The organism is Trichocoleus sp. FACHB-591, from assembly GCF_014695845.1.
In the GTDB taxonomy this organism is placed as follows: Bacteria; Cyanobacteriota; Cyanobacteriia; order FACHB-46; family FACHB-46; genus Trichocoleus.
The window spans coordinates 1-56,235 of record NZ_JACJPA010000092.1; the positions used below are offsets into that span (position 1 = coordinate 1).

The 56,235-nt window shown below is 48.7% G+C and carries 57 protein-coding genes (1 of these 57 only partly in view); 37 read left to right on the plus strand and 20 right to left on the minus strand.

The genetic code is table 11. The features are described 5' to 3' along the window. The first annotated feature begins 371 nt into the window (after nt 1-371). Nucleotides 372-1,253, plus strand: coding sequence for a carboxylating nicotinate-nucleotide diphosphorylase (gene nadC / locus H6F90_RS16655; RefSeq protein WP_190553479.1), 882 nt, complete (start codon nt 372-374; stop codon nt 1,251-1,253). Nucleotides 1,254-1,306: 53 nt separating this feature from the next. Further along, entirely contained in the window at nt 1,307-3,076 is a 1,770-nt protein-coding gene (gene argS / locus H6F90_RS16660; RefSeq protein WP_190553480.1) for an arginine--tRNA ligase, read from the plus strand. 35 nt (nt 3,077-3,111) lie between these two features. On the opposite strand, the gene def is transcribed toward argS, so the two are convergent. After that, nucleotides 3,112-3,675: a peptide deformylase gene (gene def / locus H6F90_RS16665; RefSeq protein WP_370588032.1), complete on the minus strand. Its 564-nt coding sequence runs from the start codon at nt 3,673-3,675 to the stop codon at nt 3,112-3,114. 64 nt (nt 3,676-3,739) lie between these two features. Next, nucleotides 3,740-4,870 (minus strand): HhoA/HhoB/HtrA family serine endopeptidase, encoded by a 1,131-nt coding sequence (locus H6F90_RS16670; protein ID WP_370588034.1) that lies wholly within the window; start codon nt 4,868-4,870, stop codon nt 3,740-3,742. A 1,218-nt stretch (nt 4,871-6,088) separates the two neighbouring features. Between H6F90_RS16670 and dnaA the strand changes: the two genes are divergently transcribed. The 4 genes from dnaA to H6F90_RS16690 all read left to right on the plus strand — a co-directional run bounded on the left by dnaA (nt 6,089) and on the right by H6F90_RS16690 (nt 10,558). After that, the gene (gene dnaA, locus H6F90_RS16675; RefSeq protein WP_190436271.1) at nt 6,089-7,498 is read left to right on the plus strand and encodes a chromosomal replication initiator protein DnaA; all 1,410 of its coding nucleotides are present in this window, start codon (nt 6,089-6,091) and stop codon (nt 7,496-7,498) included. Between the two features lie 611 nt (nt 7,499-8,109). Next, nucleotides 8,110-9,300 (plus strand): DNA polymerase III subunit beta, encoded by a 1,191-nt coding sequence (gene dnaN, locus H6F90_RS16680; RefSeq protein WP_190553482.1) that lies wholly within the window; start codon nt 8,110-8,112, stop codon nt 9,298-9,300. Between the two features lie 168 nt (nt 9,301-9,468). Then, nucleotides 9,469-9,801 (plus strand): hypothetical protein, encoded by a 333-nt coding sequence (locus H6F90_RS16685; RefSeq protein ID WP_190553483.1) that lies wholly within the window; start codon nt 9,469-9,471, stop codon nt 9,799-9,801. Between the two features lie 7 nt (nt 9,802-9,808). After that, nucleotides 9,809-10,558, plus strand: a complete 750-nt coding sequence (locus H6F90_RS16690; RefSeq protein ID WP_190553484.1) for a hypothetical protein — start codon at nt 9,809-9,811, stop codon at nt 10,556-10,558. A gap of 188 nt (nt 10,559-10,746) precedes the next feature. Here the strand turns inward: H6F90_RS16690 and H6F90_RS16695 are convergent, their stop codons facing one another. Beyond that, entirely contained in the window at nt 10,747-11,934 is a 1,188-nt protein-coding gene (locus tag H6F90_RS16695; RefSeq protein ID WP_190436281.1) for a TRC40/GET3/ArsA family transport-energizing ATPase, read from the minus strand. Between the two features lie 547 nt (nt 11,935-12,481). On the opposite strand from H6F90_RS16695, the gene H6F90_RS16700 reads away from it, so the two are divergent. Next, nucleotides 12,482-14,779, plus strand: a complete 2,298-nt coding sequence (locus H6F90_RS16700; protein WP_190553485.1) for an AMIN domain-containing protein — start codon at nt 12,482-12,484, stop codon at nt 14,777-14,779. A gap of 128 nt (nt 14,780-14,907) precedes the next feature. On the opposite strand, the gene H6F90_RS16705 is transcribed toward H6F90_RS16700, so the two are convergent. After that, nucleotides 14,908-15,465: a DUF3172 domain-containing protein gene (locus H6F90_RS16705; RefSeq protein ID WP_190436286.1), complete on the minus strand. Its 558-nt coding sequence runs from the start codon at nt 15,463-15,465 to the stop codon at nt 14,908-14,910. 140 nt (nt 15,466-15,605) lie between these two features. On the opposite strand from H6F90_RS16705, the gene H6F90_RS16710 reads away from it, so the two are divergent. From H6F90_RS16710 to H6F90_RS16730, 5 genes are read left to right on the plus strand one after another with little or no spacing between them, the layout of a single operon-like run. Continuing rightward, nucleotides 15,606-16,430: an ABC transporter permease gene (locus H6F90_RS16710; RefSeq protein ID WP_190553486.1), complete on the plus strand. Its 825-nt coding sequence runs from the start codon at nt 15,606-15,608 to the stop codon at nt 16,428-16,430. 6 nt (nt 16,431-16,436) lie between these two features. Continuing rightward, nucleotides 16,437-16,589: a hypothetical protein gene (locus H6F90_RS16715; RefSeq protein WP_190553487.1), complete on the plus strand. Its 153-nt coding sequence runs from the start codon at nt 16,437-16,439 to the stop codon at nt 16,587-16,589. Between the two features lie 3 nt (nt 16,590-16,592). Further along, on the plus strand, nt 16,593-16,853 hold the full coding sequence (locus H6F90_RS16720) for a hypothetical protein (protein WP_190553488.1): 261 nt from the start codon (nt 16,593-16,595) through the stop codon (nt 16,851-16,853). Beyond that, a complete protein-coding gene (locus H6F90_RS16725; protein ID WP_190553489.1) occupies nt 16,847-17,071 on the plus strand; it encodes a hypothetical protein in 225 nt (74 codons plus the stop codon). The genes H6F90_RS16720 and H6F90_RS16725 overlap by 7 nt, the downstream gene beginning before the upstream one ends. Then, nucleotides 17,062-17,235, plus strand: coding sequence for a hypothetical protein (locus H6F90_RS16730; RefSeq protein ID WP_206756187.1), 174 nt, complete (start codon nt 17,062-17,064; stop codon nt 17,233-17,235). The genes H6F90_RS16725 and H6F90_RS16730 overlap by 10 nt, the downstream gene beginning before the upstream one ends. Nucleotides 17,236-17,416: 181 nt before the next feature. Here H6F90_RS16730 and ychF read toward each other — a convergent pair whose 3' ends face one another. Together ychF and H6F90_RS16740 are read right to left on the minus strand one after the other, a co-directional pair. Then, entirely contained in the window at nt 17,417-18,505 is a 1,089-nt protein-coding gene (ychF, locus tag H6F90_RS16735; protein ID WP_190553491.1) for a redox-regulated ATPase YchF, read from the minus strand. 51 nt (nt 18,506-18,556) lie between these two features. Next, nucleotides 18,557-18,784 (minus strand): hypothetical protein, encoded by a 228-nt coding sequence (locus tag H6F90_RS16740; RefSeq protein WP_242016931.1) that lies wholly within the window; start codon nt 18,782-18,784, stop codon nt 18,557-18,559. Nucleotides 18,785-18,872: 88 nt separating this feature from the next. Here H6F90_RS16740 and H6F90_RS16745 point away from each other — a divergent pair, with 88 nt between their 5' ends. The 3 genes from H6F90_RS16745 (at nt 18,873) to H6F90_RS16755 (ending at nt 22,222) form a co-directional block, all read left to right on the plus strand. Continuing rightward, the gene (locus H6F90_RS16745) at nt 18,873-20,399 is read left to right on the plus strand and encodes an aminotransferase class I/II-fold pyridoxal phosphate-dependent enzyme (protein ID WP_190553492.1); all 1,527 of its coding nucleotides are present in this window, start codon (nt 18,873-18,875) and stop codon (nt 20,397-20,399) included. A 160-nt stretch (nt 20,400-20,559) separates the two neighbouring features. Further along, nucleotides 20,560-21,162 carry a precorrin-6Y C5,15-methyltransferase subunit CbiT gene (cbiT, locus tag H6F90_RS16750; protein ID WP_190553493.1) on the plus strand — a complete coding sequence of 201 codons (603 nt, stop codon included), beginning with the start codon at nt 20,560-20,562 and terminating at the stop codon, nt 21,160-21,162. 187 nt (nt 21,163-21,349) lie between these two features. Continuing rightward, complete coding sequence (locus tag H6F90_RS16755; protein WP_190553494.1) at nt 21,350-22,222, plus strand: phosphatidate cytidylyltransferase; 873 nt, start codon at nt 21,350-21,352, stop codon at nt 22,220-22,222. A 46-nt stretch (nt 22,223-22,268) separates the two neighbouring features. Here H6F90_RS16755 and H6F90_RS16760 read toward each other — a convergent pair whose 3' ends face one another. Continuing rightward, nucleotides 22,269-23,096, minus strand: a complete 828-nt coding sequence (locus H6F90_RS16760) for a DUF2993 domain-containing protein (RefSeq protein WP_190553495.1) — start codon at nt 23,094-23,096, stop codon at nt 22,269-22,271. Between the two features lie 812 nt (nt 23,097-23,908). Between H6F90_RS16760 and H6F90_RS16765 the strand changes: the two genes are divergently transcribed. Further along, nucleotides 23,909-25,168, plus strand: a complete 1,260-nt coding sequence (locus tag H6F90_RS16765) for a DUF4912 domain-containing protein (protein ID WP_190436306.1) — start codon at nt 23,909-23,911, stop codon at nt 25,166-25,168. A gap of 309 nt (nt 25,169-25,477) precedes the next feature. Continuing rightward, the gene (locus tag H6F90_RS16770; RefSeq protein WP_190553496.1) at nt 25,478-26,416 is read left to right on the plus strand and encodes a protein kinase; all 939 of its coding nucleotides are present in this window, start codon (nt 25,478-25,480) and stop codon (nt 26,414-26,416) included. Between the two features lie 134 nt (nt 26,417-26,550). Here H6F90_RS16770 and H6F90_RS16775 read toward each other — a convergent pair whose 3' ends face one another. Continuing rightward, nucleotides 26,551-26,757 (minus strand): hypothetical protein, encoded by a 207-nt coding sequence (locus H6F90_RS16775; protein ID WP_190553497.1) that lies wholly within the window; start codon nt 26,755-26,757, stop codon nt 26,551-26,553. A gap of 204 nt (nt 26,758-26,961) precedes the next feature. Here H6F90_RS16775 and H6F90_RS16780 point away from each other — a divergent pair, with 204 nt between their 5' ends. Continuing rightward, on the plus strand, nt 26,962-27,873 hold the full coding sequence (locus H6F90_RS16780; protein WP_190553498.1) for a glycosyltransferase: 912 nt from the start codon (nt 26,962-26,964) through the stop codon (nt 27,871-27,873). Nucleotides 27,874-27,919: 46 nt separating this feature from the next. Here H6F90_RS16780 and H6F90_RS16785 read toward each other — a convergent pair whose 3' ends face one another. After that, on the minus strand, nt 27,920-28,117 hold the full coding sequence (locus tag H6F90_RS16785; RefSeq protein WP_190553499.1) for a hypothetical protein: 198 nt from the start codon (nt 28,115-28,117) through the stop codon (nt 27,920-27,922). Between the two features lie 2 nt (nt 28,118-28,119). On the opposite strand from H6F90_RS16785, the gene H6F90_RS16790 reads away from it, so the two are divergent. Further along, entirely contained in the window at nt 28,120-28,668 is a 549-nt protein-coding gene (locus H6F90_RS16790; protein WP_190553500.1) for a methylated-DNA--[protein]-cysteine S-methyltransferase, read from the plus strand. 111 nt (nt 28,669-28,779) lie between these two features. Beyond that, nucleotides 28,780-29,646: a prohibitin family protein gene (locus H6F90_RS16795; protein ID WP_190553501.1), complete on the plus strand. Its 867-nt coding sequence runs from the start codon at nt 28,780-28,782 to the stop codon at nt 29,644-29,646. Here H6F90_RS16795 and H6F90_RS16800 read toward each other — a convergent pair. Continuing rightward, nucleotides 29,643-32,237 carry a PAS domain-containing sensor histidine kinase gene (locus H6F90_RS16800; RefSeq protein ID WP_190553502.1) on the minus strand — a complete coding sequence of 865 codons (2,595 nt, stop codon included), beginning with the start codon at nt 32,235-32,237 and terminating at the stop codon, nt 29,643-29,645. The genes H6F90_RS16795 and H6F90_RS16800 overlap by 4 nt on opposite strands. 173 nt (nt 32,238-32,410) lie before the next feature. Then, the gene (locus H6F90_RS16805; protein WP_190553503.1) at nt 32,411-34,375 is read right to left on the minus strand and encodes a tetratricopeptide repeat protein; all 1,965 of its coding nucleotides are present in this window, start codon (nt 34,373-34,375) and stop codon (nt 32,411-32,413) included. 293 nt (nt 34,376-34,668) lie between these two features. Between H6F90_RS16805 and H6F90_RS16810 the strand changes: the two genes are divergently transcribed. The 4 genes from H6F90_RS16810 (at nt 34,669) to H6F90_RS16825 (ending at nt 39,042) form a co-directional block, all read left to right on the plus strand. Beyond that, on the plus strand, nt 34,669-35,235 hold the full coding sequence (locus H6F90_RS16810) for an FHA domain-containing protein (RefSeq protein WP_190553504.1): 567 nt from the start codon (nt 34,669-34,671) through the stop codon (nt 35,233-35,235). Nucleotides 35,236-35,245: 10 nt separating this feature from the next. Next, entirely contained in the window at nt 35,246-37,378 is a 2,133-nt protein-coding gene (locus H6F90_RS16815; protein WP_190553505.1) for a mechanosensitive ion channel domain-containing protein, read from the plus strand. A gap of 24 nt (nt 37,379-37,402) precedes the next feature. After that, complete coding sequence (locus H6F90_RS16820) at nt 37,403-38,326, plus strand: nucleoside hydrolase (RefSeq protein WP_190553506.1); 924 nt, start codon at nt 37,403-37,405, stop codon at nt 38,324-38,326. Between the two features lie 323 nt (nt 38,327-38,649). Then, nucleotides 38,650-39,042 (plus strand): STAS domain-containing protein, encoded by a 393-nt coding sequence (locus tag H6F90_RS16825; protein WP_190553507.1) that lies wholly within the window; start codon nt 38,650-38,652, stop codon nt 39,040-39,042. On the opposite strand, the gene H6F90_RS16830 is transcribed toward H6F90_RS16825, so the two are convergent. The 4 genes from H6F90_RS16830 to rpsF all read right to left on the minus strand — a co-directional run bounded on the left by H6F90_RS16830 (nt 39,039) and on the right by rpsF (nt 41,927). Then, a complete protein-coding gene (locus H6F90_RS16830) occupies nt 39,039-39,872 on the minus strand; it encodes a hypothetical protein (RefSeq protein WP_190553508.1) in 834 nt (277 codons plus the stop codon). The genes H6F90_RS16825 and H6F90_RS16830 overlap by 4 nt on opposite strands. Continuing rightward, nucleotides 39,872-40,405: an Npun_F5560 family protein gene (locus H6F90_RS16835; RefSeq protein ID WP_190436414.1), complete on the minus strand. Its 534-nt coding sequence runs from the start codon at nt 40,403-40,405 to the stop codon at nt 39,872-39,874. The genes H6F90_RS16830 and H6F90_RS16835 overlap by 1 nt, the downstream gene beginning before the upstream one ends. Nucleotides 40,406-40,410: 5 nt before the next feature. Continuing rightward, nucleotides 40,411-41,412, minus strand: coding sequence for an NAD(P)/FAD-dependent oxidoreductase (locus H6F90_RS16840; RefSeq protein WP_190553509.1), 1,002 nt, complete (start codon nt 41,410-41,412; stop codon nt 40,411-40,413). 188 nt (nt 41,413-41,600) lie between these two features. Continuing rightward, complete coding sequence (gene rpsF, locus H6F90_RS16845; RefSeq protein ID WP_190553510.1) at nt 41,601-41,927, minus strand: 30S ribosomal protein S6; 327 nt, start codon at nt 41,925-41,927, stop codon at nt 41,601-41,603. Nucleotides 41,928-42,233: 306 nt separating this feature from the next. On the opposite strand from rpsF, the gene H6F90_RS16850 reads away from it, so the two are divergent. Beyond that, entirely contained in the window at nt 42,234-43,022 is a 789-nt protein-coding gene (locus tag H6F90_RS16850) for a fumarylacetoacetate hydrolase family protein (RefSeq protein WP_190553511.1), read from the plus strand. Between the two features lie 56 nt (nt 43,023-43,078). On the opposite strand, the gene H6F90_RS16855 is transcribed toward H6F90_RS16850, so the two are convergent. Both H6F90_RS16855 and H6F90_RS16860 read right to left on the minus strand, forming a co-directional pair. Then, nucleotides 43,079-43,555, minus strand: a complete 477-nt coding sequence (locus H6F90_RS16855; protein WP_190436355.1) for a Tic20 family protein — start codon at nt 43,553-43,555, stop codon at nt 43,079-43,081. A gap of 189 nt (nt 43,556-43,744) precedes the next feature. Next, the gene (locus tag H6F90_RS16860) at nt 43,745-43,942 is read right to left on the minus strand and encodes a hypothetical protein (RefSeq protein WP_190553512.1); all 198 of its coding nucleotides are present in this window, start codon (nt 43,940-43,942) and stop codon (nt 43,745-43,747) included. A 364-nt stretch (nt 43,943-44,306) separates the two neighbouring features. Between H6F90_RS16860 and glyA the strand changes: the two genes are divergently transcribed. From glyA to aroQ, 5 genes are all read left to right on the plus strand, one after another. Then, nucleotides 44,307-45,590 carry a serine hydroxymethyltransferase gene (glyA, locus tag H6F90_RS16865; protein ID WP_190553513.1) on the plus strand — a complete coding sequence of 428 codons (1,284 nt, stop codon included), beginning with the start codon at nt 44,307-44,309 and terminating at the stop codon, nt 45,588-45,590. Nucleotides 45,591-45,690: 100 nt separating this feature from the next. Further along, entirely contained in the window at nt 45,691-46,740 is a 1,050-nt protein-coding gene (locus tag H6F90_RS16870) for a glycosyltransferase family 4 protein (protein WP_190553514.1), read from the plus strand. 98 nt (nt 46,741-46,838) lie between these two features. Further along, entirely contained in the window at nt 46,839-48,119 is a 1,281-nt protein-coding gene (locus H6F90_RS16875; protein ID WP_199295978.1) for a competence/damage-inducible protein A, read from the plus strand. A gap of 134 nt (nt 48,120-48,253) precedes the next feature. After that, a complete protein-coding gene (locus tag H6F90_RS30755) occupies nt 48,254-48,385 on the plus strand; it encodes a DNA topoisomerase I (RefSeq protein ID WP_199295979.1) in 132 nt (43 codons plus the stop codon). 31 nt (nt 48,386-48,416) lie between these two features. Continuing rightward, nucleotides 48,417-48,866: a type II 3-dehydroquinate dehydratase gene (aroQ, locus tag H6F90_RS16880; RefSeq protein WP_370588035.1), complete on the plus strand. Its 450-nt coding sequence runs from the start codon at nt 48,417-48,419 to the stop codon at nt 48,864-48,866. Between the two features lie 56 nt (nt 48,867-48,922). Here the strand turns inward: aroQ and H6F90_RS16885 are convergent, their stop codons facing one another. Next, entirely contained in the window at nt 48,923-49,816 is an 894-nt protein-coding gene (locus H6F90_RS16885; RefSeq protein WP_190436363.1) for a phosphodiester glycosidase family protein, read from the minus strand. Between the two features lie 222 nt (nt 49,817-50,038). Here H6F90_RS16885 and H6F90_RS16890 point away from each other — a divergent pair, with 222 nt between their 5' ends. Both H6F90_RS16890 and H6F90_RS16895 read left to right on the plus strand, forming a co-directional pair. Then, complete coding sequence (locus tag H6F90_RS16890; protein ID WP_190553516.1) at nt 50,039-50,635, plus strand: tRNA isopentenyl-2-thiomethyl-A-37 hydroxylase MiaE; 597 nt, start codon at nt 50,039-50,041, stop codon at nt 50,633-50,635. After that, the gene (locus H6F90_RS16895) at nt 50,635-51,132 is read left to right on the plus strand and encodes a GNAT family N-acetyltransferase (protein ID WP_190553517.1); all 498 of its coding nucleotides are present in this window, start codon (nt 50,635-50,637) and stop codon (nt 51,130-51,132) included. Before H6F90_RS16890 ends, H6F90_RS16895 begins: the two co-directional genes overlap by 1 nt. 1 nt (nt 51,133) lies before the next feature. On the opposite strand, the gene H6F90_RS16900 is transcribed toward H6F90_RS16895, so the two are convergent. Next, nucleotides 51,134-51,961 carry a hypothetical protein gene (locus tag H6F90_RS16900; protein WP_206756188.1) on the minus strand — a complete coding sequence of 276 codons (828 nt, stop codon included), beginning with the start codon at nt 51,959-51,961 and terminating at the stop codon, nt 51,134-51,136. A gap of 253 nt (nt 51,962-52,214) precedes the next feature. On the opposite strand from H6F90_RS16900, the gene coaD reads away from it, so the two are divergent. The 4 genes from coaD to H6F90_RS16920 all read left to right on the plus strand — a co-directional run bounded on the left by coaD (nt 52,215) and on the right by H6F90_RS16920 (nt 55,739). Continuing rightward, on the plus strand, nt 52,215-52,757 hold the full coding sequence (gene coaD / locus H6F90_RS16905; RefSeq protein WP_190436371.1) for a pantetheine-phosphate adenylyltransferase: 543 nt from the start codon (nt 52,215-52,217) through the stop codon (nt 52,755-52,757). Continuing rightward, complete coding sequence (locus tag H6F90_RS16910) at nt 52,679-53,410, plus strand: ATP synthase F0 subunit B (protein WP_242024509.1); 732 nt, start codon at nt 52,679-52,681, stop codon at nt 53,408-53,410. The genes coaD and H6F90_RS16910 overlap by 79 nt, the downstream gene beginning before the upstream one ends. Before the next feature lie 206 nt (nt 53,411-53,616). Beyond that, nucleotides 53,617-55,098 carry a DUF2157 domain-containing protein gene (locus tag H6F90_RS16915; RefSeq protein ID WP_190553518.1) on the plus strand — a complete coding sequence of 494 codons (1,482 nt, stop codon included), beginning with the start codon at nt 53,617-53,619 and terminating at the stop codon, nt 55,096-55,098. Beyond that, entirely contained in the window at nt 55,098-55,739 is a 642-nt protein-coding gene (locus tag H6F90_RS16920) for a GDYXXLXY domain-containing protein (RefSeq protein ID WP_190553519.1), read from the plus strand. The genes H6F90_RS16915 and H6F90_RS16920 overlap by 1 nt, the downstream gene beginning before the upstream one ends. 82 nt (nt 55,740-55,821) lie before the next feature. On the opposite strand, the gene H6F90_RS16925 is transcribed toward H6F90_RS16920, so the two are convergent. After that, nucleotides 55,822-56,061, minus strand: coding sequence for a hypothetical protein (locus H6F90_RS16925; RefSeq protein ID WP_190436379.1), 240 nt, complete (start codon nt 56,059-56,061; stop codon nt 55,822-55,824). A 142-nt stretch (nt 56,062-56,203) separates the two neighbouring features. On the opposite strand from H6F90_RS16925, the gene H6F90_RS16930 reads away from it, so the two are divergent. Next, nucleotides 56,204-56,235, plus strand: partial view of a metalloregulator ArsR/SmtB family transcription factor gene (locus H6F90_RS16930; RefSeq protein WP_190553520.1) — the 5' end (the start) only. The gene runs 679 nt beyond the window's last position; only the first 32 of its 711 coding nucleotides appear in the window; the start codon lies at nt 56,204-56,206; the stop codon falls past the right edge of the window.

Sequence of the window (56,235 nt, forward strand, 5' to 3'; positions counted from 1 at the left end):
AGGATTGGGTGCTATCTTGGCTTTCAAACTATTCTCTTTTCTAGGTGCGGGGGCCGACTGATTCGGTGCGCTTCCGCGCCCCTTCTCTCTCGACCGCTTAGCCAATATAACGAGAACAAGGCCAGACTGTCAACTCCCTAAAACTATTTTTTCTGAAATTATCTCAAGTGGCCTTACTGCATTGGTTTGAGCGATCGCAGCTTGTGGATAGCGACCGGAATGCCTATTTCTGACCTAAGCTTTTTCAGAAAAATGCCTAGCAGTAAGTTCATTCGTAAATGTAAGTAAGGCGGAAAGCTGTTGTCTCTTCAGTACCCCACTTCAATGGGAGTATGAGTTAAAGAGGGGATTGCTGCTTAACTTTGACTTCCATGAAAAATTCAACTGCCGTATTGCCACCATTTTTGGTCTTAGATCAATTGCTGCAAAGCTGGTTACTAGAGGATATTGGGCGAGGCGATCGCACCACTCAAAGTCTTTTAAGCCAAACCACAGACTTGAGGGAAGCCAAATGGATCGCTAAAGAGGCTGGAGTGATTGCTGGTCTACCAATCGCGGCGAGAGTTTTTCAGATTTTGAACGCGCAAGTTAGCTTAGTGACGGACATCAAAGAGGGCGAGTACTGTGAGGTTGGTCGAGTAGTGGCTCGGCTACACGGACCGATGGACGCGCTGTTGACAGGTGAACGAGTTGCTCTCAATTTAGCTATGCGACTGAGCGGAATTGCGACGGCCACTCGTCAGTATGTTGAGAAGATTGGCGACTTACCTACTCAACTAGTAGACACGCGCAAAACCACACCAGGTTTGAGATTGTTGGAGAAGTACGCATCTCAAGTAGGTGGCGCCGTTAACCACCGCATGGGCTTGGATGATGCAGTCATGATTAAAGATAACCACATTGCTGCGGCAGGAGGCATTGGTGAGGCGATCGCTCAAGTCCGAGCGCGGATTCCTTACCCCCTGACAATTGAGGTAGAGACTGAAACTTTATCCCAGGTCGAGGCAGCACTGAAATTTGGGGCCGACATTATTATGTTGGACAACATGCCCTTGGAAGTAATGCGACAAGCCGTGGGTTTAATTCGGCAGAAAAATGAGCAGATTAAGATTGAGGCTTCAGGCAATATTACGCTGGCAACTATTAGAGCGGCAGCGGAAACGGGTGTAGACTACGTTTCTACTAGTGCTCCGATCACGCGATCGACTTGGTTAGACCTCAGTATGAAGCTAGAGGTTGATAATTGTAATTGATAGCCACTAGCGATAGTTTGTAGTTTTGCCTTGAGCACTTCTCATTTTTTGTTATGAGCTCTACGATTGAACAACTCAAAGCTCGGTTTAGCCAAGCCTTTGTTGCAGCCTTTGGGGCTGAGTTAGCTGATACAGACCCAATATTGGTGCCTGCTAGCAATCCCAAGTTTGGCGATTACCAATCTAATGCGCCACTCTCCTTGACGAAGAAGTTGGGGCAGCCACCGCGCGCGATCGCAGAGCAAATTGTTCAGCAGTTGAATGTTTCTGATTTCTGTGCTCCCCCCATCATTGCTGGGCCTGGTTTTATCAACTTGACGCTCAAGCCAGAGTATTTAGCCGCTCAATTGCGATCGATGCAGGCAGGAGAGCGACTAGGGATTGAGCCAGTAAAGCAGCCTCAAAAAGTAGTGGTTGACTTTTCTAGCCCTAACATTGCCAAAGAAATGCACGTGGGGCACTTACGATCCACGATTATTGGAGATTCTGTTGCCCGCACTTTGGAATTTCGTGGGCATGATGTGCTGCGGCTGAATCATGTAGGGGATTGGGGCACTCAGTTTGGCATGTTGATTACCTACTTAAGAGAAGCCTGCCCAGAAGCCTTGACGACTTCCAATGCTTTGGAATTAGGCGATTTAGTGGCTTTCTACAAACGAGCCAAACAGCGTTTTGATGAAGACGAAGCCTTTAAGGAAGCCTCTCGGCAAGAAGTGGTGCGGTTGCAAGCTGGCGCAGAAGACTCAGTCAGAGCTTGGCAATTATTGTGTGAGCAGTCTCGGCAGGAGTTTCAGACAATTTACGATCGCCTAGATATCCACCTGACCGAGCGAGGAGAGTCTTTTTACAATCCCTTACTGGCAGCAGTGGTTGAAGACCTAGACAGGCTGCGGCTTTTGGTGGAAGACCAAGGGGCAAAGTGCGTCTTTCTAGAGGGGTTTACGAATAAAGAGGGGCAACCGTTGCCGCTGATTGTGCAGAAATCGGATGGAGGTTATAACTACGCCACAACTGATTTAGCGGCGCTGCGTTATCGGATTCAACAAGACGAAGCCAATCGCATTATTTATGTGACGGATGCGGGGCAGTCGAACCACTTTGCTCAGTTTTTCCAAGTGGCTAAGCGGGCGGGCTGGATTCCAGAAAATGTGGAAGTTGTTCATGTGCCGTTTGGTTTAGTGCAGGGTGAGGATGGCAAGCGACTGAAAACTCGCTCTGGAGACACTATTCGGTTAAAAGATTTGCTGGATGAGGCGATCGTGCGGGCTCGCGCAGATTTAGAAACTCGGTTGCAAGCAGAAGAAGGACGTGAGGAAACAGAAGAGTTTAAGCAACAGGTTGGTGAGGTAGTTGGTATTAGTGCAGTTAAATACGCCGACTTAAGCCAAAACCGTAACAGTAACTATATCTTTAGCTTCGACAAAATGTTGGCACTTCAAGGTAATACAGCACCTTACATGCTTTACACCTATGCACGGATTGCTGGGATTGCACGCAAAGGCAAAGTTAATTTTGACCAATTGGGGACAAACGTTCAAATTATCCTGAAAGAAGACCTTGAAATTGCAATAGCTAAACAACTACTAAAGTTTGTTGACGTCATTCAGGAAGTTGAACAAGATTTATTGCCCAATAGAGTCTGTCAGTATTTGTTTGACCTGAGTCAATTGTTCAACAAAATTTATGACCGCGAGCGTGGTTTGCCAGTTTTAATGGCCGAGGAGCCAATACGAACCTCGCGATTAGTCCTATGCCATTTAACAGCCAAAACATTGAAGCTGGGCCTATCATTATTGGGTATTCCAGTTCTAGAACGGATGTAAGCACTTCTGCCTTGTAAGAAAGGGTAGATAAGTACCTACCCTTTTATTTCTTCAGTGATCAGTTTTTGATACTCTGCCTCTGTGAAAAGATCTTGTTCGTCCTCAACGCGATCGCGGAAGAGAATCCCATCTAAATGATCTAGTTCGTGCTGAAAAATACGAGCTACAAAATCAGTTAATTCTTGTTGTTGTGGTTGCCCTGTGCGAGCGCAATACTCAACTGTAATTGTTCTGTATCTAGGAACTAATCCTCGTACATTTGGAACACTTAGACAACCTTCCCATCCTTTTACTATCTCGTTAGTATGAGCCACAATGCGTGGGTTAATCATTGCGGTTGGCTCCATTGTAGGAGCTTGAGGATAGCGAAGATTGGGACGAGAAGCCACAATAAATAAACGGCAAGAAGCTGAAATTTGGGGAGCCGCAATCCCGACACCATTCGACTTTTCTACAGTCAGGAGTAGATCGTCGATTAGTTGCTGTAATTGCTGATCTTGAATTTCATCAACCGCTTGAGCTTGCTGTCGGAGGACAGGATTTCCTAATTGCGCGATCGCACGGGCTTGGGTCATAACTTGATACTTGTGACTTGCCACAAAAAAGCCTTGCATTGATATCAATCTAGCAAGGCTAAGAGTTTAAGGACGAAGATAAAGCGGGTTATTCACTCTGAGCGGTTTGAGTTGGGAAGGGGCCAGGTTGCACTGCCAAGTTGAGAGTTTGGCCGTTTCGGCGTAGTTCTAAACGGAGCGTGCCACCTACAGAGCTGTTTTCTACTGCTTGTTGAATTTCATCTGCTGAGGTCACAGCCCGACCGTCCACTTTGCGAATCACATCCCCGATCCGTAGACCTGCTTTAGCGGCTGGGGAATTACGCATTACTCTTGCCACTAAGATGCCTTGGTCCTCTTGCACTTGAATATTGCTATTGGGATCACTGTTGAGCGTTTTTCTCAGCTCTGGCGTCAGAGTTGCCATTTGAATCCCCAAGAAGGGATGGTCTACGCTTCCCTTGGCGACTAGCTGGTTAGCAATCCGCTGAGCTGTATTGATGGGGATGGCAAATCCTAAGCCTTGTGCCCCACCAATAATGGCGGTGTTCATACCAATCACTTGACCTTGCTGATTTAGCAATGGCCCTCCGGAGTTACCAGGGTTAATCGCTGCATCAGTTTGAATAAAGCCAACTCGCTTATCTGGAACGCCCACTTGAGAGCTAGTCCGCCCCGTCGCACTGATAATGCCTGCGGTTACGGTGTTGTCTAGTCCGAGGGGATTGCCGATCGCGATCGCCCATTCACCAGGTCTAATTTGCTCAGAATTACCCAGCTCAACCGTTGGCAAGTTATTGGCTTGAATCTTGATAACCGCCACATCTGTGACTGGATCTTGGCCCATGACTTTACCACTGAAGGTGCGGCCATCTTTCAATGCCACAGTTACAGTATCGGCTCCATCTACTACGTGAGCATTGGTCAAAACCAACCCATCCGCTTTGATAATGAAGCCAGAACCAGTTCCGCGCTCTACTCTGGTAGCAGGTCCAGAAGGAATCTCGGCTCCGAAAAATTGCCGGAAGAATGGATCGTTGAAAATTGCTGGGGTCCGTCTAGTCACAGTCCGAGCAGAGTCGATGCGAACTACGGCAGGGCCGACTCTCTCCACTGCGGTAGCGATAAAGTTGGAGCCAGCAGTAATGGGTAAAGCTGGGATTTGAGCGACTGTGGTGGGAGCTACAGCTTGTTGAGCTAGCGAAGGCTTAGAGGCGAACCAGCGATCGCCCGCAAACATCAATCCAGCTCCCACCATGAGAGGCACTAGATAAGTTGCAGGCTTGGCCCAGATGGCTGGACTGGTAGCATTGTTTTTAGGAGTAGCAGGGGTAACTGTAACAAACTCAGATTGTTCTACCCCATCCTGAGTCTCAGAGCGACGCAACTCAGAGTCGTGATTTGTTGCCATTTATCTTCAGTCCTCGGTAACAATAAACTCAAATTTGCAAAGTGTCTGCGTTTTCATGCTAGGTTCTACGTCGATCTTCATGCCCGCAGACTTGGCTAGATTGATGTACAGCTTTTGATTAGAGCCCTTGAATGTTAGTGACTCTAGATATTCTTAATCTAAGAAGTCGATGTGGCATCGGGGTGACACTCTTATTCCAGGTTAATGAAACTAACTATTTCCAGTAATTTGCAAGGAATTAGACTGACTTACTCGGCTTTTTGCTCCCGTAACGTCCCCAATGTATCTTGAGAAAAATCTCACCTTGTCGGTCAAAATTCGTCATTTCAATTTCATCTTGAGAACACAAGATTGACAAACCCAATTGATAGCTTATGAACACAGGTGAATGAATGGCACGGACAGGCCGATTGCTGTTAGCTTTTGGGAATTCTCATGCTCAATCACATGGCTATCAGCGATCGCCTGCTCCTTCCTTACTTAGCTCTTCTTATTTTAGAAACTTTCTTCAGGACGATCACGCCACAGCCTTTGTCCCTAGTCCTAGCCATTTCTGCCAGAAAGTTTGGTCGGAGTTTCTTAGGCTCCGCGGAGATGCTATAAGTATTCAGGAATACATTTATATTTTACTGAAGGCACTCTGGCCTAGCTCTGAGTGCTCGATAAGTTATTTTTTTGTTGCGATTGCTATTAGTTTTAACTTTTATCGTTAAAGGCGCTCTTAGCGCCTCCCACTGTTGGCAAGCCGTAATTATACTGAAGCGTGTTAGTAAGTTAAATGGCTTACTTCTCTGCGATCGCCACTCTCAATGCTTTTTGCTCCTTACCGAATCACTCCATGTATAGTGGTTTGCTAACAAAAACCTGCTTTGAACCACTACATAGAAGATTAGTCTAAACTTCAGGTATGTTGAGCAGCAAGCCCGGTGGCCTGTTCGTGTCGTGGTGATGTTGGATTATTTCCCTATTGCCAGGTCGATTCGGTGCATAGTTTACTAGTTAGTTCTTCATGTTTGTTCTCCTGAGCGTCAGCGGTAGAGGTTAGCGGTGGAAATCACTCTTGAAAGTCTCTGGAATCAAATACTAGAGCGCCTACAGCTGCAACTGAGCCGCCCGACCTTTGAGACATGGATCAAAACTGCCAGCGTTGAGCAACTGGAAAACAATTGCTTAGTCATTCGCACACCTAACCCCTTTGCGCGTAATTGGCTCCAGAAGTATTACGTCAAGACGATCGCTGACGTAGCTCAAGACATTCTGGGCTATAGCGTCGAGATTCACATTACCATCGCTGAGGGAGATGCAACCACCAACGGCGATTCTGAGGTTTTGTGGTCTTCTCCTAACGAAACACCGGCCGTCAGTGCTATTAGCAACGCCAGTAGTTCGAGTGCAGCCTACGCTAATCAGCAGTCCAAGCCGAAGGAACTCAACGTTAAATATGTGTTCTCGCGCTTTGTGGTGGGTCCCAACAACCGGATGGCCCACGCCGCGTCTTTAGCAGTAGCTGAGTCTCCTGGGCGCGAGTTCAACCCTTTATTCTTGTGCGGGGGGGTAGGGCTAGGGAAAACTCACCTGATGCAGGCGATCGGCCACTATCGGTTAGAAATTTGCCCAGATTCCAAGATTTTCTACGTCTCTACCGAGCAATTTACTAACGACTTGATTGCTGCGATTCGCAAAGACAGCATGCAAAGCTTTCGGGAGCATTACCGCGCTGCCGATGTGTTGCTGGTAGATGACATTCAGTTCATTGAAGGCAAGGAATATACCCAGGAAGAGTTTTTCCATACCTTCAATACCCTGCATGAAGCGGGTAAACAGGTAGTTCTCGCGTCCGATCGCCCTCCTAACCACATTCCACGCTTGCAAGAACGTCTGTGCTCTCGATTCTCAATGGGGCTAATTGCCGATATCCAATCCCCCGACTTAGAAACTCGGATGGCGATTCTGCAAAAGAAAGCAGAGTACGAGAATATGCGCCTGCCTCGCGAGGTGATTGAGTACATCGCTTCTAGCTATACTTCCAACATTCGGGAACTTGAAGGGGCGCTGATTCGAGCAGTGGCTTATATTTCAATTTCCGGGCTACCGATGCGAGTGGAAAATATTGCTGCCGTCCTTAATCCCCCAGTAGAGCAGATTGAAGCCTCACCGGAAGCTGTCATGAATGCGGTGGCTGATGTATTTGATATTGCGGTAGAAGAGATTAAAGGCCAGTCCAGACGACGGGAAATTAGCTTAGCGCGGCAAGTTGGTATGTACTTGATGCGCCAGCACACAGACCTGAGCCTACCGAAGATTGGCGAAGAATTTGGCGGCAAAGACCATACGACTGTGATGTATAGCTGCGACAAAATTGCTCAACTCCGTACTAGCGATCCCGGTATGGCCCAAACTCTGCGTCAACTCAGCGATCGCATTAATTTAGCCAGTCAAAGCAAAGAGCGATCGTAGACTCACCCACCTTTGATAACAGCAGCTCGTCTTTGGGAGCTAGAAACCAGGAGCCAGAATCCAGAACTCTTGTGCTGCTCCTAGGTTCTAGCTCCCAACTTTTATAGAAAAGATGGAGGAGAACTTGCAGTTTGTAGTACGCTAAATACAATACATCAGTACTAAATACTACAAAGTGAAATCAATTATGAGTGAACTTAATAGAATTTCATTAAGTATTTTTAAGCAAAATCTGCCTGTGGAAAACTCCCTTATTTCTGTGGAAAACTCTGTGGAAAACCTGTGGAAAGTTCTGAATATCGGTGGAAAACTTTGATAAGTATAAATACCCTGTGGAAAAGTTGGCTATTTTTTCCACAGGTTTTCCACAGGGCAATATTGGTTCAAATCTAGACAGGATAAAGCTTTTAAAAGTTTTTCCACATTTTCCACAGGCCCTACTACTACTACTTTAAAAAATAGTTTTAAAGAGAAGAGTAGATAGACTATCAGGGCAAAGCTGAAAATAGGTGCTCTAGCTTGTTCAAGCTGAGAGTGATACGATGTCGTTCTCCCCACCAAGATTGCTCAAGTCACACCCTCCTGAGAAGAACTCGGCTAAATAAACTTCCATGAAATTGTTCTGTGCCCAAAGTGATCTCAGCGCTAATCTGTCGCTTGTTAGCCGTGCCATTCCTTCGCGACCCACTCATCCAGTTTTGGCTAACGTGCTACTCATTGCCGATGCGGCTGCACAACGAGTCAGCCTGACGGCATTTGACCTGAGTTTGGGAATTCGAACCAGTTTTGCGGCCCATGTGGAAACTGGAGGGGAAATTACACTGCCTGCCAAGTTGCTGAATGACATCGTTTCGCGCTTGCCAGAAGGGGAAATTAATTTAGCTGATGAAGCAGGAAACGCTGATGCCTCAGGTGAACCCAGCGATGTATTGCAAGCAACCCTTACTTGCTCCTCTGGCCGCTATCAAATGCGGGGGCTCAGTGCAGTAGAGTTTCCTGAGTTGCCTGTTATCGAAGACGGTGAAGTGGTTTACTTGCCTGTGGAAGCATTGGTGCAAGGCTTGCAGGGGTCTTTGTTTGCCACCAGTGCGGATGAAACGAAGCAAATTCTGACGGGTGTGCATCTGACCTTGCAGCAAGGAAGCTTGGAGTTTGCAGCGACGGATGGTCATCGCTTAGCCGTGGTGCAGACGACGGGAGAAACCCCAGATTCTCAAGCTGGAGCCGCGATCGCAGATACCGAACTCACGGTTACCATTCCTGCCAAAACACTGCGTGAGTTAGAGCGCATGGTAGGAATGCGCCCAGCCGAAGATGCCGTGGCATTGCACCTCAACCCTAGCCAAGCAGTGTTTGAATGGGCTGATCAACGCTTAACTAGCCGCCTCTTGGAAGGCCAATATCCCAACTACCGCCAACTAATTCCCCGGCAGTTCTCTCGGCAGATGACGGTGGAACGGCGATTGTTTTTGGGTGCGTTGGAACGAATTGCGGTTTTAGCAGACCAAAAAAATAATGTGGTCAAGCTCAGCTTGAATCTGGAACAGCAGGAGATTGCGCTTTCGGTGGATGCCCAAGATGTAGGGAATGGCCGAGAAGTGATTCCAGCTCAAGTATCGAGTGAAAGCGGTGACAGCTTGGATGTGGCGTTTAACGTCAAATACCTGATGGATGGCTTAAAAGCCCTGAATACTTCTGAGATTCAGATGCAGCTCAATTCAGCCACGACTCCTGTAGTTTTGACGCCTTTAGGCAGTGTGAAAATGACTTATTTGGTCATGCCTGTTCAAATTCGCAGCTAGAAGTCCAAGATTACTATGCTTCCACTACTGGCCTTTCCGGCTTCTGTACATGGAAAGAACTGCCTAGTACTCTAAAATAACGTTTTTTCTCTGTTAGCAGTGTTTTGTAGCGAGATATGGTACAAAACACTATTTTTCTGCTACTGCTTTTTAGCATCCTATAAAGAGATGAAGAAAAAAATTACCCATAGAGGGCGAATACAAGCTCAAGGTGGGGGAGTAGAAAAGTCGTGTGCTTGGGCTCAGGAAAGTCCACTTACTAGAGCTGAAGGACAACAGAAAATAGATACACTGGAAGAAAGCCTTACTTTAACTGAGAAAGAGGTACGAAAGGAGGCATTGCAACAGGCTAAAGATTATATAGAACGTGCTGCAAAGGCAGGCGGTGTAAATGCACCAGTCAGTAAAACTTTTCCAAATCGTTTGAAAGAAGGTTCAGATGTACGAGTTGATATAGAAGTAATCACAGGTCAAGCTTTTGTACCGGAGCTTATGGAATAGTTGCTATATGGCTTCTCCCACAGAACAAACAAACTATGAGTTATGGATTAATGGGGATGGCAGTTACGATTTTTTTCCATCAACCAATCAAAGTGCTCGTTCTTTGCTAGATGAGGGCGCAAAGTTAATTAATGTTATTGAAGCCATCTCTTGGGAAGAAGCTCGACAGAAACAGTACGAATTTTTGGGATGGGGAAGTTATAAACCTGCCTTTGATATCAGTGAAGATGTATCTATACTTGACTCAGATGGTCGAAAGACAGCTTTCAATATTAATGATTCATTTGATAGAAATATAGCTTGTAGGTTAACCAAGATTAGCTTTAAGCAACTACGTACGTTAGAACAGGAAAAAATAGTTCTTCCTCTTTTTAATGAGAAGCGGAATAAGGTATACACCTTTCCTCAGCTCTTGCAACTACAAGCATACGTCTTGATTAACCAAGATAGAAACGTTCGTGTTAGAAATAATGTACTAAAAAAGGTTTTGAAATTTTATTCTAATAATTTTAATAAGATTAGGCTTCATCAATCTTTTCCATATTCAATTGGTTCTACTGTAAAAACTGTAGAACCTGACCTATCTGATGTTAATGATCTTCTTAATCAAGTTAAGCAACTTGACTTTAGTTATAGAGCAGCTTATACAGTGCACATTTATCCCACTATGATGAATGTACTTATTGCCTTACACGAAAATGCACAGTCAATCTATAACATCGAATTTGATGAATTTAAGCAAATGCTGGTAGCATGATCACCAGTAAAAATAGAAGTTGAAGTTTGAAAATAGGGAAATCATAATGGAAGTTATGATCTTGTCTATGGTAGTTGTTCCTTTTTAACTGTATCCAAAAAATAAATGGGCAATAGGTATTTTCAACCCATTGTCCATTTACTTTTTAATCGAGTTTTTGAGATGAAAATTCGGGTTAGACCGAACGTTTATACTCGGACGCTATCAGCAAAGCGAATCTTAAGGAAATCGTCCTCCATTTTGGCTCCAGCGGGTTGCAAAGCAGCCAAAGATTGAGGCAGTACCAAGTTCCGGCGATGGTTGCCGATGCGAATGTTGAGTTCGTCGCCGTTCTTGCTCAGCTCCACTTGGTTCTTGGGAATCCCAGGCAAATACACTTCTAAGCTGTATTGATTCTGGTCTTGCACGATTCGTAAAGTGGTTTCTTTGTAATAAACCTGTGCTGGATCTTCGTCTTTATATAGAGTGTCTTTCAAGCGTTCTAAAGCAGCCAGCCCACACATTTCTTCCGAATACAACGGCACTTCCTTAACAGGTAGGGGGCTGAAGTTGTCGTGAATTTCTTGGCGATATTGTTGTTGATTGGCTTTCCACTTTTGGAAAAATGGATCGCTGACTTCATCCGGTAGAATCCGGTTGGCGATGACTAAATCAGTTGCCACGTTGTACAGGCTGAGGTAAGCATGCGCCCGCAAGGATTCCTTAATCACCATCTTTTCTGGGTTGGTGACAAGGCGAACCGAAGTTTGAGTGTTGTCAGTTAAGACTTTTTCGAGGGCTTCAATCTGCTGGTAAAACTCGTAAGGTGCATCCATGACTTCGTTGTCAGGCAATGAGAAGCCAGCCAAAGGCTTAAAGAAGGGCTCAATCAGCGGGCGCAAGGCGGCAGACACCTTCTGTAATGGCTTGTAAAAGCGCCGCATGTACCAGCCTGCCACTTCTGGCAAACTCAGTAGTCTTAAAGCGGTTCCGGTGGGCGCAGAGTCGATAATCAGCACATCGAATTCGTTTTCGTCATAGTGCCGTTTCATCCGCACCAAGCTAAAAATCTCATCCATGCCTGGTAGGATGGCGAGTTCTTCGGCTTCGACCCCTTCTAAGCCTCGTGCTTGCAAGACTTGAGTAATGTAGCGTTTAACTGCACCCCAGTTGCCCTCCAACTCCATTAAGGCATCGAGTTCTGCCCCCCAGAGATTGGGACGAACGGTTCGAGGTTCATGCCCCAGTTCCATGTCGAAGCTATCGGCAAGAGAGTGGGCAGGGTCAGTGCTGAGAACTAGGGTTTTATAGCCCAGTTCGGCACAGCGCAGCCCAGTAGCTGCTGCAACGGAGGTTTTACCAACCCCTCCCTTGCCAGTCATGAGAATTACGCGCATGAATAATTTTGCCTTATCTAAGAATGATTAACATTCATTTACTTAATTATCCCTACTTTACAAAGCCAGGAGTGAGGGATCAATCTCAGCTATCAAGCTCAAGGGACTGGCAACAGAGCCTAGGGTGCGATCGCAAGCTTATTGCGAATCAATCGCGAACTTAACCACCCGCCGCAAAAGCCGCCATGATCAAGGCTGAAAGCAGAATTCCAGGTGTGAGTAGCATGACGAGCATCAATAAATCGTGATTGGACATTAGCGGCTCCTAAACTTCTAAACTGATAACGAGTCGAGAGAAGAGAGATTGACAATAGTTTTTGCCAAGTTGGACTTAAACGTCCTTTTACACCTTAGCAAGTCTTGCTGGAGTGCTGTTTCAGTCTAGAGGGAGGCTTCTAAATGCCCGCTAAAAGCGCTGAAAGTCTTTACGCCCCGCAGGTAAAAATCATCTAGAAAAACTTTCTTAAATTTAAGTATTGCAATCTCAGGCAGTACGATTATCCTGAATGCCAAGATTGGGTCTTGCTTAGTCAAAAGCTTAAAAGCGATGCAAAATCAGAAATCGGTGTGGGGATTACCGTTGCGGCAACAATTGATTTCGCTGGCGCTGTCGGGCAATTGCCTCTGGGCGACGCTTGGGGTTAGCGCTGGATTGATAGGAGCGATCGCCCAGATGGCCCCAGTTCAGGCAGCTGTCCTAACTCAATGGCAATTTAACTCAACTGCCAATCAGCTAGAAATCACGGTCCCAGAAGGCACCCAACCCCGCTATTTCCTGCTCGCGAAACCTGCCCGCATTGTGCTGGACTTACCTAACACACAGATGGGTTCAGTACCAACCGAGCAAACGTTGTCTGGACCCGTGCAACAAATTCGGGTCTCACAGCAGCAAGCTGGGTCTACCCGCATCGTCATGCAGCTTGCTCCTAATGTGGTGTTTGCGCCAGGTCAGGTGAAGCTAGAACAGGCTGGCACTGGCAAGGCAGGCACTCGTTGGGTGCTGCGTCCTTTAATTGCTGGTAATAGTACCTCTACGCCCACCGTCGCTGCCAAACCTGCTGCATCAGCTACCGTCGCTACCAAACCCCAATCCGCTGCCCCTACTCCCCCATCGGTACAGCCATCTGCCCCTGCTGCATCCAGTACTCAGCGATCGCAACCCACTTTGCAACCCTCTCCACCTGTGGTCACAAATGAGCGATCGCAACCAACTACCCCTGCTGCTCCTCCAAGAAGTCGAATTACGAGAAATGCTGCCGACCTATTAGCACCTGGCGATCGTTCATTTGATAACTCATCTGCACCCTCACCGGAATCGTCCCCTGCGATCGCAGCTCCAACAGCACCATCTCCTCAACCATCTAACCTATTAGGGCCAGCACCAGCACCTTCAGACACAGCCATCTTTAGCCCTCGGTTGTCGCCTGAGGTGACTACTGCTACGCCTACGCCGACACCCAGACCGACTCAGAGTGCTCCAACTCGCGATCGCCAATCTCCAGTTACGCCAGCAAAACCATCTGCGCCGCCAAAATCGCCTGCACCCTCAACAGCCGCCCAACCAACAGCACAGTCAGCAGTCAAGCCGCCCCTACCTGCTCCCTCAGCTCAACCCAACCGGGCCACAAGTACAGCGATCGCTCCAACTCCTGTGGTGACTCCTGTATCTAAACCGTTGCCAGAACCTCAGCCACCAGCAGTACCCGTTGTGGCAGAGCCAGTAGAAACGGCTCCTGTTGCACCTGTTCAACCGGAGGTGAAACCTACCGCAAATCTGCCTCGACCGACACCAGACCTAGAGACAGCAGTATTACCCCCTGCTAACTTTCGATCGCAGCAGTCTGTAACCGTGAGTGTGCCGCCGATGAACAGTACTACTGCCTCTACTCAGGTGCCTCCATCAGGCGATCGCGTGTCAACTGACGCTACTAATACTGAAGCTGTGCCAGGACTGCCTCCAGCGGTTTTTACGCCACAGCCCAGCGCCACTGTAACCGTGCCATCGTTGTCGTCTACGCCACAATCTGCACCGACCCGTACGATCTCGGTAGACGCGTCCAAACCACCTAGAACAACAGATGGCGATGAAGTTGTGGGACGGGTAATTGAGTTTGGTCAACCTTTAGCCGCTACCAGCTCCGCGCCTGCTGCCGCCCTGCCTCCCAGCTTGCCGACTTTGGAAGCAGGGGCCGAACCTTTACCTGTAGAAACTCCCAATGCTGTCAGCGCTAGAACTACCACTCCGGTCACCGTGCCACCCTTGACTCGTTCAACTACTAGCGCCGCTCCTACCGAATTGGATTTTGAACGTCCGCCCACTCCACAAGCCGCACAACCAGAAAACTCGAGCTTAGTGGCTGTGGGTAGTGGAATTGTGTTGCCCACTGGCACCACATTACAACTGCAATATTCTGGGACTGAAGCTTTGGAGCTAAAGCCAGGAGCACCGCAGCAAGAAGTGCTGTTGCTGCAAACAGAGATTCGCGATCGCAACGGTAGCATCTTGGCTCCAACTGGGGCACCCGTCATTGGACGCTTTGAAACGACGAGTGGTGGTAGCCGCTTTGTGGCGCAGGCCATCAACTTACAAGGTCGAAATGTACCGCTCGCAGCTGAGTCAGCACTTCTGGGAGGCAAACTAAAAGTTGCACAGGATAAAGTTGTGAGAAATTCAGCTCTAGGAGCGTTGGCTGGAGCCCTAGTGGGGGGTTTATCTGGCGAAGAGGTGATCGGGGGTGCAGCAGCGGGTGCAGCAGTGACTTACTTGGCTTCCCCCAAACCTGCGAAGCTCCAACCAGGTCAAGTTCTACAAGTACGCCTGACGGAAGTGCTGCGATCGCCTTAACCCCCTGGCCTATGCTTCACACAAGTTCCTTCACTAGCAAATTGAATCCATAAAAAATTCCGCCCTAGTTGCAGCGTTGCCAGACTAACTAGAGCGGAATTCTGTTTAACTAAATTGCACGTGTTGGATTAGAACTTGTCGCTTTCGGGTAGGGGCGCACCGCCAGAACCAGACTGATTCAGGAAGAGGTTTTGTGCTGCGTCGTTTTGATAGATGCAACTGATTTGGGGTGAGCTTTCCAGGGTTCCAGTAAAACCAAAGGTATTCATTCGGTTTTTACATTCACGCAGTTGATCCCCGGAAATTAAGTTACGTTGCCGGAGGACTTCCCAGTTACTGCTGCGTAAGACGCATCCTGGCTGCATCTTGGGTTGAGAAATATACACACTAAAGGGGTTGAGCGTCACAAACACTCTGGTGTCCATTGTGATCGCGCTAGCGCCGTACTGCACACAGATTTCTGGGTTAGGAGCAGCTCGGTCAATAAACTCACGAGTAGCCACGTTCTCAGGCCCAGAGCTAGCCACAGAGCTAAACGCAATGCCAATGCCAATCCCTAAAATAAAGACACCGCTCAAAATTGCTAGCGTCGTGGCGCTTAACGCTGAAGCAAACGATGAGCCGTTGCGGCTGGGACTAGCAGCAGGACGAGCTGGAGGTGGTGAAGGCTTAGGTCTGCGATTCATGGCGACTGATTGAATTTTAAGTAAATAACAAAGTAACGTTGCAACTGCGCTTCTTCTCCCAGTATGCCGTTAATTTTTCGGCAATCTGAGCCGTGTGACAATAGGAAGGCTTGTGTGGTCAAGTTTTTGAGCGATTAACCGTGACTTCTTCATCTCCATTTCGACAAGGAAAACCTTTCAATTCACCCACTCAAAACATTTTGGGAGACAGCCTCACAGTCTTGTGGGGAGATTGGCTAGATTTAAGAATCCGGATTGCCCAAATTGCGGCGTCTGGTTTAGTATCGCCTCTTATTTATATTTTGGCGTTTGGTTTGGGTTTGGGCAGTTCTCTAGACAAGGTGGCTCAGCCCTCCGCAGGCGAGAATTACTTGCAATTTATTTTGCCTGGAATGGTGGCGTTGTCGTCAATGGCAATTAGTTTTGGCGGCACCACTTTCTCAATTTGTGGAGAGCGACTATTTACCAAGACGTTTGAAGAAATGCTGTTGCTCCCGGTGCATCCTTTGTCGTTGTTTCTCGGCAAGATGCTAGCGGGTGTGATTCGGGGTTTGATGACTTCAGGTTCAGTCATTCTGGTTGCTATCTTGTTTACCGGGAAGATTTGGAGCTTCTTAAATCCACTATTTCTGCTATTGCTAGTGCTAAATTGTGCGGTGTTTGCAGGCTTGGGTGTGATTGTGGGCTTGAGCGTGCGATCGCTCGAAAGTGTGGGTCTCTACAACAACTTCTTGATTGTGCCGATGTCATTTCTCGGAGCCACATTTTTCGATCCCGCAGCATTACCTGTGGCGCTCAAGGGAATTGTGTATTTGCTGCCACTGACCTATGCCAGCATTGGCTTACGAGCTGCAGCCTACTTACCGTTGAGCCAGTTTCCTTGGTATAGCATTGGGGTATTACTGTTAGCGGCGATCGCTCTCTCCGCGATTGGAGCGTACAAATTCTCTCATCAACAGGATTAAGCAATCATGGCCTCAGATTATGCTCCTCCCGTTGATCGTCTCTTGACCTTTGGGGATTGTCGTGACTCGATAGCTGACTGGCCCGACTACCTCAAAGCACTAGAACTAGGGCCAGAGCATATTCCTGACTTGATTCGGATGGCAGCTGACGAAGAATGATGGTTGCTAGAGTCCGAGGGTTTAGAGATTTGGGCATCGATCCATGCTTGGCGATCGCTGGGACGATTGCGAGCTGAAGCTGCGATCGAGCCTTTGCTGAGCTTGCTGCACCGGATGGATGACGAAGGCAATGCCTGGATCGGAGAAGAATTGCCAGAAGTGTTTGGCATGATTGGTGCAGTAGCAATCATGCTCTTAGTACTTACCTGGCTGATAAAACACATGGGCTTTCGGCACGAACCGCAGCATCTGAGGCTTTGGTAAAGATCGCTGAGCAGCATCCAGAAACACGAGAGCAATCTATTGCCGCGATCACTCATCAGTTAGGGCAGTTTACCAAGAACAACCCAGTGCTGAACGGCATGCTGGTTGTAGCATTGCTGGACCTAAAGGCGGTGGAAGCTGCCCCAGTCATGGAAAGAGCTTTTTTGCAAATCGAGTGGATGAAACGATCGCGGGCGATTGGGAGGAGGTGCAGCTAGATCTAGGCATGGTCTCCAAGCTAGAGTTGCGCCAACGCCGATTTGCAGCTTCTCAACGTCCCGTGGTTGATTTCTCTACAGTCGCTCAACCCAAACCAGAAGTTTCAGGTTTCGGCTCATCTTCTTCTGAGAAACCTAAGAAAAAGGGTAAGAAGAAAAAATAGGCGATCGCCTATGGTGCGTTGCAACGCACCGAACTCAATTCCCGAGTGATGCCCGAAAGAGGTAAGCGATCGCCTCCATAAATTCTTAGAGTGGTGCGTTGCAACGCGCCCTATGGGGGTAAATGGGCAACAAAAAAGGTGAGCGCTCGCCCACCTCAAAAAACTCTTCAATCGTTAAAACTTAGACGTTGAAGCGGAAGAGTAGTACGTCGCCTTCTTGGACGATGTATTCTTTACCTTCACTGCGAACTAAGCCTTTTTCCTTAGCGGCAGTCATCGAACCTGTGGTAGTCAAATCTTTGTATGCGACTGTTTCAGCTCGGATAAAGCCGCGCTCAAAATCGGAGTGAATCACGCCAGCAGCTTGAGGCGCAGACATGCCCGCTTTGATCGTCCAAGCGCGGGTTTCTTTGGGACCAGTGGTGAAATAGGTGCGGAGACCCAAGAGCTCGTAGGTGGCGCGGATGAGGGATTTGAGGCCGCCTTCTTCTACACCCAAGGAAGCCAAGAAATCTTGGCGCTCATCTTCGGGGATTTCGATCAGTTCTGACTCAACTTGAGCCGAAACGACCACCACTTGGGCTTCTGAGCCTGCATACTGCCGTACTTGCTCCACGTGAGCATTCCCCGTTGCGAGGTCATCTTCTGAAACGTTGGCGGCATAGATGATCGGCTTGCGAGTTAGCAGACCCAATGGCTTGACGATGATTTCTTCTTCCTCGTTCAGGTCTACTTGGCGAGCTTGTTTGCCTTCGTTGAGGGCGGCGCTTAGTTTTTCCAGTGCGCCCAGCTCAATTTGAGCTTCTTTGCTGGTGCGGGCATTTTTGCGAGTGCGCTCAATCTTGCGATCGATCTGAAATAGATCAGACAATCCTAGTTCTAGGTTGATCACTTCGATGTCGCGGACTGGATCAACCGAACCGGAGACGTGGATGATGTCGTCGTTCTCGAAGCAGCGCACCACATGCACGATTGCATCGACTTCACGAATGTTGGCGAGAAATTGGTTGCCCAACCCTTCCCCTTTGCTAGCACCTTTCACCAATCCAGCGATGTCTACAAACTCAACCCGTGTGGGCACAATTTCTGCTGAGCTAGAAATCTGAGCAAGGGCTTGCAGCCGCTCATCAGGAACCGCGACCACGCCAACATTTGGTTCGATGGTGCAGAAAGGAAAGTTGGCGGCTTGAGCTTTGGCATTAGCGACCAAAGCATTGAATAAAGTTGATTTTCCGACGTTGGGCAGTCCAACAATCCCGGCTCTTAGCATGTCAGTTCGGTTGCGTGAGTAAACAATTCAGCAGATGGGCTGATATTGATTTTATTGCGGTTCCGGAATCGTTTGTGGAATTGGCGCGGGGACTGTTTGTGGGATTGGTGCGGGAACAGGCTCAGGAACTGGGCTAGGAATGGTTTCAGGGACTACTTGGGGAATTGGTTCGGGCACAGGGCCAGGAATGGGTTCTGGAATCATCGGGCCTGGGTTTGGTTCTAATGGACCTGGACCCGGTGTGGGGATTTGTGGCTCTGGAATGCTAATCATGTACATGGCGATCGCGCTCCGTTAGATAACGCTTCCACGGTAAAGGGCGAGCGCACTATTGCCATCTCTCATAAGTAACGACCTCATAAATTCTGTGAATCTTGTCGAATTACAACACCAAACGCCTCTGCTTGATGCTTTACGGCATTGTGCTCAACGACCCAACACACCGTTTTACGCACCGGGACACAAACGCGGGCAAGGAATTCCAACTCAACTCTCTAATCTCTTAGGATCTGAAGTCTTTCGAGCTGATCTACCAGAGTTGGTGGAATTAGATAACCTATTTGCGCCTCAAGGACCAATCCAAGCCGCGCAAGAGCTAGCTGCACAAGCCTTTGGAGCGGAGCAAACTTGGTTTTTGGCAAATGGTTCTACTAGTGGTGTAATTGCAGCTATTCTTGCAACTTGCAATCCGGGCGATCGCATTATTCTGCCGCGCAACGTTCACCAATCCGCAATTTCAGGTTTGATTCTCTCTGGGGCAATTCCGGTGTTTGTGGAGCCAGAGTACGATCCGGTTTTGGATTTGGTACATAGCATTACCCTTGCTAGCGTAGCTGCTGCCCTAACGCAATACCCCGATGCCAAGGCCGTGCTAATGGTTTACCCCACCTATTACGGGGTCTGTGGAGATGTCCAGGCGATCGCCCAACTCGCCCATGATCGCAACGTTCCTTTATTAGTTGATGAAGCCCATGGGCCGCATTTTGCTTTTCATCCAGAGTTGCCAACTGCTGCCTTAACTGCTGGAGCTGATTTGGCGGTGCAATCGATTCATAAAGTGCTGTCAGCCATGACCCAAGCGGCAATGTTGCACGTCCAAGGAGAACGGGTAGATCGCGATCGCCTTACCAAAGCCTTGCAACTTGTCCAATCCACCAGCCCCAGCTATCTCTTGTTGGCTTCACTAGATGCGGCACGTCAACAGATGGCAACTCAAGGCCAAGCACTGATGACCCAGACCTTGCAACTCGCAGACTTAGCCAGAACCCAAATTAGCCAAATTCCTGGCCTGCAAGTTTTGCAACTAGAACAGGCAAGTTCTTCCGGATTTACAACGCTCGATCGCACCCGCTTAACTGTGACAGTTTCAGGTTTAGGTTTGACGGGTTTTGCAGCCGATGAAATCCTCAACGAGGAATTTGGCGTGACCGCCGAACTGCCCTCTCTACAACACCTCACTTTCATCATTAGCTTGGGCAACACCGAAGCTGATATTCAACATTTAGTAGCAGCCTTGCAACAGTTAGCAACACGGAGCGATCGCAACCAACCACAAACTTACCCTCTGCTCCGTGTTGATTCGCAAACGAAGGAGCCAACTCCCCTACTCACTCCTTACTCCTCGCTCCTCACTCCTCGTGACGCTTGGTTTGCTCCTACTGAAACGGTGGCGATCGCCCAAGCAGTGAATCGAGTCAGCGCCGAACTGGTTTGCCCCTATCCTCCCGGAATCCCCGTCTTGGTGCCAGGAGAAGCGATCGCATCAGAAGCAATCAACTATCTACGACAAGTCCTAGCAGCAGGAGGCTTCATCACAGGTTGCGCGGATGTTAGCTTGCAAACACTAAAAGTGGTGCAAGAGGAAGCAGGAAGGATAAGGAATGAAAAAGCTTAAAGCAATGAATAAAGGTTTAGCTAAACCTCTAAATTCAGTGTTGACCAGCACTAATTTTTCTAGACTGGTAGGAATTACGATGAAGGCATTCCTTTAATTTTCTTTGTTTTCGCTTCTTTGATCTCCATCCTTCCTCCCTCATCCTTCATCCTCTAAAGCCATGTCTTCTCCCCTCTGGCCCTATGTGACTCCCGGCATTCCTGATGATCTGTTCGAGCGGTTGCCTGGGATTCCGATGAGCCAACGGGAGGTGCGGTTGTTGCTGGTGTCTCATCTACGTTTATGCTCAGACTCGATTCTGTGGGACATTGGGGCGGGGACAGGCACAATTCCGGTGGAGGCAGGTTTGCTATGCCCAAAGGGGCGGATTGTGGCGATCGAGCGAGATGAAGAGGTTGCGAGTTTAATTCGGCGGAACTGCGATCGCTTTGGGGTTAAGAATGTGGAAATCGTGGAAGGCAGTGCCCCCGAATGCCTGGAAAGCATTCAGTATCGACCCAACCGCGTTTGCCTGGAGGGTGGCCGTTCGATTAAAACCATCCTAAAAGCTGCGTGGGAACATCTCGATTTACAGGGGCGGGTGGTTGTGACTGCTTCCAGCCTGGAGGGTTTGTATGCCGCCTCCGAGAGCTTTTCGGAATTGCAGGTTCGCAATATTGAAGTGGTGCAATCGGCCATGAACCGTTTAGAGAAGCGAGGCATGAATCAAACCTTTGCTTCAGTAGATCCGATCTTTGTCCTCAGCGGCGAGAAGCTAGAGTGAGCTTGAATTTGCTCCGAATTGCTTAAAGTGTGCCAAAGTAATTCTTAACCTTCAGCTAACCTTATGATTCGGCTCTAGCCTAGACTGAGGCCAGATTGGAGTGTGCCTACCGATTCCTCAGGGACTCTAGAAAAGTCCCATACTGTAGGAATTGCGGGGTGAACAATTCATGTAAGAAACCTATCTTATGCCTTGGTCTCGGATTGTTAGTGGAATTATTGCGATCGCCCTGGCTCTAGCTTTGACAGTTGTGGGGGGCTGGTACTACACCTTGGCGTTTGGTGTGCTCATTTATTTAGGCCAATTAGAGTACTTTCAACTAGTTCGCGCTAAAGGGATCTTACCTGCTGCTAAGACAACGTTGGTCGTCAGTCAAGCGTTATTGGTGCTCTCCCCAATCGCCCCAAATTTAGCAGACGCTGTGTTTCCCGTTGCGGGTACGTTTATCTGTTTCTATCTCCTGTTTCAGCCCAAATTTGCCACGATCGCCGATATTTCCGCCTCGATCATGGGCCTGTTTTATGGAGGCTATTTACCGAGCTATTGGGTGAGGCTGCGATCGCTCGGCACTCTTGAGCACAGCAATCTTCCCCTTTGGGGCTACTGGCCTGAGCAATGGACCAATTTGCAGGCGCTACCCCAAGGTTTGACGGCAACTTTGCTCGCATTCTGCTGTATTTGGGCCGCTGATATTGGCGCTTATACCTTTGGTAAGTTTTTTGGTCGCACCCGCCTTTCAGACATCAGCCCCAAGAAAACAGTAGAAGGAGCAGTGTTTGGGGTGTTTGGCAGTATTGCCGTTGCGATCGCTGGTTCCTGGTGGCTAGATTGGTCCGGGTGGCCCCTAACTGGCTTTGCCTTGGGTCTGTTGATCGGCATTGCCAGCTTACTAGGAGACCTGACAGAATCGATGATGAAGCGAGACGCAGGAGTCAAAGATTCGGGACAGCTCATCCCTGGACATGGTGGCATTCTCGATCGCGCCGATAGTTACGTGTTTACAGCGCCACTGGTCTATTATTTCGTGACGCTGCTACTGCCGCTTTTACCTCAGGCTTAAATAAAGAGAAAAAGGTAATGCCAAAGGCATTACCTTTTTCTGATTTCTATGCTGGCGTGACCATAACGCGACCGCGACAAACTAGGGTGCTGTTTTCTAAAGACAATTCTTGAAGGTCTACTTCTGGGCCTAGGTCTATTTCAAAGCCGTCCAGATCGCCTAAAGGCAGACCCCGCTTGGCCTGCAGATGAGTCAACCACTGGGGGCGATCGAGCTGCAAAGTATGACCGTTTTTGAGCCGCAACCCAGTACGAATCACAATTGGGGTCAGCATTCCACTCACAGCGACCAGACTGGCACTGAGCGTCAGTTGACCCGCAGCAATAATGATTTGCGAGTTTTGCAAGTTGATCGCTTGGTGCCCAGGCAGGGGCGCATCTAAAACCGCTTGAATTTCTGATTTCAACAGAGTGGCTAAGAATTCTGCCAAAGCGTTGGCAAGTAAAGGGGCAGACAGTGAAGCATTCAGGTCTGCTTCTTCTAGCACTAAGCTGCCTGTGACGGGGATCGGTTCGAGCAAATTCAGCGGTTTGCCCCGCATGACTTGACCCAAATTAATCCGAATGTTTTCTCCAACGAGCTGCAAGTGACTGAGATGCAGCCCTTGGTAAATCGCTTTGTGAGCTGTGATCCCCACTCGCTGAATTTGACCTGTCAGGATGCGGCGATCGCCCCCTTCAATCTTGACTTGCAACTCTTCGACCTGCTCCACCTGCGATCGCAACCACAGCTTAACTGCGGGCGACAACACCTTGCTGATCAGTTGGCTTTGCTTTGGGGTGGGTGAGTTGGCAGCTAAATCTACAGGAGATTGGGGCTGAGCAGAGTCAGGAGCGGGAGGACCCACTTTAGGAGAACTGGAGCTAGAATCCATTGCTTTAGAACTGGAGAAAAGGGTAGAGAACACAGATGATGTCGCCGTAACTGTCTGCTCAGACTGCAACCTGAGAATAGCAAGCGATTAGATAGAGCGAGATTGCGTACTGCAAGCAATGACGTTAGTTGCAGCCCAAAAGGTTGCAGAGCCATGCGTGCATCATGCAACCTCCACTGCAAAAAAGCTTACAGGAAGGCTGCAAAATTCCCACCATGACGTTGGTGGAGCAAATGTCATCAGTTCATAACTAGGTGCTGAGCCTAGTAAGCTGGCGATCGCCAAAGTGTATAGATACTTGATCCCCAGCCCTTAAGTAATGTTATAAAATCATGACATATGATCCCCGGTCACCTTGTAAATGCGTAGAAGTGCTTAAAATTGCCACTTTTACCCCTTGACCCAATTAAATCTTTTCTGCAACATATGAGTAACCTAACGATCCCAGCGATCCCAAACGAATTCTGGTTTACTAACCACTTTTCCTAAACCGTTGACGATGGAAAAAAGCAACGGGGATCAATCCTCAATACTTTTTAGCAATCGCGGGATCAATCACTGGGTTACTCAGGAATTCGCACAAGGAATGTAGAGTTTTTTCGAACTCACTAGCCTGCTTTCGAGCGTAGTCTTCTAGCCAATGAGCTAGAACATTGCCTCATATCGATCATCTTCGTTTTGCAAGTAGGGAGGGGCTACAGAGCGAAAGGTAACGATTGTGCAGAGTCTACGAGCAGGCATGCATCACTCGCTTATGCGTCAAGTCATCTAGTGATCTACTTGCCGTTGAAACTATTTGGAGACCCTAACTCATGGCTAAGGAACGTCCACCTTTAGAAGAGATGACTCTGCGGCAGCTACGTAAAGTGGCTAGCGAATGCAATATTTCTCGCTATAGCCGCATGCGTAAAGATCAGCTGCTAGCAGCGATTCAAGAAGTGCAACGCACCAAGTTTTCTCTCAGTCCATCTCGCACGCTGGAGGCACAAGAAGAAGTGGAAGCAGCAAAGTTTGATGTAGGTCAAGAAGACCGTACAGGAGGTTCGCTAGCTGCCGTTGATGAAGGATTGGCCGATCTCCCTGAGGGGTATGGAGAGAGCCGCATTGTTCTGATGCCTCGTGACCCACAGTGGGCTTACACCTATTGGGATATCCCCAATGAGCACAAGGAAGACTTGCGCCGTCAAGGTGGTCAACAACTGGCTCTGCGTCTTTATGATGTGACAGATGTAAGCCTGGAATACCAGAGCCCCCACAGCATTCAAGAGTTTCCCAGCGATGAATTGGCGCGTGAGTGGTATCTACCCGTTCCAGTCAGCGATCGCGACTATGTCGTAGATATCGGTTATCGTTGTGCGGACGGTCGCTGGTTGGTGTTGGCGCGTTCTGCTCCGGTGCGGGTGCCTCCCGTGTATCCCTCTGACTGGATTGAAGATCAGTTCATCTCACTCGGTTGGGAAGAAGATCTACGCGGTAAGACCTTCCTAGAGCTGGTTCCACCTGCTAAGCGAGCTGCTGCGGCTACAACTGGCTACGATGCAGGTGCCGCGATCGATGCTGCTGGCAACCCCATCTACGATGCCATTTTTGGTATGGCACAAACGACGGAAGCTCAGCGGGTCGCGGGTTCGCTCTACGGCTCGATGCAGCAAGTGCCTGTACACGAGCAAGCAGTTAGCTCTTATGTCTTCCCCTCTGGCGTCGGCATGTGGGCAGTCCCCACGGCTTCTGGCTTGAATATGTCTGGTGTCGGCATGTCTGGAGCTGGCTTTGCTTCCGCCCCTCCCATTCGCCCCCGTCAGTTTTGGCTAGTTGCTGATGCGGAACTAATCGTCTACGGTGCTACCGAACCCGACGCGACGGTAACGATTGGCGGTCGCCCCATCAAGCTCAACCCAGACGGCACGTTCCGCTTCCAAATGTCGTTCCAAGATGGCTTGATCGACTACCCCATCATGGCGGTGGCAGCAGATGGCGAACAAACGCGATCGATCCACATGAATTTCACTCGCGAAACGCCTTCTCGCAATACCAACACCAAGGAAGAAGCCGTTCCCGAATGGCTGTCCTAATTCCTTAAAGTTACACAACTAAAAACAAAAAAACCCTGGTCACGCGATCGGGGTTTTTTATTCTTGAAAGCTATCGCTTCCATCTCTTATACGATGTCTGATGCCAGTTCTTTGTGCCTAACTACCTATCAAGGGATCTTAAGCTGATTCACGAGTCTAAAATGCCAAAAAATATGCTCACTTAAATATCTACATTGGCAAACTATGCAGAAAAGCACACCTAAATATCCTAATCTAGGATTTTAGATGGGATAAATACATGCAGTAAATAGTTAGTCTTCAAAAATAAGAAATCTCGGAAAGAGAGATATGGAAGTTTATTTTGAGAAACCTATCGGTAACGGAACCTTTGCTGATGTCTGGTTAGGAACTGATGAGATAGGGCGAAGTGTTGCGATCAAGGTTTTGCGAGAAAGTAAAAATGTTTCTACGGTGCTTCAACATGCTCAGGCATTAGTGAGAGCAAAACATCCCAATGTTGTAGAAATATATTCGATTGAAAAGTTACAAGTTCCAGGCCAAGGTAAAGAACAATGCATTGTAATGGAATATGTGAATGGATGCACTCTAGCTGAGAAATTTTGTGTCGACTTGGAGCTTAAAGAAGCGTTTGATATTGGCAAGGCAATAATTTCTGAAGTTCAATATATTCATGCTCAAGGATTAGCTCATATGGATCTCCATGGTGAGAATATATTAATAACAAAAGAAGGAGACGTTAAAATTATCGATATTATGTATATGAGCTCTTTGTCAGAAGCTTCTGACAAAGTAAAATTTAATTGTCTGAGTTCTGATACAAAGCAGTTAATAGAGCTTCTAAGCCAGTTGTTGACAAATTCTCCTTTTGGAAAAGAAGCCAAGTCTTACTTTTTAGAAAGTTTAGATGACCAGATTAACTTAAATGATATCAGACGAAATTATTTTGATATTTTTACGATTGTTAGTGAAAAAATTGAATATATGATCGATTTTTTAAAGGTAAATCCAGTGAAACTGAAGCTTTATAAATTTAGAGCCGAATGTGAAAGTGACACTAATTCACTACAGAATATTCTAAAAGAAGAGGCTGTAAGTATAAGTAAGTCAAAGCAATATTTTCCTGATGTAGAGGTTAGATTGGTTACAACCCTTACTTTAGACGAGATTCGACAAAGAATGAGAGCAATAGAGGATTCTCATGTGATGATCCAGACTATTTCTCATCATTTAGACTATACAGGCGAAAGAGACTACGACCTTATATAATTCCGTACTCAAAGAAGCAAAGATAAATATTTATCTATTAAGAAGTGCAGATAGCCAAAGTCATTAAGCGCTACTCAATACTACAGCGATCATCAATCTTCTAAATTAGGTTGCTACAAAATAAGTGCACTATTTCACAGAAGACCATGGTTAGGTACGATCGCTGGGTGATAGAGAGCGATCGCAGTAGTTTTTGATGAGTTATCACAGGCGCGATCGCTAGGTTGTGGGCTAGTAAAGAGCGATCGCACAACTCCACCGTTATGCCACCAAACTCGCTGCTGAGCGTAGTATTGCCGCTGCTCGTAGTCATGTGTGGAGATGCATATAAATGCAGACATAGTTCTATCCAAAGGAGTATGTAGAACGTAGGTTAAATATTCTATACAAAGAAGGGCGTAAAGAAAATTCATTAAATTAGCCAGCCTAACTACATAGTTAGGGTTTCAGTCCAAATAAATAGTTGGTTTGTCTGGAGCATCTACGTCAATCTTGCGTTGAGAGATGTCTGAAGTTGTCTAACTAAACTTTGGAGCTTTGAAACAATGAGCAGTTTTCAACATTTTTTGATTACACGAATCAATATAGATTGGAATATCTCCAAACCGCGATCGCAGCAAGAGCGAAATAACATAGACTTCTTAAAATACAGATTAGATATTTTTGAGAAAACTTGCTATCCATCTGTTAAAGCACAAACAGAAAAAAAGTTTACTTGGCTAATACTTCTGGACGCTGAATTGCCAAGCATATTCAGAGAACGAATTCAAAGTTATTGTTCTCACTCTAATATTGAAATTCTGCCTGTTTATATCAGCAGCAAAGAAAATTGTCTGAGTGAGTTGAAAGCGGCGATCTCTGAAAAAACTTTAAAAACAACTACACACATTATCACTACTAACCTGGATAGTGACGATGCTGTATCCCGAAAATTTATTTCCACTATACAAAATCAGTTTCGGGAGCAAGATTCTGAGTTTATTAATTTCCCCTTTGGCTATTTATATCAATTAAAAGAGCAAAAGGCTTTCCTGCGAGAGTGGTTAACTGCACCATGCTACACCTTGATTGAGGATCATAAGAATTTTGAAACTGTCTTGAAGTATGGTCATGATCAAATCTCAAACTATAAGGTTTATCATGTATTTACAACTCCTATGTGGTTAATGACCGCTCACAATATGAATGTGAGAACAAAGTTTGATGTTGCTGCTGCATGGCAACCCACAAATAGAGTCAGTGAAGAGTTTTGCATAAATCTTGAGTTGCCGAAGAAAAGATTGTTGGAAAGTTCTAAAGAATTTTTCACAGAATCTTTGAATGTAGTTTTGTCGAGGCGAAGTTGGGATACTCCAAAAGTTAAATTCAGAAAAATAGTAAATATTTTTTCCCCATTTCTGATCCGTTTGGCTAGAAGAGCCCAATACTCGCAAAAAAATCAAAGTCTTTCATCGTAAGGTACTTTTATTCAATCCGAGTCTATATCGTGAGTTCTAGGCTTGGTTATTGTTTTGGCTCTTGTGAAGGCGATCGCAAAGCTATAGAGCAAGCTACAGGAATTGTTTGAGGAGAACTATGATTAGGGGTGATCGCCAAGTTGTGGAAGGCGATCGCTAACAAAACTGCCAACAGGTAAATCAGTGTTAAATGTAGGCTTTGATGCGGGTTGCAGTTTAACTCCTGCTCTAGAGGAACAATCATCTTTGGAGTTGGGCCTGACTCCAGCAACTGACCAGCGTTGGGGTAAAGGAGCACAAGTGTGCTTTAGTACTGCGTCCTGCTCGTTGGGGTTACTGCTGGTTGCGGCCACGCCAAAAGGTCTGTGTTCCGTTGCGCTGGGTGACTCACAGGAGAAGCTAGTAGCTGCCTTACGCCAAGATTTTCCTGCCGCTAACATGCACTCAGATGATTCAAATTTGCAAGCTTGGAGTGCATCACTTCTGAGACACTTGGCAGGGCGGGAACCGCGCCTAGATTTACCTTTGGATATCCCAGCCACAGCGTTTCAGTGGCGCGTTTGGCAGATTCTGCGTTCCATTAACTACGGTGACACTCGCTCCTACTCACAAGTGGCCGAAATGATGGGGCAACCACAAGCAGTGCGGGCAGTGGCGCGGGCTTGTGCAACTAATCCGGTAGCGCTGGTAGTGCCATGCCATCGAGTGGTGCGAAGTGATGGTTCGCTGGGTGGTTTTCGTTGGGGCTTAGAACGTAAACAGGCGTTGCTGGCTCAAGAACGTCAGTATTTGTAGCGCTCAGAATTTTCTTAGTTGTCACTGCTGGAGTGAGTTATCCACGGGATTTTTTGAGACTCACTATAATAGGGGCGATCGCACTCAAGGCTACTAATAGCCAATACAGCTTTGAAAAGCCAATATTTGCAGACCTGGCAATCACTGGTGCTAGGGGTTATCGCTTCTGTTTTAGTCTTAGTCAGTTTCAATTCTTTTATTGTCATCAATCCTGGTGAAGCAGGAGTACTGAGCATTTTAGGCAAGGCCAAAGATGGGGTACTTGAAGAAGGATTGCACTTCAAACCGCCTCTGGTTTCCCAAGTGGCGATCTACGACTTAACGGTACAGAAATTTGAAGTGCCTGCCCAAAGCTCCACGCGAGATCTGCAAGACTTATCGGCCCGCTTTGCCATCAACTTTCGGATTGATCCAGCTGAAGTAGTGGAGATTCGGCGTAAGCAAGGCACCTTGGCAAACATTGTCTCCAAAATCATTGCGCCGCAAACTCAAGAATCCTTCAAGATTGCGGCAGCGAGAAGAACAGTCGAAGAAGCTATTACCAAGCGCAATGACCTCAAAGAAGACTTCGACACAGCCCTAGGTCAGCGATTGGAAAAGTACGGCATTTTGGTGATCGATACGAGCGTGGTAGATCTTACCTTCTCACCAGAGTTTGCCAGAGCCGTAGAGGAGAAGCAGATCGCGGAGCAACGGGCACAGCGAGCCGTATATGTGGCGCAAGAAGCCGAGCAAGAAGCCCAAGCAGACATTAACCGGGCACGAGGCCGAGCCGAAGCCCAACGCCTGCTAGCCGAAACTCTCAAAGCCGAAGGAGGCCAACTCGTGCTCCAAAAAGAAGCGATCGAAGCTTGGCGGCAGGGTGGTTCTCAAATGCCTGAAGTGTTAGTCATGGGTGATAAGGGAAATAACGTCCCCTTCTTGTTCAACCTGGGTAATTTACAGCAAGCACCCAAACTCAGGTCGGAAGGCACTTAGCGCCTAAAAATGGTCTGTAGCGTGTTCGTCAGTTCCTCGTGCGTGTAAGGCTGATTGAGCACGGCCTTAATATTGCTTCTTAGCTCAGTACTGACGAGATCAGGGAGTGGCTTGTCAGTGCTGACAACAACCCAAACCTGCGAGTTGATTTTGTGCAATGCCTGAATCACGGTGGGGCCATCGAGTTCTGGAACGGCCATATCGATCACCACTAAGCAAATCTCAGACCAGTGATGAGCATAGAGGGCGATCGCTTCAATGCCATCACCTGCCGTTAAAACCTGATAACCACAACTCTCCAGCAGGGTTTTGCTCATCTCACGAGCATCTGAATTGCCCTCAACCACCAAAATTAAGCTACTTTCGGTGCTGAGTAAGGGTGAATTATTGCCGGGGGTAGGACGAGGGATGCCAGGCAAATACACCTTGAATTGCGACCCTTTGCCGATAGCACTGGATACATCCACGGCTCCTCCATGCCCTTTGATAATGCCCACTACCGTTGATAACCCTAAGCCTGTCCCTTGACCAAAGGCTTTGGTGGTGAAGAAGGGGTCAAAAATACGGTGGAGGTTTTCTCCAGAAATCCCCAGCCCTGTATCAGCCACCGTAATCACTACATAGGGACCAGGCTTAGAGACGGGGTGCGCCCAAATATTGCTCGGATCAATCCAGAGGTTGTCTGCAACTAGGCGGAGAATACCGCCGTTGGGCATGGCATCTTGAGCGTTATCACAGAGACAGATTAGGGCTTGATGCAGTTGCTCAGCGTCTCCCGTAATCAGCCAAAGGTCTGTAACCGCTAGGTTAGTCCGAATTAGGATATTTCGGGGAAATTGTTGTTTGAGAGTTTGCTCAACCCCTGAAATTAATTGGTTCACGTCAATGGTTCGCTTTTCGCCCTCAATTCCCCGGACGAAATCCAGTACCTGTTGCAGCAAACTAGCACTCCGTTTGGCATTCTTCTCTAACATCACCAGGAGTTGCTGGCTCTGTTCATCTTGCAGCTTTTGGGAGAGCAGTTGGACTGCCATCAAAATGGGTGCGAGCGCATTGTTGAGATCATGGGCCAGTCCCTTAGTCACGGTACTGATGCCCTCGAAGCGCTGAGTCCGTAAGCGTTGATTCTCTGCTTGTTTTCTCTGCGTGATGTCAGTATTGACGATCAAGATTGATTTAGGGATCTGGTTTTGCCGAATTAAAGACCAACGACTCTCAACCGTTACCTGCCTGCCGTCTTTTGTGCGTTGACACAACTCACCTTGCCACTCTCCCTGTTGATTCACCGCTTTTTGAGCAGATTGGAGGCTTGGACCCAGTTCGTCAAATAGCAATTCATCCAGGTAATGTCCGATCGCTTCATTGGCTGCCCAACCAAACAAGCGAGTTGCACCACTGTTCCAAAAGAGAATGCGGTTTTCTAGATCTAAAACCAGAATGGCATCCTGGGAATGGTTAAAGAGCAACGCATGTTCGCGAATTTGTTCTTCCGTTTGCTCGCGCTCGGTAATGTCTGTTTGGAGGCCAACAAAGTAAAGTAGCTCACCGCCCTTGGTACAAACTGGAGAAATTCTGAGTTGATTCCAGAAAGACTGGCCATCTTTGCGGTAGTTCAGGATTGTGGTTTGGATCTCTCGGCGTTGTGCGATCGCCTGGCGAATCTGAGCGACTGTGTTGGGGTCAGTGGCTTCGCCTTGCAAAAAGCGGCAGTTACGACCCAAAGCTTCTGTGGCGGAGTAGCCCGTAATTCGAGAGAAAGCAGGATTGGTGTAAATAATTGGATTATCGTTCTGGTTAGGATCGCTCAATAAGATGCCATCCGAGGCAGAGTTGATCGCCTGAGCAAAGTTGACATTGGCGATCGCCATTGCCACCTCTCTATCCGCTTCAGCCGCGTTGGTTGCTTGGGGTTGCATCCAGCCCGCCCCGCCTAACAACTCCTGCTGAACTCTTAGCCAATAAGTATTGAAAAAATCTGCTAGCCGAGGCTCTTGCTCAACCAAAGTCGCAAAATTTTCTTGAAAGCGTCTGTCAGCTTCATAAGTGACATCCGGGTGAGCTTTCATCCATTCATGGCTAGTCTTGATGTAAGCAATGAAGGTGACAAGATAGTGATAATTCTCATTGCCTAAAAGCTGGCGCAGCTCTCGACGGCAATCTTCGGCTCGGTCTGCTTGTAACGCGATAAAGATGGCACAGCACAGCAGACTCTCATTTAGAGTTGAACTCAACTCTGAGAAAAGCTGTGCTACGTTTGTCTGTGCCGCTAGCCGCTCGAGATGGCGATCGATCTCTTGTTGGTCGGGAGGCGCTAATTCGAGAAAAGCTAGAATTTCTGGCGCTTGCATGCCCAGTGCATAAAGCGAGCAACTGTGGCAGATGAGGCAATAGGGAACTGGACAGAAGCGGGAAAGATAACCTGAAAGTTTTTCCTTAAATAATGCGGGCAAGGGATTTTCGATATAGGCTGCTAGAGTTTGCTGCCAAAGGTTTTCTAGGATTGCTGGAGTTGCTAACGCAGGTGAGAAAAAAGGTGGAACAAATCCAAACTTCTCCTCAATTTCTATAGAAATTTCTGTACTAGTGCGCATGAATGAGATCAAGTTTAATGAAATAAGTTTTAAAAGTAGCCAAACGAATATTTAGGTAGGCTCAAACATCCAGCCTGCCGTTCAGGTCGGTTCTAAATCAGGATAACGAATACCTAAACAACTTGTACCAGTAAACAGTCCTGAGAAAAGGTGCCCCTGTTTATTTAGCTTGTTTAGCGCCCTAACTTTTGTCGCATTTTCTGCCGTACTTGAATGGCGTCTGGATAATCTGGCTTGATTTGGATGGCTTTATCAATTGAGGTCACCGCTTCATCAAAGCGCCGCAAGCTCCAAAGCGCTACACCGCGATTATTCCAAGCTTCAGCTAAGTCAGGTTTCAATGTGGTGGCTTGGTCATAGGCTGCAACTGCTTCATCCGGCCGATCTAGTAGCAGTAATGCCGATCCTTTGTTGCTCCAAGCTTCTGCAAAGTTGGGTTTCAGGGCGATCGCTTGGTCATAGAGGGCGATCGCTTCTGAGTGGCGCTTGAGCTGATCTAGAGCATAACCCTTACTCCACAAGGCTTCTGGAGATTTAGGATTACTTGCTAGCGCTTTGTCACAAGCAGTAATGGCTTCTCCGGGACGCTGCAATTGGTTCAAGCTGTAGCAACGGCCCCATTGGGCAGCGGCGTTGGTTGGGTCTTGGGCGATCGCTTGGTCGTACAGAGCCAAAGCTTTCTCTGGCTGATTGGCGCTGCGCAAACCATCCGCTTGTGCCAAGAGCGGGGCGATCGGAGGTTGAGCGGGGGCGGCACTGGGAGCGGTGGGAATCGGTGCCGCAGCAGGGGTTGGGGATGCGGCTTGAGGAGCGGTGACTTGAGCAGAGGGGGCTGGGGTAGTAGCAGGATTGGGGTTGGCGGAGGGAGAGGAAGCAGGTTGGGCGGTGGTGGCTGAATTAGAGGCGGTCTGTGTAGCAGGCTTAGCGGTAAATAAAGCTTTGGCAACCAAGAAAGTAGCGGCGATCGCTACTAAAACTGCCAAAATCGCTTTGGGCTTCACGCTTTGGCTCTGGGTGGCACTCGGTAAAACAGCCGTAGGTATGGAACTTCTAGCCGAGGGAGAAGGTTGTGTCTCTGGGAGTGCTGTAGTCGAAGGTAGCGGATTACTCGCAGCATGAACAGGCTGATTCGCAGGCGGACCTGCTACAGCTACGGTAGGAGCGGTAACTGTAGGAGGTGTCGCTTGGGCTGGGATGGCAACTGTGTCTAAATCTGCTGTATTTTCAGCGATCGGGCTAGGGGGGACAGAGACAGCGATCGCGGCTAATAATTCAGCAGGTAAAGCTTGTAACGCGGCCAAGGCATCGCTTGCGGTCGTGTAGCGGGCCCGGAAATCGTACCGCACCATGCGATCGAGAAAATCTGCCAACTCAGGAGTCGCATGAGTAGCACGGTCGTGCCATTGGATTTCTCCAGTCTTGACGTCTTCACTGAGATGTCGAGGATGAACGCCTGTGAGCGCTTGAATGCCGATCATCCCGACTGCATAAAGGTCGCTACTAAAGCGAGGGTTGCCGCCCAATTGCTCGTTGGGCATGTAGCCCTGAGTGCCAATCGAAATGGTGAGATTCGTATGTCCAGACTTCGCAGTGACAATTTGGGTACTCACCTGTTTCACGGCACCAAAATCAATCAGCACGATTTTGCCATCCTGACGGCGACGCATCAGATTAGGTGGCTTAATGTCGCGGTGAATCACATTCTGCTCATGCACAAAGGCAAGAGCGTGCAAAATATCTTGCAACAATGCCACTACCCGCGCTTCGGGCCAAGGCTGTCCAGCAATCAGCTCCTCGGAAAGGGATGCCCCATCAATAAACTCTTGCACCAGATAGAACTCTTGGTCTTCCTCGAAGTGAGCCATGAGCCGAGGAATTTGGTCATGGCTACCGAGTTGGTAAAGCACTTTGGCCTCGGTATCAAATAAGCGCCTGGCAGTTTGCAGGCTGCTGGCATCGGTGACTTGAGGTTTCAGTTGCTTGACCACGCAGCAAGGATGGTCGGGCAAATGCATATCTTCTGCCAGAAACGTCTGCCCAAAACCTCCTGCTCCCAACTTGCTCAGGACTTTATAACGTCCACCCAGGGGTTTGTCAGGGTTCGGTGATTGCAGTAACCGTAAAAGATTTAAGCCCATGCTATGCCCTGTGCCTCAAAGTCGTTGCTACTAACCTGCCGCTAGTAAATTGAAAGTTTTCTACGGAAAAAGTTTCAATCGAGTTACCCATGCTTAGTCCGCTGGGCAATGATCGCTTCCCAGTTCCAATACGCATTTCAGGCTCGATGGTTTATCATACCGACGGTAATCAAGTAGTATTCCACCCGTTAGCTTTGTTGATTTGGGTTGTTTGCGGTGGGCTTTGCCTAGTCCAACAACCCCACAAATCCAAGGTGGTGAAGTAGTAGGAACTAGCTGCTAGAAGGCGTGCCATGTCTACTGATGAGTCTGTGTATGTACAACTAGTTTGGGAAGACACAGCAACTGGAGAGGTGCAGCAACCATTGCTCGCTGCGCCGATCGCAATTGGTCGAGAACGGGACCAAATGCCAGAAAATCTGGGCGACAAACCAATCTCCCATCTAGAGTTAGCCCACAAAGAAGTTTCGCGCTTTCACACCCTGATCACAGTCGCGAACTCTCAGCTTTATATCACCGATCGCAGTGCTAACGGTACTTTTCTAAATGGTCGGGCGATTCGTCCCGGCAGTCATCCATTTTCTAGTAAAGATACCATTCGCATCGGACCCTACAAAATTATCGCTACGGTCATGGGGGAAGGTGACCCCAACGCCACCGCTCTGAACCGAGAGCGCACTCATTTTGACCAACAGCCTAGCGCTCTGCACAAAAACACGATGGTAATTTGGCTGATCGGCGGTATTGTGCTGTTGTTGATGGGGGTAGGAGCTTGGGGCTTAGTCAGCACGTTGCTAGAGCGATCGCGGCCTCAAGTCCCAGAAACCCCTGCCCCCACTCGTCCTGCTCCTAATTCGTGAGGATTCTCTGATGACTGCTCCGAAGCCTACGTTTTGCCGCCTGCGATCGCATGACTCAAGGCTGCAACGAGCGTGGCAAGGATGGCGGCGACGGCTCGTATGGCACGATGGGCGATCGCGGCGGGTGCAACGGCGTTGGGGTTGGTTCTGGTTGGGGTTGCTAACCTGTTGGCTAACGCTCTGGCTCACATTCATCCCCAGCTCAGGGTTGGCTCAGACTAGCTCCAGTAATCGAGCTGCTCAATCTCCTGTGGTGCTCGATGGTCGGGTGTTGTTTCAAGTTGGTAATTTTGGCAATTTCACTGCCTTGGAGCGGGCGGCGATCGTCAATGCGGCGCTAGAGCAGGAAGTGCGCTCTCCTCAACCCGCCGTGATTGAGGTAGCCGAAGAAAATCAACAAACTATTATTCGTAGCCAACCCAACGATCGCACTTTGCTTACCGTCACCGAGCGGGATGTGTTGCAAGGCACGAACCCAGTCAGTCAAGGCCGATTTTGGAGTCGTTTGATTGAGGCGGCAGTACGGCAAGGCCAGCTAGAGCGTGGTTCTGCTTATTTTCAGCAAGCCTTGGTATTTAGCTCAGTTGTGTTGTTAGGCGCGATCGCCATCCAGCTAATTTTATGGGTGGGTGAACGTTTCTTAGTCCGACAGTTAGCTCGGCATCTAGGGCATCCTGCTTCGTCTCTCCATCCTTGGGAGCAGCCTGCTAAATTGTTGCTGCACTTAGCCTTAATCGGCTTGCAAGCAGGGCTTTGGACTGCGGTGGCCTGGTACGTGACAGATCTCTTTCCCGAAGCTCGCAGTTGGCGCTATCGTCTGTTCAACTTCTTGACCGTGCCTGTGGTCAGCTTAGGCGAGAGTAACTATTCAGCGCTGCAACTGTTGTTGCTCCTAGCCTTTACATCAGGATTGTGGTTTGCCGTCAGCGGCCTAACTCGCCTGTTTCGGTTCTACGTCCTCGCTCGGACGGGCGCTGAACCGCGAGTGCAAGAACTGCTGGCTGTCTTAACGCAGTACGTCATGACCTTCTTAGGCTTGATTGTGCTGCTGCAAATCTGGGGTTTAGATGTTCGTTCTTTAGCCATTCTGGCTAGCGTCCTGGGGGTGGGGATTGGCTTCGGCGTTCAGAACATCACCAACAACTTCATCAGTGGTCTGATCATCACGTTAGAGCGACCGATCCAAGTCGGCGATTTGATTAAAGTCAATGAGCTGTTGGGCACGGTGAAACGGATTGGAGCCCGGAGCACAGAGATTAGTACCTTCGACCAAGTAACGATTATTGTGCCCAACTCTCGTTTCTTGGAGAGTGAGGTAATCAATTGGAGCCACGGTGATCCAGTTTCGCGATTGAAGCTGGCTGTAGGAGTTGCTTACGGCTCAGACATCGAGCAGGTGCAGGCAGCGCTCTTGGAGGCGGCCAAGAGCCATCCTGAGGTGTTGGTGAAACCGCAACCCGAAGTTTGGTTTCAAGGCTTTGGCGACAATTCTTTGAACTTTGAGTTGCTGGTGTGGACTGGAGAGCCGAAAAAACAGTTCCGAGTCAAAAGCGATATTTACTACCGCATTGAAGCTTCGCTGCGCCGCAATGAGATTGAAATTCCGTTTCCGCAGCGAGATCTACATGTGCGATCGCCCGAACTCAAGCAGTTGTTGGCCTCGTTGCAACCACCGTCGTTCCCGTCCTGGAAACCGCAGCGATCAATATCAAACGGAAATAAATCTAGCGATCGCCCCATTCCCACTTTGCCTGAATCCCCCGATGGATTTGCTGGAGCTACTGTCACCATGCTCGCCCTTGACGACTCCAGCCACTCAGATCTGGAGGCCCTAATTACAACGATGCGAGGGCCAAAAGGACTCAAAATTCAAGACCGTCGCTATCGCTTGAATCTTTATCCTGCCTGCTTCACAGGAGCCGAAGCGGTGGAATGGTTTGTGCAAACTCAAAACTGTACCCGTGAGGCAGCGATTCAACTAGGCCAGAGCTTGATTGAGCAAGGTGTGATTCACCACGTCTTAGATGAGCGTCCGTTTGAAGATGGCTATGTTTTCTATCGCTTTTATGCCGATGAAGAAAATGCCAATGCGGAGAATGCTGATGGAGAGAATACCGATGAGACAGACATCAGCGATCGTTGAGTCGTTTATCCACCGAGAATCAGGATGTCTAAACCCTTAGTTTTGCTGGATCACGATGGAGGCGTTGATGATTATCTGTCAACGCTGCTACTGATGACGATGGGGCACCTACACCCTCTAGGAGTCGTGGTGACACCAGCCGATTGCTACATTCAGCCTGCCGTTAGTGCTACGCGCAAAATCATCGATCTAGCGGGTCGAGAGGAAGTTCCGGTGGCAGTTAGTACCGTCCGAGGCATCAATCCCTTTCCCCGCCTCTATCGGCGAGATTCGTGGATTGTAGATCACTTGCCCATTCTGAATGAGGCAGAAACCATCCAAACGCCTTTAGTACCCGAGTCAGGACAGGACTTTATGGTGCGATCGCTGAGGGAGGCTCCAGAACCAGTAACGCTGTTGGTCACAGGGCCATTAACCACAGTCGCGATCGCCCTAGATACTGCCCCAGACATCGAAGCCAAAATCAAAGAGATTGTCTGGATGGGCGGCGCAGTGAAGGTGCCAGGTAACGTAGAGAAATCGATCGAACCAGGTCAGGACGGCTCAGCCGAATGGAATGCTTACTGGGACCCTATCGCTGTCGATCGCGTTTGGCGCAGCAATATTTCCATCGTGCTGTGTTCCCTCGACATCACTAATCAAGTGCCTGTCACCTCAGAGTTTGCTCACCGTCTCGCCAAGCAACGCAAATATCGACTCTCCGACTTCGCCGGACAATGCTACGCCTTAGTGATTCCGCAGGACTACTATTTCTGGGATGTCCTCGCGACAGCTTATTTAGCTCATCCAGAATTCTATGAGCTGCAAGAAGTCGAAACGGCGATCGCCACCACCGGACCCAGCCAAGGCCGCACCCAACTATCCCCCGGAGGCCGCAAAATCCGCATGATGACTCAAGTTGAGCGCGATCGCTTTTACACTTACATCCTCCAGCAGTGGTCCCGATAGCCTAGTGAGCCAGCAAGTTCAGTAAGCCAGCAATTAGATGCTGAGATAGCTACGTAGGCTAGCGGCAAAAGCTTCAAGGCTAAAATTTCATCAAACCGGAAATAGAGATGAAGATTCAGCAAAGTTAAGGGAAATTACTGAGCTTCTGACAGTGAGACTTTTATATTGAGGGCAGGCTAATACCTTTCTAGGAATCATACAAACATAGCTGAGGTTTCTCAGCTTGTCCTTCTAGGTAATAGTTTCAGGGTTTAAGTCCCAGAGCCATGCTTGCTTGCAAGTGCAGTTCTGTCATTCCAGATGCCATTCACCGTGCTAGGACTATGACTGATCAAAAACTAAGCAGAACAGTAGTACTTCAACCTCAGGGCCGTTTAGACCTTGAGGGTAGTGTAGCTCTACAACGCCAAATCGCGGTGATCGCATCCGAGCGTCATAGCTGCTGGATCCTCGATCTGACCGACGTTGAATTTATTGACAGTTCTGGATTAGTGGCATTAATTACCGGACTCAACACTGCAAACGAGTGTAATTGCCGCCTGATTATTTGTAATTTGCAGGCTTCGGTGAAGCTGATCCTTGAAATCACTCAGCTCGACCAAGTCTTCGAGATTGTGGAAGAAATTGAAACTTTATTTGCTGAACTGCCCCCGGTGATGAAGCTAGTTGCAGCAAAATCAGCGCCGTCTAAGACTTCTGGGCCTGTAGCAGCTTAGGTCGGTTCGCCGCTATAGATTTGGTATCGGGCTGAAGCGGGCACGACTAAATCTAGGATGGGTTGACCTGTAAGGCAGCGCCAATGGCAGGCAAATAGGTCAGGAGTTTGCACCCCCAAACTCGCGATCGCAGGTGCGGCTGGAAACGGCCAAAGTCGATCGAAGCAAATTGCTTGCCTCTGAAACCCAAACTGGAGCAGGTAGGTAGCCGGGGGAGCAGATAACATCTGCAAGAGCCGATAGCCTAGCTCATAGAGTAGTTGCCGCCAAGCATCAGACAAATGGCAGGGTTGAGAATAGCCAAGTGGAGGAGTATTGAAGGATTCCTCAAAAACTTGTTCGTTCGTTAGGGTAATGGCCTCCCCATAAAGGGGGCCTTTTTTTGTGTAGACAATAGGTAGCCAATAGCCGCCTTGCCCTATAGAGCATCCCAATTGCTGCTCTACCAGTTGCTGTAAACCGTCAACGTCTCGGCACTGCTGGTGGATGGTTTGTCTTGCCCAAGCAAAAGTATTCGGTAAATTAAGAGTTAACGGGCACAACAGTAGAGACTCAGATTTTGTAGCTTCCACACCTACATCTGGTAACGAAGCATTAACAATGGCTTCTAGGTGTAGTAGCTGAGTCACTGAGCAAACTTGAATGTTGTGAATGACCGAAATAGACTGAGCCGAGTTGTCAAGATGAGATCGGCTTGTAGATGACCCTGTCGCTTCAGTTAAAATGGCTTGCTTTAAGGCCGCAACCATTCTTGCAGTGGTAGACGGAGATGTAACTGATTGCCTAGACGCATCAATTTCAGCATCTACTACAATCACAACCTCACGCATTAGCCAAAGTTAGGCAAAGTAGCAGAACCTGGTCGAGGAAAGCTAGGCAAATCCAAACCGGAGGCACGCCGAGTTCTTACTGCTAAGCGATAGCTGACGCTTTGCAGCTCAGCATGAAGCTGACGATTTTCTCGTTGCAGCATCGCCAGCTTTTCCTTTACCGGAGCAATGCGCTCAGCAAACTTTTCTCGGTAAACTCGCGGGAGTTCCTGCACCACTTGCTCTAGCATCCGGCTGCGATCGGTCAGTTCTTGCACCGACTGCCGTAACTGATAAATCTCTGTATCCCGTGATGTGATCTGTTCTTGGTAGAACGTTACTTGTTGCTCTACACCCTGTAATTGCTCACGTAAGGCCCGAATCTCAGTCATATGACGCTCAGAGGCCTCTGGGCTAGGCATAAAGCCTGTATTGCCCTTTACCAACCGAAACAGTTCCTGAGACAACTGCTGCACCAGTTGGTCTCTCATCTGCAATTCTTCACGCAGATGAGCCACTTCTGCTTGCACTTCTTGAAAATTGCCTGTATCCATCGGGGTCACGTTTTTGCAGCTCCAACTAAGTTGTCTTGCCAAATACGAGGACTCGACTGCCGCCGAATGTCTCGCCAAATTGCTGTTGCAGCTAATGTACCATCTGCGACCGCAATTGACACCTGATTCAATCCTTCCTTTAAGTCCCCCACGGCAAAAACGCGAGGGTGGGTAGTGCGGCACATGGAGTCAGTTTTGAGATTGCCACCATTCCACTCCAAATCCAAGTTTTTCAGGTACTCACTTTGGTAATGGGAACCCATCGCAATCAGGCCTGTCTCAAGTTCAATTACTGAACCATCAGACAACTCAACCCCATTCATTTCGTGGTCATGTCCCAGAAAGCGTTGAATGGGAGTTTCAATCAAAGGGTAGCCATGCTCTTGAAGTTTCTGACGCATTTCTGGACTCACGTCAAACAAGCCCTGCGTAAAGACACTGATGTAGGGAGTAAACCAATTTAAGACAAAAGCGGTGTTGATGGCCGCTTCTGAAGCGACGAAGAGACCACATTTCTTATCAGCCATTTCGTAGCCATCGCAAATCATACAGACGTGCAGGTTGTAGCCCGCGTAGTCAAATACATTCTGCATGTCTTCAAATTTGGGCAAATGGTCAATAATGCCGCTCGCAGCAATCAGGTACTTGGAACGAAATACGGGGTAGACGCTGTCTTTCTTGCCAACCTTGACTTTGACGGCAAAGGTGTCGCCTTCATCCTGAAGGTCTTCAACGTAACCCGCTAAGTAATCACCTTCTAGAGATAGCAGGTGCTCTTGCCCTTGCTGTAGCAATGTTCTGCCTGGTGTGGTGGGTGGCAAACCTAAGTAATTGCGGAGGTCTTGCATCCAGAAGGAGCGACCTCGGCCTTTCTCAATCACCAGACAAGAGAGGCGATAGCGTTGTAAGTAGATTGCTGCGGAAAGGCCACCTACCCCGCCTCCGACGATGATGACGTCATAAACGTGATCTAGCTTTTGATCTAAATTTTTTTTGGAAAGCTTCATCGGCCTACTCAGTGATCTAGAGACATTAGCGACTGCCTTATAGCCAGTCTAATTCAAAGCTTGGGTAGATATGGGAAAAGACTAGAGAGTCAATGATGTCCAACTCTCCAGTCTTTTTTATAACTTGAACCCGATTTGATGATTAGGCTCTCAGCTTAGGTGGGTATAAGCTGCTAAATCTGTCACTACTACGCTTCAGCTTCTTCAGCGGGAGCTGCTTCATTTGTCACTTCTTGCTTAACGGTGAGGTAGCGAACTACTTCTTCGCTCAGACGCATGGCTCTCTCTAGAACTGCGATCGCGTTACCTGGGCCGCTGTAGTTCATTTGCACATAAACACCCTCACGCTGTTTTTTGATTTCGTAGGCGAGACGGCGCTTACCACGATGCTGAGTTTCCAGTAGCTCGGCACCTTGCTCCCGTAAAATATTCTGATACTTGCTGATTGCCTGATCGGTTAGCTCTTCGCCCAAGTCAGGACGCAAAATATACATTGTCTCGTAAATGTAGCTCATGCCAAAAATCTCCTTGTGGACTGTCAGGCTTCCTCAAACTGCTCCGAAAGGGCAACTAAAGAAGCAAGGAAGGGTGAGCAACTGCTGTATAAACTTATGACGCAAAGGTCAAGCTTGACGAGCAGGTGCCATAAAATACGTGAGTGCGTTGAATGCACAATCATCCATTATCTCAGACTTGGGCCAGAATGTTGAATAGTTGCTCAGCAATTTGTGTTAAAAGCCGTCCTGAGGTTGAATAGTTAACCAAGCTGGCTTGCTTTAATAAACACTCAGGGATTACACAGCGGGGTACAAGTCACTCCTATGGCACAGCGCTATGTCCGAGTTCAAACACCTGAAGGCCAAATTTACTACGGCTTGTTGCAGCTAAACCGAGGCGTACAGGTGCTAGATGCACCTCCCTGGTTAAAGGGGCAACCCACTGATCTAGAGCTAAAGCCAGACAGCTATCAGCTTTTAGCGCCTTGTGCCCCTTCTAAGATTGTGGCGGTAGGCAAGAATTACGCTAAACATGCAGCCGAAATGGGAGGGGAAGTTCCGAAAGAACCTCTACTGTTCTTAAAGCCCCCAACGGCTGTTACCGCAGCAGGGACAGAAATTAACTACCCCTCCCAAACTGAAAGAGTGGATTACGAAGGAGAGTTGGCTGTTGTCATCGGGGAGCGCTGTGTAGACTGCACCCCAGAGCAAGCCCAGAGCAAAATCTGGGGTTATACCATTGCTAACGATGTCACTGCTAGAGACTTGCAACGCCGAGACAGTCAATGGACAAGGGCAAAAGGGTTTGATACGTTTTGTCCTTTAGGTCCCTGGATTGTCCGGGAACTGAGCCCAGGAGCAAGGCTGCAAACGATTGTGAATGAAAACCCGGAACCTGCCCAATCGGCTTTGATTGAGCAGATGGTTTTTACACCCGATGTACTGGTGTCTTACATCAGTCGCATTATGACGCTGTTGCCAGGCGACGTGGTGCTAACCGGAACTCCGGAAGGAGTGGGACCGCTGCAAGTAGGCGATCGCGTGCGGGTAGAAATTGAAGGTATTGGTAGCCTCGACAACTGGGTAGTCGCGCGGAAAGCAGCACGTTTGTAGTTGCGAAGCTATAAGCAAGTAAGCCCGGCAACTAATAGCAGGTTAAACTCTAAGTCTTAACGCACCTGCATATACACCGCGTCTGAAATAGTGGGAATTTCGGCATAACGTCCGAATAGGGATTGAGCGACTGCATAAACGAAGGCAGCTAAAACACCCAAGAAGACAACGTTATATAGCGTTTCTACAATTAGAGTGACTGGGATAGCTCTCACTAAGAACGGTAATACTAGACTACAAAGCATTAAAACAATATCTATCAAAATAGCCTGCATGGTATTGAAGCGAATGAAGTGATTAATTCGCTCGTTTCTAACCACGAGGAAAAACAAGGCAAAGAAAACAATGAGACCTGCAAAGGGAACGGTTTGATAGATTTGAACAATTGGCAAAATGGGCAGGAAAATCAGCTGAAGGACAGGAAATTGGCTGAACAAAAACTCACCGAATCGCAATCCATCAATGAGCGGAAGTAGGTAAGGTAAAGCTGCAAAAATGCGATCAGGAACACTGGTTGATCCGCGCCAAGTCATTGTTTGGCTCCTAAGAGTTGTCGGATAATGATTACTAAGCTCAGGATAACGCAACTCCAATCTCTGACTGGTGCTGTCTGAGCTAAAACTCAACGCCTTAAGGTTCAGACGCGCAGGCTGAAGTGAACACTGAATCTGGTAGGCGGGCGATCGCAACTAGCTGGGCGCATTAGCTAATAGATTGCGCGCTCATTCGATATTGGCGATGCGAAAACCCATCTGACATTCATATTGGTCCGGTTGGCTCTCGCTCAGTTTATGAATCGCGTGACCACAGCGCAGCCGTCCCTGATTCCAACGAGGTTGGCCGCTGCGATCTGCTAAAAGGCAACTTTGGCAAACTTGCTGAGGGGAGAGTAATTGATCACCTATCAAGATGACTAGCATTCGCTACCTCCGGTGGTTCCCCGATCCCACTGCCTGTATTTTAAGTCGCTACCAGGGGAAATGAGAGTAAAGCATACAGAGCTTAATCTGAAGTTTAGTCTCCTCACTTTTAGCTAGTAGTGTTCTTGGCATCACTTTGCCAAAACTTCTTGATCCCTCACTTCATACCCTGCGATCGCTAACGCCTCAAGACGGATCAATCGTTGGTAACTAAATAAACTGCCTTTCTCACTCTGTCCTTCGGAGTTATGATTATTGATTCAGGAAAAAATTGCCAAAGCTGGCACCATAGTAATTACTACTGAAGGGTAGCCAACCTGAGCTTGCAGCCGTTCTGACATTACTTTCACTAGGGGTTCGCTCTGTGACTCAAACTAATTTAGACTTCCTAGCCAACACTGATCCCGACATTGCTGATTTAGTCCAGCAAGAACTACAGCGCCAGCGTGATCACTTAGAGCTGATTGCGAGTGAAAACTTTACCTCTGCCGCCGTGCTAGCAGCTCAAGGTTCAGTGCTAACCAATAAGTACGCCGAGGGTTTGCCCCAAAAACGTTACTACGGTGGTTGTGAATATGTAGACCAGATCGAGCAACTCGCGATCGATCGCATTAAGCAACTCTTTGGTGCTGCTCACGCTAATGTCCAACCCCATTCAGGGGCGCAAGCCAATTTTGCTGTTTTCTTGGCTCTACTAGAACCAGGCGACACCATTATGGGCATGGACTTGTCTCACGGTGGCCACCTAACCCACGGTTCTCCGGTCAACGTCTCTGGTAAGTGGTTCAAAGTTTGTCATTACGGCGTCAGCCAAGAAACTGAGCAACTGGACTACGACCAAATCCGCGAGTTAGCACTCCAGCATCGGCCTAAATTAATTGTCTGTGGCTACTCCGCTTATCCTCGGATTATCCAGTTCGATAAATTCCGGGCGATCGCCGATGAAGTTGGCGCTTACTTACTCGCAGACATCGCCCACATTGCTGGATTGGTCGCGACTGGGCACCATCCGAATCCCCTGCCCTACTGCGATGTTGTCACCACTACTACCCACAAAACCCTGCGTGGACCTAGAGGTGGATTGATCATGACCCGTGATCCCGAACTCGGCAAAAAGTTCGATAAAGCGGTCTTCCCTGGAACTCAAGGCGGGCCTCTAGAGCATGTGATTGCGGCTAAAGCGGTGGCGTTTGGTGAAGCCCTGAAGCCAGAATTCAAAACTTATTCAGGCCAAGTGATTGAAAATGCTCAAGCTTTGGCTAGCCAGCTACAGCAACGCGGGTTCAAGATTGTTTCGGGTGGCACTGATAACCACTTGATGCTGGTAGATTTGCGCTCGATTGGCATGACTGGCAAAAGAGCAGACCAGTTGGTGAGTGGGGTTAACATCACAGCCAACAAAAATACGGTGCCCTTTGATCCAGAGTCACCGTTTGTCACCAGCGGTCTCAGACTCGGCTCCCCTGCCATGACTACTCGTGGTATGGGAACCACTGAGTTTGCGGAAATTGCCAACATCATTGCCGATCGACTGCTCAATCCTGAAGACGAGGCGATCGCGCAAGCTTGCCGTCAACGAGTCGCTACTTTGTGCGCTGGATTCCCGCTTTATCCGCATCTGAGTATTCCTGTGCCAGTTTTGGCATAGAAATTTATCTTGGCGTCCGGATTTATTCGCCTGTAACTGGCTGAAATATAGTAGACTCTGCCTGACAGTACTTTTGGCTGAACCCTACTCTATTTTCCTGATGCCATACCAGCTCTATCACCTGGTTGCATTTCTCGTCTCCGCCCTCATCGTCCTCTGGAGTACGCCAATTGTTAGAAAAATTGGCCTCAGAAGTGGACGAGTAGACCTCCCTGGCGATCGCAAGGTTCATCAACGACCCATGGTTCGCTTGGGAGGTGTTTCTATTTTCGCAGGCACCCTCGTTGCCTTGCTGATTGTTTGGTGGACGGGCGGATTCGGTCTGCTTCCCCCTGACAAAGAATATGAAGTTTGGGGAGTCACCATTGGTGGTTTAGCCTTTTTCTTAATTGGCTTGACCGATGACCTAATTGGTCTGTCGCCCCTGACCCGCCTAATTGTGCAAGCCGTTGTTGCTGGCTTAGCCTGGAAGGTGGGTGTACAGATTGAATTTCTCTCTATTCCTTTCGACGGTCTAGTTTCTCTACCCGATTGGATCAGCCTACCCATCACCGTGATCTGGTTGGTGGGCATGGCCAATGCAATTAATTGGATTGATGGCTTGGATGGCTTAGCGGCAGGAGTTTCCGGGATTGCTGCCGTAGTCATGCTGGTTGCAAGTTTATTCATGAACCAACCCGCTGCTGCCTTAATTGCAGCTGCTTTAGCAGGGGGGGCTCTGGGCTTTCTGCGCTACAACTTTAATCCCGCTCAGATCTTTATGGGTGATGGGGGAGCCTACTTCATCGGTTTCACCCTCGCTGGGGTAGGTGTCATCGGCTTGGTTAAGAGTGTCACTACTGTCGCGGTCGTGTTGCCCTACCTAATTTTGGCCGTGCCCATTCTGGATATGTCGGCGGTAATTTTAGACCGTCTGCGGAGTGGTAAGTCTCCTTTTGTGGCTGATAAGCGCCATTTGCACCATCGACTGTTGCAAGCAGGACTCTCACATCGCTTAACGGTTTTATTTATTTACTCGTTAACTTTGTGGGTTGGTAGTATTGCCCTGGCTGTTTCTGGCATGCCCAGTGGTATTGCTTATGCCTTCGGTGCGACTGCGCTGCTGAGTTACACCAGTTGGCAAGTACGCAAGCAAGCGCGAGCCCGTTAACCAAATTTGCACCTAGCAGGTTTTGGCTGTGCTCAGCCTAAGCACCAATCACAACTAAAAATAGTGGCTAACTGCTGAAGTTTTATAGAGGAATGTCTATGAGTCTGAGTGCTGAAGTGATTTGTGTTGGCACTGAGCTGCTCTTAGGAGATATTCTGAATACGAACGCGCAATTTTTAGCGCAGCAGTTAGCTCAGCTAGGGATTCCTCACTACTATCAGACTGTAGTGGGAGATAATCCCCTCCGGCTCAAAAAAGTTTTAGCTATTGCCTGTGAGCGATCGCGCCTGATCATCCTCACTGGAGGCTTGGGACCAACGCCTGACGACCTCACTATCGAGACGCTAGCCGACTTCTTTGATGTGCCGCTGGTCGAGCATCCAGAAATCCTCGAAGATATTACCCAGAAATATGCGCGTCGGGGGCGGCAGATGTCTCCGAGCAACCGGAAGCAAGCTTTGTTGCCCGAAGGAGCTGAAGTGCTCCCTAATTCCTCAGGCAGTGCTCCAGGAGTCATCTGGCAACCCCGCACAGGCTTAACGATTCTGACTTTTCCGGGAGTGCCCTCGGAAATGCAGTTGATGTGGCAAGAAACGGCAGTGCCTTACCTGCGACAACAAGGCTGGGGACAAGAAATTATTCACAGCCGCATGCTGAAATTTTGGGGCATTGCTGAATCAGCCCTGGCTGAGAAAGTCGCGCCGTTTCTGGATTTAGGCAATCCCACAGTCGCGCCTTATGCCAATCACGGAGAAGTGAAGTTGCGGATTGCAGCACGGGCAGAGTCGGAAGCAATAGCACGCCAATTAATCGAACCTGTAGAGCACCAACTGCGCCAAATTGGTGGATTAGATTATTACGGTGCTGATGAAGACAGCTTAGCGTCAGTGGTAGGCGAGTACTTACAAACTGCTCATGAGACCCTGAGTACAGCTGAATCTTGCACAGGCGGTGGCCTGGGCCAAATGCTTACCAGCATCCCTGGCAGCTCAAATTATTTCATGGGTGGGGTCATTTCCTATGACAACCAAGTCAAGATTTCGCTGTTGGGTGTGAACGCGCAAGACCTAGCACAGCACGGAGCGGTGAGCCATACGATCGCCAAGCAAATGGCCACCGGGGTGCGATCGCGCTTAGGCACGACTTGGGGACTCAGCATTACAGGCATTGCGGGGCCTGGAGGCGGTACTGCCTCTAAACCTGTTGGCTTAGTCTATATTGGGCTTGCAGGCCCCCAGGATGAAATAGAGAGCTACGAATATCAATTTGGCTCCTTCCGGGGGCGGAGTTGGATTCAACGAATTAGCGCTTGTACTGCCCTGGATCAGTTGCGGCGTAAGCTTCTAACGCGATCGCTGCTAAAAGACTCAGCTTTTTAAGGATTTGCAATTCTGGCCTTGATCATTTTTGATCATTGGTTATGATCAAGTAAAGAAAACCCTCTGTTAACTTAGCCGCTATTTTTGTCTTTGGAGCAAAAGCTGTAGGCTAACTAGAAGGAGCTACTGGTTTAATGGATTTGATTGACAAAGTCCTAGAAAAGCTAAAAGAGTTAGTTGGTAAGCTAATTGATGCTCTGCTGGGGCCAGAAGCTCAGCCAGAGCCAGAGCCAATTCCAATTCCCGTTAACGATCGCCGTCGTTAATGTCAACTTGTAAAAGCATAGGTTGATGCGCTTGCTAAGCGTTTTAGTTCTGCATGGGCCTAACCTAAATCTCCTGGGGCAACGTGAACCAGGGATCTATGGTCGTGTGACCCTAGATGCAATTAACCGTTCGCTAGAGCAGGAAGGGCAAGCCCTACAAGTCAAGGTTTCTACCTTGCAATCAAATCACGAGGGTGCTTTGGTTGATGCCATTCATGATGCTCAGGGACATCATCAGGGAATTTTAATCAATGCTGGCGCGTATACCCACACCAGTGTGGCCCTACGAGATGCGATCGCCGCAGTTAATCTCCCCACCGTTGAGGTGCATCTCAGTAATATCTATCGGCGCGAAGAATTTCGACACCATTCATTTATCGCACCTGTGGCCGTTGGGCAAATTAGTGGTTTTGGCCCTGACAGCTACCGCTTAGGGCTACATGCCTTAGTTCATCACCTTCAGCAGCTAGCTGCCACTTGACCTCGAACTTGGTCTGAATGCTAAGTGGCAGTTGCTAACTCAGAAACCTGGATAACTTAAGCACGTAAGGTAGGGCGATCGCCTCGTTGAAACATCGTCCAAGAATCCTTCAGAGCTGTAGGTGCAGGATGCTTGGCATCGTAAACAACGATGACATTGGTGAGTTCACGTCCTGGACGGACCAAAATTTTGCTATGGCTAGCTAGTCCTAGAGAGGAGCCCCCATCTAGATTCATGGCTTCGTAGCAGCCGATCGCTCGCATGATTTTGGCTTCTCGCTCTAAAGATAAGTTAGCCAGAAAGGTAACTAGAACTAATTTTTTGCCGCCGCGGGGGAAACCGATCGCAGCTCGTGACGCCACTCCCAACACGCGCGGATCTCGAAAACCCTCTGATTTGGGGGCCAACCAAACTTTGCCTTGCCTCAATAGCCTGGGGCCACTGGTAATCGAAAACCAATGCTCTTGCCAATCAGGCTTGCCATCCACTCTGGCTGTCACCATTTCTGGTTCATTTCCTGCTCTTAGGCCCAAAGTGGTTCCATAGTTCTCCCAAGGGCTGTACTTGAGGAATCGGCCTTCTGCCACCACGTTGCCCATGACTCGCTTCTCTCCGTCAGTGCTAAAGAAGGTGCCATTCGCCACGACTGCCGCATGGGAACGAGCCACGATTCGGCCAAAAGCTTCGTCTCCGTAAGAAACGTGGGCACTGTTGGCTATAGGAGCCCGATGGGGTAAGCCAATCGTGATGAAAGTTTTGGGGTCAGTTAAGTCGATCGTGGTTTGGTAGAAAGGAATGCCTGCGACTCGACGCCGAATCACACGAGCTGGACGCGCTGCATCCACAGATTCTACTTGGGCAAAGACTTGAGTGAGGGCCGCACCTCCTAGCGCTAAAAACGCCCGCCGAGAAAATTGACGGGGTCTATTCGCCTCGTTCTGACTTAACATTTACAACTCCTAAAGCTCCTGATTTAGGGTTCCCGCGACCCCAGGAAGCGATCGATTTCGCTATCAAGACTTAATTCCTTGCAACACACCAAGACTCAGGAGATCGGAGACTAATTTTCGTGAAGCGATCGCGCCTTCTCCTTTCAAGCTCGCGCCTGTCATCTCTCTGGGAAACCTGTTATGGTGCAAATTGTTGTGTTTCTGGTTTAGATCGCCGCCGTGGTGGCCTCCGAATTACCCAAAATTAAGTTTTTGCAGCAACCCACTGCCTCTGCTTGGGTCGAGCAAGCCCTGGCTAACTTAGATACGGTTCTACTAGACCACTCCCATTGCGAACGCAAAGCCGCAGGCGTGGCGTTGAATCTGATGTTTCGCTACCCGTCTAATACCCAGATGGTGAAAGCTCTAACGGCGATTGCCAAAGAAGAGTTAGAACATTTTGAGCAAGTTAATCAAATCTTGGAGCGACGCGGTGTACCATTAGGGCCACTATCTGCCCCGCCTTATGGTGCAGGGTTAAACCAGCAAATTCGCCGCACTGAACCAGAGCGCTTGCTAGATTTTTTGCTGGTTTGTGGTTTGATTGAAGCCCGCAGTCACGAACGTCTAGGCTTGTTAGCGGCTTATGTTTCTGACCCAGAACTAGCACGATTCTACCGGGCCTTGATGGCTTCAGAAGCAAGACACTATGGAGCCTATTGGGTCTTGGCGACGACCTACTATGAGCGATCGCTAGTGGAGCAACGCTTAGAAGAGTTGGCAACAGTCGAAAGTCAGTTGCTAGCGACGCTACATCCAGAGCCCAGGATTCATAGCTAATGCCAAGGTGCTACCGAGATTTTGTGATTCGGTCTTGGGAACCGCGCGATCGCACTGCTGCGGCTGAGGTGATTCGTGTCGTCTTGGTGGAGTATGGCTTGAACTGGGAGCCAGAAGGAGCCGATCGCGATGTCTTAGAAGTCGAAGCTTGCTATCAAGCAGTGGGCGGTGAATTCTGGGTAGTGGAAGATCAAAATCGAGTTGTGGGGACAGCGGCTTATTACCCCGTGGATCGCGGAGAAGCAGCAGTTGAGATTCGCAAAATGTACTTGTTGCCCAAAGTGCGAGGACAAGGACTGGGCAAATATTTGTTGCAGCAATTAGAGCAAGCGATCGCCGCGCAACCGTTCCAAACTATCTGGATCGAGACTGCCAGTGTTTTGGCAGAAGCTGTCAAACTCTACGAAAGCAGTGGTTATCAGCCTGCCACTGGAGTTGAGACTGCTCGGTGCGATCGCGTCTATCTCAAACGGCTCCAAGGCTGCACTAAACGCTGAACTAAGGGCGACCTAGCACGACCCCCCAGAAATAATCCTCAAATGGTCCCTCATCTGCATCCAGCTTCATCTTTTTAGCCCACGAGTAAATATCGCAGCTAAAGTGACCGCTATCGTGCTGGAGAAATTGACCTTTCTGGATGACGATATTGCCTACAAGCGTGACCCAGTGGCTAGGGTAGGGCAATAATGGTTTTTTATTCTGCAAAAGCCCTTCCGCTGTGATCAAAGCAAACGCTACACCTCCAGCCGCAATCACATCAGCGGCTTCGGTGAGGGCTTCAAACTCCCCAAACAAATAGGTGTGGTCATACTTCACATCGCGGTAGCCGAGAATTTCGCGCACCCAGCCTTTCATTTCCCAAGATTTGGTCATGCCTGACAAATTACGCATCACATCAGGGGCACCTGGATCAACGGGAAACAGCAAGTTTTCAGAATCGCGTAGGGTGGAAAGCAGCATCCAATCTGCTTGGCCCATGCGGAGGCGACCTTGACTCTGGCGTAGGCGGTTCGTAGCTTCTACCCGACGAGTTTTGGACTGAAAACTGCCTACTTCATACAAGCTGCGACAAATTTCGACATAACGCACTGGCTGCTTCCGAACTAGTTCAAAGGCGATCGCAGCAGGCCCGCAAAACGGTTGACCTCCCTGATTAATTTGAAAAGGGTCAGTAATTCGCGATCGCATTTCCGCCACAACTGTCGCCTTGTCGAGGTAAGGCCACATCCCTGGAGCCACGGAGCGCTCAAAGTCTGCGATCGCTTGCTGTGCTTGATCAATCAAGGCCAGATTGGGCAATGGAGCACCTGTAGATGGATGAGTCATGGATCGTCTCTGCTTCCTTCTGGAGCGGGGAATATCTTGAAATGTCAAAAAAGCGGGTGTACCGGGTCCTACAGTGCCAGCGTCAGTGATTCCAGTTCAGGCAATCCAAACTATTCACCGCGATACAACAGACGAGACTAAAAAAGCTTTACTATTACTGAATCTACTGAATTTTCTGGTCTTGGCAAAATAAGCTTTGTTGCTTTGGTTGCCCTATCCTAGACTGCTTAAACCTCAGCTATTACCATCTGCTTTGATTGCTATCTATCCCGGTAGTTTCGATCCCATTACCTTTGGCCACCTCGACATTATTCAGCGAGGGGCGAGGCTTTTTGACACGGTAATTGTGGCAGTACTACGCAACCCGAATAAAATGCCTCTGTTCACTGTAGAGGAGCGAATTGAGCAAATCCGGCAGGCAACCAGCCATATTTCTAGAGTGCAGGTGGATAGCTTTGATGGATTAGCCGTGACATATGCTCATCTTCGGCAGGCTAAAGTACTGCTGAGGGGCCTCAGGGTACTGTCCGATTTTGAGAAGGAACTCCAGATGGCCCACACAAACAAGACACTTTCGGACCAGATCGAAACAGTTTTTCTAGCAACTTCTAACGAATACAGTTTCCTAAGTAGTAGTCTGGTGAAAGAGATTGCCAAGTTTGGTGGTCCTGTCGATCATCTCGTTCCTAAACATGTTGCCCTAGATATTTACAGCCGATGTTACGCCAAGACTCATCCAGTAGCAGCCCCGACCGTGATGGACCCAATCTCCACGCTGGATCATCCCAAAGCGTAAACTCCTATGGAGATGCTGTGCGGGCAGGCAGCGTAGATATTCAACGAGAGCTGAATCGGCTAGAAGAAATGATTCTAGATAGCCCTCGTATTCCCCTGAGCCGCCGCACGCTTATTGATGAAGAGCAGTTGCTCGACCAACTAGATTTGGTGCGGCTCAACTTACCGACTGCTTTTCGAGATGCGGAAGATTTGCTGCAGCATAAAGATGACATTCTGTTGCAGACTGAGCAATATGCCCAAGAACTCGTAGAAGCAGCAGAACGGCGGGCAGCCCAGATTCTAGATGAGTTAGGCATTATTCGGCAAGCCGAGATGGAAGCCCGACAAATTCGCCAGCGCGTGCAGCAAGAATGTGAAGCCATGCAAGAGCAGACGATGGATGAAATTGACCGCATGCGTCGTCAAGCTCAGCAAGACCTAGACGAAATGCGACGAATGGCGATCGCGGAATGTGAAGACATTCAAGAAGGTGCAGATGTCTACGCCGATCGCGTCCTAGGCGATATGGAGCAGCAATTGAGCGAAATGGTCCGTATTATTCGCAATGGGCGGCAGCAGTTGCACCCAGAAACCCCCGCGCCCAGACCGCAAACCCCCAGCAACCCTGCGCCCAATCGACCTGCCGCGCCTTCTAACAAAAAGAACTCCTAACGTCAGGTTCTAGTAATCCGTTTCCTGGGTTGTGGAGGTCTAGAATCTGGTCTAGCTATATCTGTTGATTGGGCTGTTAATGACACAGTAAAAATAAGCTAGAACTGCAACGATTTTAGAAAAATTTATCGTCTGGTTCTTTAGCTTAAATCCTGCTGTCACTCAACTGCTTATGGCCTATTAGTCAGCCTAAGCAGGAGGTTCTTATGCCTTCAGACAAATTTCGATATCAGCTACGCCAGGAAGCAGAGTACTGGTGCAGAGATGGTTTAATTGATGCGACTCAATACCAACAAATTGCCGAGCGTTATCAGTTCAACACTTTAGAAACGGCAGCCCGCAATCGCTTTACGCTGGTTTTGATTGGTCTCGGCAGCATTCTAGTCGGTTTAGCGGTCATTACCTTTGTGGCAGCCAACTGGCAGGAGTGGCCCCGACCCGTCAAGATGACGCTGTTGCTCAGTTTATTCGTAGGCGTCAATACCGCTGGATTTTACCTCTGGCGGCAGCGATACACTTTCGGTACGGAGCGCTGGCAGCAACGGCTCGGCCAAGGCTTACTACTCCTTGGAACTTTAGTTTTAGGCGCAAACTTGGCGCTAATGGCTCAGATGTTCCAGGTGAACGGACCCAGCTATGAACTCTATTTGGTGTGGGGGCTGGGAGTGATAGCGATGGCGTACAGCTTGCGCCTTACCTCCTTGGGAGTCATAGCCATGCTGCTGCTAGGGTGGGGCTACTGGCAGGCAGTCTTCAACGTAGGATCGCTAGAGCTCGGTAGCATCTGGCTACGCTGGCTATTGCAATACATGCCGCTCTGTATCGGCCTACTCGCCATTCCCCTAGCTTATTGGTGTCGTTCTCGTATCATTTTTGTGTTGGGCGCGATCGCAGTGATTTCGGCTTTTGAAGCCAGCGTAAGTTCTGGAACTTTCGGTTATGGCCGCTTGCTAATCGGCAACAATTGGGCAAGGGCGATCGCCTTTACCCTACCGCCAGCATTGCTCTGGGCTTATGACGATACCTTTTGGTTCAGGCTAGGGCAACATCGACTGCCGAGTGCAGAGGTGCGCCGTCCTTTTCGGTTTCTAGCACGTAGCTTAGCGCTGTTGTTTCTGAGTGCGCTGCTGTACTGGCTCTCGTTCCATTGGTTTTGGGATGGCCAACCCAGCTACTATCCCGCAAGAACAACCCCAGAAATGTTTAACCCTATCTGGGTCAACACTGGAGTGCTTTTAGGGCTAACCGTGTTGGAGTGGGTGTACCTCACCCGACAACTTAGAAATGATCTTCTACGCCGTCCCTTCCAACTTACGACGCCAGTCATAGCTATTTTTATTGGCATTATTGCGGTACTGCCATTTTTTCCCCCTAGTGGAGAATTCAGATCAGCGATCGCCGTCTTCATCGCGAATGTGCTGTTGTTTCTGCTGGGAGCAGGCTTGATTCGGGAGGGTATTGCGGCGGGTCAACGCTCCACTTTCTGGCTCGGTATGACTTTGTTAACCCTACAAATTCTGAGTCGCCTGTTTGAGTACAGTACTGGCTTGGTGTTTAAGTCTTTCGTTCTTTTATTGTGCGGTTTGGGGATCATTGCCATCGGTCTTTGGTTCGAGCGCTACATTCGCACGCTCAGCACCTACTATTATCCACCAGCCGCTCCTAGCCCAACCGAGGAGGAAAATTGATGGCACCCACTCCGTCCGCTTCTAGAACATTGCCGAGCTGGAGATTCTGGCTACCTTTGGTATGCCAAGCTGCTCTTATTCTGACGATTCCAGCTCAATCACTGCACACCCAACTCACAGGTCGAACCGTGATTCTAAAGACGGCTCCTGTAGATCCCTACGACCTGTTGCGCGGCTACTCAGTCACACTCAGCTATGACATTTCTCGAGTAGATACCTTGCGTCAGCTTCCAGGTTGGAGCGAGGTTGAGCAACAAAAAGCTGCGAATTCTGAGTGGCCTGCAACTAAGTTCTTCTATCTGGTGCTAGAAGCTCCGGGTGCTGCTAGTGCTAACCCGCCGTCACCTTGGCGAGCAGTTCGTATCAGCAGCGATCGCCCCGCTAATCTGGCTCAAAATCAGGTCATCCTCCGAGGCCAAATCAACAATAGTACGGTTCAGTACGGCTTAGAGCGCTATTACATTCCAGAAGACCAGCGAGATGCCATCAACCAAAACATTAATACGGCGCAAGCGAACCAAGCCACGCAACCGATTGTGGTGGAGGTCAAGGTTGATGCTCAAGGCAATGCTGTACCTCTGAGTTTTTGGGTAACCTTGGGTAAAGCATCTGCAAAGCAGACCTATCACTATCACTTCTGATAGCTTGTCCTAGCAAACGGGAAACATAGTGAAGCCCTGCCTCACTATGAAATTCCCTACATGAATGCTTAAGGTGATGAAGTTAATCTTTGCGATTGAGATGGAAAGTTGCACCCAGGGCTGCACCAGCACCTGCAACTAAACCACTACTCATGCCTTCCATCGTCTTAACCGTTGGGTCCTGAGTCAAGCATGTATTCGTCGGCGTTTCAGCTTGGAGACAGCTATTGCTATCTGCCCAGCTTGCAGTTCCTCCTAGAATGACGCCAACAGCGCTGCAAGTGACGATAAAGAGGATGGAGCGATTAATTTTTATACCCATAGATGGAGGTTGAACCTGATAGATTGATCTAGAGCTATCTCAATTTACCCATTCTAGAGGCGAATTCCATCGTAGCTTCACTGAGATCTAAGCATTTTTTCTAAATTCAGCTTAAAAGCCTATTGGCCTTCATCCAGACTTTATGAAACATTCTTCGACGACTTCCCCAGAATC

What these genes read in the sequence shown, in the direction of transcription:
- H6F90_RS16910 (WP_242024509.1), top strand. Translation starts at nt 52,679, where the DNA reads ATGTTACGCCAAGACTCATCCAGTAGCAGCCCCGACCGTGATGGACCC.
- H6F90_RS16830 (WP_190553508.1), bottom strand. Translation starts at nt 39,872, where the DNA reads ATGCGTGAGGTTGTGATTGTAGTAGATGCTGAAATTGATGCGTCTAGG.
- H6F90_RS16840 (WP_190553509.1), bottom strand. Translation starts at nt 41,412, where the DNA reads ATGAAGCTTTCCAAAAAAAATTTAGATCAAAAGCTAGATCACGTTTAT.
- H6F90_RS16855 (WP_190436355.1), bottom strand. Translation starts at nt 43,555, where the DNA reads ATGACTTGGCGCGGATCAACCAGTGTTCCTGATCGCATTTTTGCAGCT.
- H6F90_RS16920 (WP_190553519.1), top strand. Translation starts at nt 55,098, where the DNA reads ATGGCACCCACTCCGTCCGCTTCTAGAACATTGCCGAGCTGGAGATTC.
- H6F90_RS16870 (WP_190553514.1), top strand. Translation starts at nt 45,691, where the DNA reads ATGCCATACCAGCTCTATCACCTGGTTGCATTTCTCGTCTCCGCCCTC.
- H6F90_RS16780 (WP_190553498.1), top strand. Translation starts at nt 26,962, where the DNA reads ATGAGCAGTTTTCAACATTTTTTGATTACACGAATCAATATAGATTGG.
- H6F90_RS16895 (WP_190553517.1), top strand. Translation starts at nt 50,635, where the DNA reads ATGCCAAGGTGCTACCGAGATTTTGTGATTCGGTCTTGGGAACCGCGC.
- H6F90_RS16885 (WP_190436363.1), bottom strand. Translation starts at nt 49,816, where the DNA reads ATGTTAAGTCAGAACGAGGCGAATAGACCCCGTCAATTTTCTCGGCGG.
- H6F90_RS16700 (WP_190553485.1), top strand. Translation starts at nt 12,482, where the DNA reads ATGCAAAATCAGAAATCGGTGTGGGGATTACCGTTGCGGCAACAATTG.
- H6F90_RS16690 (WP_190553484.1), top strand. Translation starts at nt 9,809, where the DNA reads ATGGCTTCTCCCACAGAACAAACAAACTATGAGTTATGGATTAATGGG.
- H6F90_RS16740 (WP_242016931.1), bottom strand. Translation starts at nt 18,784, where the DNA reads ATGTACATGATTAGCATTCCAGAGCCACAAATCCCCACACCGGGTCCA.
- ychF (WP_190553491.1), bottom strand. Translation starts at nt 18,505, where the DNA reads ATGCTAAGAGCCGGGATTGTTGGACTGCCCAACGTCGGAAAATCAACT.
- argS (WP_190553480.1), top strand. Translation starts at nt 1,307, where the DNA reads ATGAGCTCTACGATTGAACAACTCAAAGCTCGGTTTAGCCAAGCCTTT.
- dnaN (WP_190553482.1), top strand. Translation starts at nt 8,110, where the DNA reads ATGAAATTGTTCTGTGCCCAAAGTGATCTCAGCGCTAATCTGTCGCTT.
- H6F90_RS16915 (WP_190553518.1), top strand. Translation starts at nt 53,617, where the DNA reads ATGCCTTCAGACAAATTTCGATATCAGCTACGCCAGGAAGCAGAGTAC.
- H6F90_RS16805 (WP_190553503.1), bottom strand. Translation starts at nt 34,375, where the DNA reads ATGGGCTTAAATCTTTTACGGTTACTGCAATCACCGAACCCTGACAAA.
- H6F90_RS16685 (WP_190553483.1), top strand. Translation starts at nt 9,469, where the DNA reads ATGAAGAAAAAAATTACCCATAGAGGGCGAATACAAGCTCAAGGTGGG.
- rpsF (WP_190553510.1), bottom strand. Translation starts at nt 41,927, where the DNA reads ATGAGCTACATTTACGAGACAATGTATATTTTGCGTCCTGACTTGGGC.
- H6F90_RS16715 (WP_190553487.1), top strand. Translation starts at nt 16,437, where the DNA reads ATGGCCTCAGATTATGCTCCTCCCGTTGATCGTCTCTTGACCTTTGGG.
- H6F90_RS16900 (WP_206756188.1), bottom strand. Translation starts at nt 51,961, where the DNA reads ATGACTCATCCATCTACAGGTGCTCCATTGCCCAATCTGGCCTTGATT.
- H6F90_RS16850 (WP_190553511.1), top strand. Translation starts at nt 42,234, where the DNA reads ATGGCACAGCGCTATGTCCGAGTTCAAACACCTGAAGGCCAAATTTAC.
- H6F90_RS30755 (WP_199295979.1), top strand. Translation starts at nt 48,254, where the DNA reads ATGGATTTGATTGACAAAGTCCTAGAAAAGCTAAAAGAGTTAGTTGGT.
- H6F90_RS16815 (WP_190553505.1), top strand. Translation starts at nt 35,246, where the DNA reads ATGACTGCTCCGAAGCCTACGTTTTGCCGCCTGCGATCGCATGACTCA.
- H6F90_RS16785 (WP_190553499.1), bottom strand. Translation starts at nt 28,117, where the DNA reads ATGATTGTTCCTCTAGAGCAGGAGTTAAACTGCAACCCGCATCAAAGC.
- H6F90_RS16820 (WP_190553506.1), top strand. Translation starts at nt 37,403, where the DNA reads ATGTCTAAACCCTTAGTTTTGCTGGATCACGATGGAGGCGTTGATGAT.
- H6F90_RS16825 (WP_190553507.1), top strand. Translation starts at nt 38,650, where the DNA reads ATGACTGATCAAAAACTAAGCAGAACAGTAGTACTTCAACCTCAGGGC.
- nadC (WP_190553479.1), top strand. Translation starts at nt 372, where the DNA reads ATGAAAAATTCAACTGCCGTATTGCCACCATTTTTGGTCTTAGATCAA.
- H6F90_RS16875 (WP_199295978.1), top strand. Translation starts at nt 46,839, where the DNA reads ATGAGTCTGAGTGCTGAAGTGATTTGTGTTGGCACTGAGCTGCTCTTA.
- H6F90_RS16800 (WP_190553502.1), bottom strand. Translation starts at nt 32,237, where the DNA reads ATGCGCACTAGTACAGAAATTTCTATAGAAATTGAGGAGAAGTTTGGA.
- H6F90_RS16860 (WP_190553512.1), bottom strand. Translation starts at nt 43,942, where the DNA reads ATGCTAGTCATCTTGATAGGTGATCAATTACTCTCCCCTCAGCAAGTT.
- H6F90_RS16760 (WP_190553495.1), bottom strand. Translation starts at nt 23,096, where the DNA reads ATGGATTCTAGCTCCAGTTCTCCTAAAGTGGGTCCTCCCGCTCCTGAC.
- H6F90_RS16765 (WP_190436306.1), top strand. Translation starts at nt 23,909, where the DNA reads ATGGCTAAGGAACGTCCACCTTTAGAAGAGATGACTCTGCGGCAGCTA.
- H6F90_RS16835 (WP_190436414.1), bottom strand. Translation starts at nt 40,405, where the DNA reads ATGGATACAGGCAATTTTCAAGAAGTGCAAGCAGAAGTGGCTCATCTG.
- H6F90_RS16705 (WP_190436286.1), bottom strand. Translation starts at nt 15,465, where the DNA reads ATGAATCGCAGACCTAAGCCTTCACCACCTCCAGCTCGTCCTGCTGCT.
- H6F90_RS16810 (WP_190553504.1), top strand. Translation starts at nt 34,669, where the DNA reads ATGTCTACTGATGAGTCTGTGTATGTACAACTAGTTTGGGAAGACACA.
- H6F90_RS16775 (WP_190553497.1), bottom strand. Translation starts at nt 26,757, where the DNA reads ATGTCTGCATTTATATGCATCTCCACACATGACTACGAGCAGCGGCAA.
- cbiT (WP_190553493.1), top strand. Translation starts at nt 20,560, where the DNA reads ATGTCTTCTCCCCTCTGGCCCTATGTGACTCCCGGCATTCCTGATGAT.
- H6F90_RS16695 (WP_190436281.1), bottom strand. Translation starts at nt 11,934, where the DNA reads ATGCGCGTAATTCTCATGACTGGCAAGGGAGGGGTTGGTAAAACCTCC.
- H6F90_RS16925 (WP_190436379.1), bottom strand. Translation starts at nt 56,061, where the DNA reads ATGGGTATAAAAATTAATCGCTCCATCCTCTTTATCGTCACTTGCAGC.
- H6F90_RS16770 (WP_190553496.1), top strand. Translation starts at nt 25,478, where the DNA reads ATGGAAGTTTATTTTGAGAAACCTATCGGTAACGGAACCTTTGCTGAT.
- H6F90_RS16670 (WP_370588034.1), bottom strand. Translation starts at nt 4,870, where the DNA reads ATGTTTGCGGGCGATCGCTGGTTCGCCTCTAAGCCTTCGCTAGCTCAA.
- H6F90_RS16755 (WP_190553494.1), top strand. Translation starts at nt 21,350, where the DNA reads ATGCCTTGGTCTCGGATTGTTAGTGGAATTATTGCGATCGCCCTGGCT.